This is a genomic window from Streptomyces sp. NC-S4, assembly GCF_054353315.1.
Genome location: NZ_CM135937.1, coordinates 8439119 through 8493936 on the forward strand (window position 1 = coordinate 8439119; position 54818 = coordinate 8493936).

Here is a 54818-nt window from a genome sequence, read left to right on the forward strand (position 1 = left end):
GCAACTGCTCGCGCAGCCGCTCCGGGGAGAGCCCGCGGGCGACGGTCAGGCGCGGCGAGTGGTCGGTCAGTACGGCCCAGTCGTGGCCCAGCGCGGCCGCCGCCCGCCCCATCGCCGCGATCGGGCTCCCGCCGTCGGACCAGTCGGAGTGCACGTGGCAGTCCCCGCGCAGGGCCTCGCGCAGCGCGGTCGCGGCGGGTGTGGCCGGCGGTCCTTCGGGGAGGGCGGCGATCTCGTCCTCCAGTGCCTGCAGATAGGCCGGCACGGCACCGCCGAGTGCCTCCCGCACGACCTGTGCCGTCTTGGGGCCGATGCCCTTCACGGCCTCCAGGGAACCGGCCGCGACCCGCTCGGCCACCTCGCCCTCGCCCATCCGGGTGACCGCGGCCGCCGCGGACCGGAAGGCGCGTACCCGGTAGGTGGGAGCCTGCGCACGCTCCAGCAGGAAGGCGATCCGGTCCAGTGCCGCAACCGGGTCCATCGCGTACCTCCTGCCGGCCGTCCCGCCGCCCCCTCGCCCGTCTCCCGGACCAGTGTCCGGCGCGGAAGGGCGCTACGCCTCTCCGGCCTCCCGGGGCACGGCGGCGTCGAGGGCGGCGGTGAGGCGGTTCAGCCGGGCCTGGAGGTCGAGGACCTCGGCGAGCTCGAAGCCGGTCGCGGCCGCGATCCGCCGCGGCACCTCCACCGCGCGGACGCGCAGCGCGGCGCCCTCCTCGGTCAGGTGGGCGTGGACACTCCGCTCGTCCTCGGTGCTGCGCTCGCGGCGGACCAGTCCGGCCGCCTCCAGCCGCTTGAGCAGCGGGGACAGTGTTCCGGAGTCCAGCCGCAGGTGCTGCCCGATCTCCTTGACCGGCATTTCGCCGTGCTCCCACAGCACCAGCATCACCAGGTACTGGGGGTAGGTGAGCCCCAGGTCCTTGAGGACGACCCGGTAGAGCCCCCCGAAGGCACGGCTCGCGGCGTTCAGCGCGAAGCAGATCTGGCCGTCGAGGCGCAGGAAGTCCTGGTCGGCGTGGGTGGCGGTGGGCTGCTCGGTCATGGCGTCCAGTGTACCCGGGACAGACTTGCGAGGCATTGAATTGTGCACAACTGAATTGTGTGCTCTAGTAGTGGAGCGCGGCCGACCACCGGCCGCCACCACGGTTCATTTCTGCGAGAGGACCTCTCATGGACGCGCTCTACACCGCTGTCGCCACCGCCAACGGCCGCGAGGGCCGTGCCGTCAGCTCCGACGGCCAGATCGACCTCGCCCTGGCCATGCCCCCGGCGCTCGGTGGCAACGGGCAGGGCACCAACCCCGAGCAGCTCTTCGCCGCGGGCTACGCCGCCTGCTTCGCCAGCGCGCTCGGCCTGGTCGGCCGGCAGGCCAAGGTGGACACCAGCGAGGCCTCGGTCACCGCGGAGGTCTCCATCGGCAAGGACGGTGCCGGCTTCGGCCTCGCCGTCACCCTGCGCGTCGAGCTCCCGGAGTCCCTGGCCGGCGAGACGGGCACGCTGCTGGTCAAGCAGGCGCACGAGGTCTGCCCGTACTCCCGCGCCACCCGCGGCAACATCGCCGTGGACCTCGTGATCGAGTAAAGATGCCGCACACCCGGCGGGCGGCCACCATGGAAGGACATCCACTCCTACGGGGGCCGCACGCCAGGAGGCGCCGGTGGCGCACACCCACGCAACGGACGTCCTGGTCGTCGGCGCCGGCCCGGTCGGGCTGACCGCCGCCGCGGAGCTCCGCAGACGGGGCGTCACGTGCCGGATCGTCGACCGCCTGCCGGCCCGGCTGCCGTTCGCCAAGGCCGTCGGCATCCAGCCGCGCACGCTGGAGGTCTGGGACCGCATGGGGACGGTCCGCGCCGCGCTGGAGGCGGCCGTCCCGATGCGGGGGCAGTTCCTCTACGTCAACGGCGTCGAGAAGGCCCGCATCGAGCTCTCCGTGCCGCCCGAAGTGCCCTACGGGTTCGTGGCGCTGCCGCAGTACGAGACCGAACGCATCCTGGACGAGTTCCTGGGCCGCTTCGGGGCGGCCGTCGAACGGGGCACCGAACTCCTGTCGTTCACCCAGGACGCCGACGGGGTGACCTGCCGGCTGCGCACCGCGTCCGGGGCCCAGGAAGAACTGCGCACCCGGTACCTGGTGGGCTGCGACGGCGCGCACAGCGTCGTCCGCAAGGGCCTCGGCCTCACCTTCGAGGGCGGCGCCTTCGCCGAGGAGTACATGCTCGCCGACGTACGCGTCGACTGGGACCTGCCGCCCGGGTACAACCTGCGCGCCATGCACGTCGACGACGACGGGGCCGTCGACGACGTGCTCGTCTGCATCCCACTGCCCGGCCGGGGCCGGTACCGGATGTCGATGATGGTGCCGCCCGAACTCTCCACCGCGCGGCAGGACACGGACACCGCCGACGGCATCGCCCATGGCCTGCAGAGCGGCCGGGGCCCCGCACTGGCCGACATCCAGGCCGTCCTGGACCGGCTCTCACCGCAGCCGACCACTGCCTTCGACATCCGCTGGACCTCGGTGTTCCGCATCAGCCACCGGATCGTGGACCGCTACGGCGACGGCCGCGTCTTCGTCGCCGGGGACGCGGCCCACATCCACCCGCCGACCGGCGCCCAGGGCATGAACACCGGCATCCAGGACGCCTGGAACCTGGCCTGGAAGCTCGCCCTGGCCTGTGCGGGTGCGGCCCACCCCGGCCTGCTCACCGGCTACGACGCCGAGCGCCGGCCCGTCGGCGAGGAAGTCGTCGGCCGTACCGTGCGGCACGCCGTCGAGGGAATGGAGAACGACCCCGACGACCCGGCGACGGTGATGATGCGCGAGGCCCAGCTCCTCGTCGGCTACCGGGGAAGCCCGACCGTGGACCCGCCCGGCGAGGGCCGGGGCCCCCGGCCCGGCGACCGGGCACCCGACTGCGCGGGCCTGACCGGGCCCGGCACCGCCTACCCGTTGCGCCTGTACGACGTCCTGCGCGACCGGGACCACGTACTGCTGCTCCACGGGGCCGGGTTCGGGCCCGGGTCCGAGGCCGGCCCCGGGCTCGACGAACTCGTCCGGACGGCCCGGGAGTTCTCGGGCGGCCGGATGGAGGTCTGCCTGCTGCGCGCGGCGGACGCCGACGCGGACACCGACACGGACGCGGACGCCGACGCGCACGCCGTCATCGAGGCCGACGGGCGGACACTGCCGGTCTACACCGACACCCGGGGAGACTTCGCCCGCCTCTACGCGGTCGAGGAGCCCACGGCCTTCGTGATCCGCCCGGACGGATACCTCGGCGCTCGGCTCCCGCTCTCCCCGGCGGCCCCGCACCGCCTGGCCGCCCACCTCGCGGCCGTCTTCGCCACGAGCCCGCCGAACTGACCCGTCAGGCCCGGGCGGCCTCGCGGCGCTGCCGCTTGCCCAGCGGGGCCAGCGACATGTCCTGGGCCTGCGACCTCAGCTGCTTGAATCCGTACCCGCGCTCGGCCAGCCAGCCCTCCGCCGCCAGCTCCGCCCGGGCCGTCGCGTCGAGGATGTCCTCCTCGGCCTCACCCGTGTCCAGGAAGCGGAAGGTGAAGAAGGGGCGGGCGGCCAAGTCGTACGTGAGATGGCCCTCGGCGGTGAACTCCGCGCGCAGCATGTCGTGCTCGTGCGCGGCGGCGAGCAGCTCGGCCGTCTGGTCGTCGGTCAGACCGTCGAACGAGCCGCGGACGGTGATACGGAAGGTACGGGTGGCACTCATGCCCGGAGCCTAGAACGGGCACCGCGTCCCCTGCACCCGGATATCCGCCGATCCGCCCCGTCCGTCGCCCCGCGGACCGCCGCACGGGACCGCCAGGGGCCGCGTTCACCGCACGGACACCCCGAAAGCCCCGGCCGGGAGCCCGTTTTGGATTGCCGGACGATCCTCAATACGATCCGGCGATGATCACAAGAAAACGGCTTGCGGTAGGGGCGTGCGGCCTGCTCGCCGCCCTGGCCGTCGGGCTCTTCCCGGCGAGCGCCACCGCCGCCGACGGACCGACGGCGAAGGAACCCCCCAAGGTCGACCTCGTCCTCGACGTGAGCGGCTCCATGCGGGCCAACGACATCGACGGACAGTCCCGCATGGCCGCGGCCAAGCAGGCCTTCAACGAGGTCATCGACGCGGTCCCGGCCGAGGTGCGCCTCGGCATACGGACCCTGGGGGCCGACTACCCGGGGGACGACCGGGCCACGGGATGCAAGGACACCAAGCAGCTCTACGCCGTCGGCCCCCTCGACCGGACCGAGGCCAAGACCGCGGTGGCGACCCTGGCCCCCACCGGCTGGACGCCGATCGGCCCGGCCCTGCTCGGCGCGGCCCAGGACCTGGAGGGCGGCAACGGCTCCAAGCGGATCGTGCTCATCACGGACGGCGAGGACACCTGCGCCCCGCTCGACCCGTGCGAAGTGGCGCGCGACATCGCCGCCAAGGGCATCCACCTCGTCATCGACACCCTCGGCCTGGTCCCGGACGCCAAGACCCGGGCCCAGCTGACCTGCATCGCCGAGGCCACAGGCGGCACCTACACCTCGGTACAGCACAAGGCAGACCTCTCCAACAGGGTGAAGCAACTCGTCGACCGGGCCGCGGACCCGGTCGTCAACCCGGTGGCCACCGAGGGCACGAAGCAGTGCGAGGGCGCCCCGCAGCTGAAGGCCGGCCTCTACAGCGACCGCGAGACCTTCGGCGAGCACCGCTGGTACCGGGTCGACGTCCTCCCGGGGCAGGAACTGCGCGCCGCGGTCAGCATCGGCGCCGACCGCGCCGTCAACAACGACTACGGCGTCCTGCTGCGCGCCACCACCGTCCACGGTCGTGAGATCGTGCGCGGCTCGGAGGCGGGCAACGGGCGTACCGACGTCCTCTCGACCGGCCTGCGCTACCCGAAGGCCGACGTCGACGGCCCGGACTCCGACGCCAAGCCCGTCCCGGAGACCGTCTGCCTCCAGGTCAGCAACTCCTTCTCCGCTCCCGCCTCCGTCAAGACGACCCCGGGCATGCCCGTCGAACTGACCATCGACCTGGTGGACGGACCCGACGGGGCCTCCGACGTCGCCGCGTTCGGCCTCGGACGGGGCTGGTGGCTGCTGGCCGTGCTGGCGCTCGCCGGACTGCTTGCCGGTCTGGTGTGGGGATGGATCTCCCGCTGGCGCATCTCCGTCTGGAGGACCAACTGATGCGTAGAGTAGGCACACTGACCGCGTCCCTGCTGGCCGCGGCCGCCGCCCTCATGGTGGCGGGCACGGCCGTGGGCACGGCCGCCGCGGACACGCCCTCGCCGAGCGCCAGCGCGAGTCCGGGCGGGGGTGGCGCCAAGACCGAAGCGGCCCCGACCGAGGCCGGTACGAGCTTCCGCACCGCAGCGGCGTTCCGCCCCGGCCAGAAGGCCACGGCCGGCGCGTCCAGCGGCGACTACCTCTACTGGGTGGTGCCGATCGACGCGCAGCAGCGCGCCACGGTGAAGGCCGCCGTCACCCTGCCCGAGTCGAAGGCCCGGCACGGCGCCTCGACCTGGCAGCTCGACGTGTACGACGGACTGCGCCGCCGACAGGCCTGCACCTACGGCGCGCAGACCGCGGGCGCGGCGAAGGAAGCCGCCACGGTCGAACTGTCCTGCACCCTGCGCACCGTACGCGCCGGCGCCGAGCCGTGGGCAAACGATCCGCTGCCGGGCAGCTACTACGTACGCCTGACGGTCGTCGACCTGCCGGACGAGGACAAGGGTCTCCCGGTGCGCGTGGCCGTGGAGGCCGACGTGAAGGAGACCGGTGGCATCCAGGCGGTGGACGGCGCCCTCTCCACCCCGCTGGTCGCCGGCAACGTGACCGCGACCCTGCGCGAACCGGAGGACGGCTGGTCCGGCGGCTGGTGGTCCGACCGCTGGATCTGGACCGCTGCGGGCGGCGTGCTCGCCGCCCTCGCGGGCATCCTCGGCTACTCCCTGACGCGCGGCACGGGCCGCCCGTCCAGGGTCCCGCCGGGCGCCTGAGGAAAAGGGGGAGGCCGCGGCCCACGGGCCGCGGCCTCCCTCCACCTTCGGCGAATCAGCGGCCGCGGGTCAGCCGCGTTCCGAACGAGGGCTCGGCCAGGGCCCCCTTGACGGCCACGGGCACGCTCCGGGCCCCTTCCCCGCTGCCCACCGTCAGCACGGCCACCTCGGAACCGTCCTTCGCGGTGTGCGGCAGCTCCCCGGCACCGCCGGTGCGGGTGAGGGACAGCTTCATCTGCTGGCCCGGCACGCCGATCACGTTCAGGTCCTTGGTGGCCACCAGCGGCGTACGGCCGCCGAGCCCGTCGTCCACATGGCCCACGACGTCGCCCTTGCGGATCAGCGGGGCCGACGCGAGCGCCGTCCGTACTCCCTCGATGATCGTCTTGCTGTTCGCCAGCACCAGCTTCAGGCTGTTCGCGCCGTCCTCGTCCGGCCCGTCCGCATGCTGGTCCATCAACGTGCCGAGGATCAACTGGTCCTTGCCGTCGATCGACTTGTACGCCGCCCACATCAGGGTCCCGCCGGCGGGCGTGCTGGAACCGGTCTTGATCCCCCGGATGCTGAGGCCCTGGGAGGTGAGCAGGATGTTGTTGTTCTCGAGCCGCGTGGACAACCCCTTGATGCTGGCGTTCGGGAGCGCGACGATCGAGCGGAACACCTCGTCCTTCATGACGGCTTCGGCGAGCTTCAGCTGATCCACGGCGGTGCTGACGGTGCCCGAGTCCAGACCGCTGGGGTCCGTGTACGTGGTGTTCGTCATCCCGAGCTCCTTGGCGGCGGCGTTCATCTTCTCGACGAACGCCGCCTCGGAGTCGGTGCCGCTGTCCCAGCGCGCCAGCAGGCGGGCGGCGTTGTTGCCCGAGGGGATCATGAGCATCTTGAGCACGTCCTGCTGGCTGAACTTCTGTCCGACGGTCAGACCCTCGACGCGGGACTCGTGGTCGGCGTTGCCGTCCGCCACGGTCTTCGCGTCGATCGTGATGTCCGGACCCGGGTCGGACTTGCGCAGCGGGTGGCCCTTGAGGATCACGTAGGCCGTCATCACCTTGGCGACGCTGGCCGTCGGGACGGGCTTCTGCTCCCCGAAGGTGCCGATGTCGCCGGAGCCGGAGACGCGAACGGCGCCCTGGCCCTTGGCGGGCCACGGGACGGAGAACTTGCCGTCGATGGTGCGGTCGGCCTCGGCGGCGACGAGCTGCGGGGCGGGCAGGGGACGCATCAGCTGCGCGCCGGCGCCGGCGCCGACGAGGAGGAGCAGGATCGGCGTCCATATCTTGACGCGGCGCACCGCGGTACGGCGCGGGGTCTCCACCGGGGGAGGGGTGTTGGTGAGCTCTGCCAGCAGATCGAGCGGGGGCAGCGGCGTGGCGGGGGCCGGTGCGGCGCTCCTGGCTCCGGGGGCCTGCGGCTGGGCCCGCGGCGCGGTGGGCGCGGGCAGGTCGACGTCCTTGAGCGCGACGAACTGGCTCGTCCGCTCGGGGTCCGGATCCGCCTCCCGCGCCCAGGAGGGCGCCTTGCGCGGCGCGTCCGGCCCGGCGGGCTTCGCCTTGGGCAGGGCGATGAGCATCGTCTCGTCGGACGCGGCGTCACCCTTGGCCTCCGGCCCGGGCTCGCCCTCGGGCTCCGCCGCGACGGCCTCGGGGTCGACTTCGACGTGGGGCTTGGCGCCGCCCTGTGCCTTCGGCGCTGCTTCGTCCTCGGGCGCCGTGTCCGCGTCGGCCTTCGGCTTCGCCGTAACGGTTTCCGCCCGGGAGCGGGTCTTCACCTCGGCTTCGGTGCCGGTCTCGGACCCGGTTGCGCCCTCGGGCTCGGCGCCGGCCTGTCCCTCCGGTGTGGCCTCGTCCTCGGCCTCGGCGTCGGCCTTCGGCTCCGTCGTAACGGCTTCCGCTTCGGAGCGGGCCGTTGTTTCGGTCTCGGGCTTGGCGTCGGCCTGTTCCTTCGGTGCGGCTTCGTTCTCGGGCTCCGTGTCCGCCTCGGCCTTCGGCTCCGTCGTAACGGCTTCCGCTTCGGAGCGGGCCGTTGTTTCGGTCTCGGGCTTGGCGTCGGCCTGTTCCTTCGGTGCGGCTTCGTTCTCGGGCTCCGTGTCCGCGTCGGCGTCGGCCTTCGGCTCCGTCGCGACGGCTTCCGCCTCGGAGCGGGCCGTCGTTTCGGCGTCGGCGTCACCATCGGATCCCGCTGCGTCCTGGGCATCGGCTCCACCCTTGGGGCCGGTGTCCGCCTCACGGTCGGCGCCGGGCTCGGCCGTCGGCTTGGACTCCCCCTCCAGGACGGTGGTTTCTGCCTCGATCTTCGGGTCGTCCGAGGAACCGCCCGCCACCGTTACCGCCTTCATCCCAGCCCCGCCTTGCTGCTCACACATGCCGATACGACCGGCGAGGCCCCGCAGGGCCCCGCCGCACTGCCAGATGTCCCCGGTATCGCACTCGTTCCATCCACCGGATCTTGTGACCGTTCGGTCATATTCGCTGAGTACGCCTACTCATGACCCCGCCCGCCCCACCGGCCGACCATGGGACACATCGCACCACACCATCCGAACGGGGTCGTCCATGCTCAGCCGAATCGCCGCCGCCCTCGTACCCGCCTTCGGGCGGCTGACCGTCACCGCCGACCCCGGGGACCGCCCCGACTCCGGCAGCATTCTGGTCGCCAACCACACCTCCCTCGCCGATCCGGCCGTCGTGGTCGCCGCACTGCGCCGCTACGGGATCGAGCCGGTCATCCTGGCCACTAGCGGGCTCTGGCGGGTACCGCTGCTCGGTTCCGCGCTGCGCCGCGAAGGCCACATCGCCGTCCACCGCGGCACCGCCCGAGCCGCCGACTCCCTCGACGCGGCGGCCGTCGCCCTCGCCTCGGGCCGCAGCGTGCTGCTCTACGGCGAAGGCAGGTTGCCCGTGCGCCGCGACGCGGGGGAGACCGCCCCCGGCCCCTTCCGCAGCGGCCTGGCCAGGCTCGCCGTCGCGACGGGCGCCCCGGTCGTGCCCGTCGGCCAGGCGGGTGCCCGCCGCCTCTGCTCCGGGAACGGCGCCAAGCAGCTCGCCGGCGTCTTCACCGCCCCGCTGCGCAGGCCTTGTTTCCACGTCCACATCGGCTCGCCGCTCCACCTGCCCGACCGTGTGCCGGAGGCCACGGACCGGGCCCGCGAGGCGGTCACGGCCGCCTGGCGCACCGCGGCGTCCGCCCTCGGCGAGGCGGGCCGGGAGACGGCCTGAGACCGGTCCCGCGGAGGTGCGCCGTGGCACCGCACGCCGGCGCGCAGGAAGCCGATCGGCCCCTCCGAACGTGTCGCCGAGCCCGTCACCGGTCGTGGCATGCGACCGTCTCCGCATGACCGAAGGCTCGACACCACACATCTCCTCGGCGCGGATCACCGTACTGGGGGTGCAACCCGGAAACCCGCCCTTCCGCATCGTGGAGGTCGACGGCGAGTTCGTCGGCAGGGCGACCTCGATGACGGACGTCCTCCTGATCGCCGCGGAGGCCGGGATCACCATCCACGACCTCGACGACCTCGAAGTGGTCCGGTGGGTCAGCGGAGGCAAGTTCACCTGGACGATCCTGAGCTAGGCGGGGCACTCAGCGGGTGCTGTGCCCGAGGACCACATGGGCCGCGGCCTGGCCGTCGGCATCCGTGTCGATGAAGGACACCACCACCGGGCTGCTGCCCGTGGGTCCGCCCGCCGTGGCGCGCAGCCGGTAGCGCTCGGTGCGTACGGCCCCGCGGGCGAGCGGGCCGCCGCCCGAGTACTGGGACGGGGGTTTGGCGTCGTTGGCGACACGGAAGTCGGCCGGGCGCCAGCTGCCCGAGGCCGGGTCGAAACGTTCCAGCAGGAAACCCGGGCCGCTGCCCGTCCCGGCGCCGGCTTCACCGACCAGCATCTCCATCTGGAAGGCGACCAGCAGGTGCCGGTACTCGGCCGAGTTGCCGTTGCGCAGGGTGACGGTGAACTCCTGCGCGGCGCCGCCCCGTACGAGAGCGAGCCGGCCGCCCCGGGTGGCGACCGAGACCGTGAGCCGGGTCGGAGCCGCGGGCGGCGGCACGGCCCGGGACACGGCGGTGGTCGGGGTCGCGGAAGCGGAGGAGCCGGGCGGCGAGGAGGCCGGGGCCGAAGGCGGGGCGGAAGCCGGCACGGAGGCGGACGCGGACGCCGACGCCGACACCTCGGCGGAGCCGGAAACGGAGGCCGGAACGGAGGCGGCCGCGGGTGCCGCGCCGTCCTTGTCCGCGCACCCGGTGGCGCCCGCCAGCAGGACGGCGGCCACGGCCGCCGCGCTCAGGGCGCTGCGGGGGCATCGGGATACCGGCATGGGATCGGTCCTCCAGGGGTGGGCTTCGCCAGGAAGCTACAAGGTGGCGCCCCTGCGGACGAGGTCGATCACGCCTCGAGGCGGCGACGGTTCGGTCACGGTCCCCCCGGGGGCCGGTCAGACGCGGAGCGTGGCCTCCAGGACGGTGACCGCGCGCCCGGTGAGGTGTACCCGGTCCCCGTGGAGCGCGGCCTTGACCAGCCCGGGGCGTCCCGAGGCCTGCAGGCCGGTGAGGGCGGCGGTGCGGCCCAGCCGCGCCGCCCAGTAGGGAGCCAGGGCGGTATGGGCGCTGCCGGTGACCGGGTCCTCGGGGATGCCTCGCGCGGGGGCGAAGAACCGGGAGACGAAGTCGTACCCGGACTCCGCCGTGTCGGCCGCCGCGGTGACGATGACCCCGCGCGATTCCTCGCGCACCGACAGGTCCGCGATCGCCGCGAGGTCGGGCCGCAAGGCCCGTACGGCGGCCTCGTCGGGCAGTACGGCGAGCAGGTCACCCAGCGCGCCCGTACGGAACACGGCCTCGGGCGGGATCCCCAGGGCGTCGGCGAGACCCACGGGTACCGCGGCCCCGGTCACGGGGGCGGCCGGGAAGTCCAGGGTGATCTCCCCGTCGTCCCCGCCCTCCCCGTCCTCGGCCCATGCGGTGAGCAGACCGCTGGACCGGCTGAGGAACCGTACGGGGCCGCCGGTCAGCAGCCCCTCCCGGCGCAGCGTGTGCACCGTGGCCAAGGTGGCATGGCCGCACAGGTTGGCCTCGACGAGCGGGGTGAACCAGCGGATCTCCCAGTCGGCTCCGGCCCCGTCCGGGAGCGGCCGGGCGAAGGCCGTCTCCGGATGGTTCAACTCGGCGGCGAGCTGCCCCAGCCACGCGTCCTCCGGCCACGGGGCGGCCGGGAGCAGGCACACGCCGGCGGGGTTTCCGGTGAAGGGGCGGCTGGTGAAGGCGTCTACGATCCTGATGCGCATGCCGCGAACGTATCGAGGCCAATCGGCCTCCGGACAAGGCCAATTCCGGGGGAGTGGCCTGTGCTCTCGTCCTCGTCCTCGTCCTCGTCCTCGTACGAGCGGTGCGAGCACCGGCGTGCGGACGGCGTCAGGCGGGCTGCCACAGTTCGACCCGGTTGCCCGCCGGATCGGTGACCCAGCCGAAGCGGCCGACACCCTCCATGTCCTGCGTCTCCGCGTCCACGTCCGCGCCCTTGGCGCGCAGTTGCGCGAGCATCGCGTCCAGGTCGCGTACCCGGAAGTTGAGCATCGTCTGCTGGGCCCGGGAGCCGAAGTAGTCGGTCTCGGAGTCGAACGGCGCGAACACCGTCGGACCGGCGTCCTGCTGCCACAGGCCGTGCTCGTCGGCGTCCAGTCCCAGGCAGTCGCGGTACCACGCACCGAGGGCCGCCGGGTAGGCCGCCCGCATGAAGTACCCGCCGATTCCAAGCACACGTTCCATGCCGCCATGGTGCCAGGACGGCGACCGGACGGTCGGGCACCACACCCGCACCCGCCCGGCGTCCACCGCTGCCTCGCGGGTGGACGCGTCAGCCCAGCGGCTTCTCGAAGCCGAAGGTGGTCACGGCCATCCGCTCGCGGAAGTAGAAGCGGTGCGCGTCGGTCCGCTGGGTGCCGGACTCCAGCGTGAGGGCGCTGCATCCGGCGGCCAGGGCGTGCTGCTCCAGGTGCGCGAGCAGCTCGCGGCCCACGCCGGTGGAACGGGCGGCGGCAGCGGTGACCAGGTCGTCGACGTAGAGCGAGCGGACCGCCGAGGTGTTCACGACGATCCGCCAGCCGGCCGCTCCCACGCACGTGCCGTCCGCGTCGTAGGCGGCGGTGAAGCGCAGACCCTGGCCGTGCCCCTCACCGAGGATCCGGAGGAACAGCTCCTCGGTGAGGTGGGGACGCAGTTCGAGCAGCACCGGGAGCAGGTCGGAGGTGAGCCGGGGGTCGCCGGGCTCAAGATCGATGATCTTCATGCGGCAAGCCTACCGAGCCGTACGGTCGAGCCCCCGGCCGAAGCCGTCGTGCGCGGCCGCGGCCGACGTGTCGAAATGGGAGGGGCGGCTCCGACGTCCCGTACGAAAGGCTCCCGATCCCGACCCCGATCCCGATCCCGTTTCCGGTCCCGGAGCCGCCGCGCGGAACAGAAGGAGTGGCACCCCATGAAGTACATGCTGATGGTTCTCGGGAAGCAGGCCGACTACGACGCCATGGCCGGCGCCGCGAACAGCGACGGCCCGGGATGGTCCGAAGCGGACGTCAAGGCGATGTTCGACTACATGGGCGCCCTCAACGACGACCTCGCCGAGTCGGGCGAGTGGGTCGACGGGCGGGGCCTGGCCGACCCCCGCCACGCCCGCCTGGTCACCGCGGCCGCCGACGGCAGCCCCGTGGTCTCCGACGGGCCGTACGGCGAGGCCAAGGAGGTGCTCGCCGGGTACTGGATCGTCGACGTCGTGGACTTCGACCGCGCCGCCGAGATCGCCGCCCGCGCCTACGCCTGCCCGATACCCGAGGGCGCGCCCAACTACCCGGTCGTCGTCCACCCCGTCGACAGCCGCTCGGGGACCGAGATGTGCTGACCACCCCCGGACCCGAACCCGCGGGGGAGGACCTGCTGCGCCGACTGGCGCCGCAGGTCCTCGGCGCGCTCGTCCGCCGCTACGGGCACTTCGACGCGGCCGAGGACGCCGTTCAGGAGGCCCTGCTCGCCGCCGCCCGGCAGTGGCCCGAGGAGGGCCGCCCGGCCAACCCGCGCGGCTGGCTGATCCGTGTCGCCTCCCGCCGCCTCACCGACCGGCTGCGCAGCGACGAGGCCCGCAGGCGCCGCGAGGAGACGGCCGCCGCGCTGACCCCGCGCGACGAGTTCGTGGCTCCGCCGCCCGGGGAGGGCCGGGCCCCCGCCGAGGACGACACCCTCGCGCTGCTCTTCCTCTGCTGCCGGGCCGAACTGCCCCCGGCCGGCCGGATCGCCCTCACCCTGCGGGCCGTCGGCGGCCTCACCACCGCGGAGATCGCCCGCGCCCTCCTGGTGCCCGAGGCCACGATGGCCCAGCGGATCAGCCGGGCGAAGCGGCGCATCAAGGCCTCCGGCACACCGTTCGGCATCGGGCCCGACGGCACCCGCGGCACGGACCGGGAAGCGGCCGAGGACCGCGCCGCACGGCTCGCCGACGTCCTCCACGTGCTCTACCTGATCTTCAACGAGGGGTACACGGCCACCTCGGGCCGCGATCTGCAGCGTGCCGACCTCGCCGCCGAGGCGATCCGCCTCACCCGCGCCGTCCACGCGCAGCTCCCGGCCGACGGCGAGGTGGCCGGCCTGCTGGCCCTGATGCTGCTCACCGACGCCCGCCGCGGTGCCCGCAGCACCCCCGACGGCGACCTGGTCCCCCTCGCCGAGCAGGACCGCACGCGCTGGGACCGCGCCGCCATCACCGAAGGGGTCGCCCTGGTCAGCGACGCCCTCACCCGCGCGCCGCTGGGCCCCTACCAGCTGCGGGCCGCGATCGCGGCCGTGCACGACGAGGCGGCGAGCGACGCGGACACCGACTGGGCGGAGATCCTCGCCCTGTACGAGGTACTGGTCCGTCTGGTCCCCGGCCCCGTGGAGCGCCTGGGCCACGCGGTCGCGGTGGCCATGGTGCACGGGCCCCGGCGGGCCCTGGCCCTGCTCGCGGACCTGGACGCGGACGAGCGCCTGGCCGGCCACCACCGCCTCGAAGCCGTACGGGCCCACCTGCTGGAAACGGCGGGGGAGAGGGCGGCGGCGCGGGCCGCCTACGTGCGGGCCGCCGGCCTCACCCTCAGCGTTCCGGAACGCCGCTACCTCCTGTTCCGGGCCGACCGGCTCGCGGGGTGAGCGGGCGGACCCCCGCTCCGGGCGTCCGCATGACGGACACGGTCCACCGTTGTCAGAGGCGCCCCCTACTCTTGATCACGTGAGCCCGACCTCTGACGACCACCTCGCCCCCGAACGATCCCTCGCCGAGATCAACGCCGACATCCGCTGCCTCTTCGCACGCGCCGAGGGCCGCCTCTCCGACGCGGAGCGGATCCGCCACGCCGCCCTGCTGGGCGAGTGGGCCTCGGCGATACGCGCGTCGGTGGTCCCGGCCGCGTAGCGGTCCCGCCCCGGCCCCCGTCCGACCCGGCCCCGTCCGCACGCGGGCGGGTCGTACCGGTCGTGCCGGACCGATGATTCCGGGGCCCGGCGGCAGTCTTCCCTACGAGCATCCGCACGTACGAGAAGGTGGATCATGAGCGACCTGCGCAGTCTCCTGGAGACCCACGTCCGCGACGGCGCACTGCCCGGCGCGGTGGCCCTGGTGGCACACGGCGGCGACGCCGAGGTCGCCGCCGTCGGTTCCGTCGACACGGCGGGCACCGCACCCATGGCCCGCGACTCCCTCTTCCGGATCGCCTCGGTCACCAAGCCCATCACCGCCGCGGCCACCATGATGCTGGTCGAGGACGGACTGCTGGCCCTCGACGTCCCCGTGGCCCGCTGGCTGCCGGAACTCGCCGAGCCGACCGTGGTCCGTACCCCGTCCGCACCGCTCCACGACGTGGTGCCCGCCGACCGTCCGATCACCGTCGCCGACCTCCTCACCTTCCGCGCCGGTTACGGCTTCCCCGCCGACTTCTCGCTGCCCGCCGTCGCCCCGCTGTTCGGCAGTCTGAAGCAGGGGCCGCCCAGGCCGCAGGAGGTCGCGGCGCCGGACGCGTGGATGGCGTCCCTGGGGCGGATCCCGCTCCTCCACCAGCCCGGCGAGGCATGGCTCTACAACACCTGTTCCGACATCCTCGGGGTGCTGATCGCCCGGGCCGCCGGACAGCCCTTCCAGGACGTGCTCGCCGAGCGCGTCTTCGAGCCGCTCGGCATGCGGGACACCGCGTTCGCCGTACCGCCGGAGCAGATCCACCGGTTCACCGGCTACTACCGGGCCGCCCCCGAGGGCGGAGCCCCGGAGCTGGTGGACGCGCCCGACGGCGAGTGGAGCACCCTCCCCGCCTTCCCGTCCGGCGCGGGCGGCCTGGTCTCCACCGTCGACGACCTGTACGCCTTCGGCCGGATGCTGCTCGCGGGAGGCGCGGACGACGGTGGCCGACGGCTGCTCTCGGCGGACTCGGTACGGCAGATGACCACCGATCACCTCACCGCACCGCAGCGCGCGGCGGGCACCTTGTTCCTGGAGGGCCAGGGCTGGGGCTTCGGCGGCTCGGTCGACGTGGCCCGCCTCGACCCGTGGAACGTACCGGGCCGGTACGGCTGGATCGGCGGCACCGGCACCGCCGCCCACATCGTCCCCGCCACCGGGGCGCTCACCCTGCTCCTCACCCAGTGGGAACTGGCCGGCCCGGCCGCGCCCGAGGTGATGCGGGAGTTCTGGACCTACGCCGCCGCCCGCCCCTGACCGCCCGCCGTTCCCCGGCCGCCCAGCCACCCGGCCGCCCAGCCACCCTGCCACCCGGCCGCCCCGCCGCCCCGCCGGTCCTACGTCCGCCGGCGGGCGGAATCCGCCGCCCGCTCCCGCAGCCGGCGCTTGTCGGGCTTGCCCCGCGCCGTCAGCGGGATCGCCCGTTCCCAGAACACCGCGGTGGGCCGGTGCGACGGTGCCAGTTCCCGCTCCACCAGGTCGCAGGCCTCGGCGGCGAGCCCGGGTCCGGGCCGGTATCCCGCCGCGGGTACCAGGAAGGCGCACACCTCCTCGCCGGTGAGGTCGCTGTGCCGCCCGACCACCACGGCCCGGGCGACGGCGGGATGCCGCGCGAGCAGGGCCTCGACCGGCACGCAGTACACGTTGTCCCCGTGGACCATCACCACGTCGTCGATCCGGTCGTCCAGGTACAGGTACCCGTCCGCGCCGAAGTGCCCGAGATCCCCCGTACGCAGCCAACCGTCCCGCAGTACCCGGGCCGTCGGCCCGGGCCGGCCCCAGTACCCGGTCATCATCGCCGCCGACCGCATCCACACCTCGCCCGTGCGGCCCGCCGCCACCGCCGTACCGCGGCCGTCGCGCACCTCCACCTCCACCCCCGCGACCGGCCGCCCCACCGACGCCAGCAGCTCCGGCCGCCCGCCCACCGCCGCCTCGTGATCGGCGGGGGAGAGCCGGCAGATCACCGCCGCCTCGTTCGAGCCGTAGCCCTGCCGCCAGCGGCCGCCCCAGCGGGTCACCGCCTCGCGCAGCCGCTCGGGGTGGACGGGCGAATCGCCGTAGGAGACCGCCTCCAGCCCCGGAACACCACGGGCGGTCGCCGGGTCGTCCAGCAGCCGGTACACCATCGAGGTCGTCAGGTACGTGGCAACCGGCCCCAGGCGCCGGCAGGCCGCCGCGAACTCCGCGGGCGAGAACGGTTCGAGGATCTCCACCCGGCCCCCGGCCCGCCACTGCTCCAGGCACCGCCCGCCCGACCGCTGCGCCAGCGAGGTCACCGACAGGTACACCGGCTCCGCCCGGCCCGACGGCCGTACCGCGTTCCGCGCCGCCATCGCCCCGAAGGTCGACGCCACCCCCTTGGGCCGCCCCGTGGTCCCGCCCGTGTACGTCACCCGCGCCACGTCGTCCTCCCGTGCCCGCACCGCCACCGCGCCGGGCGCGCACCGGCCGGCCCGGCGCATCAGCTCGGCCAGGCCGATCCGGGGAGCCCCGGTAACGGGCACCGGCACGTCGTGCACGACCAGGTCCGGCCGGCAGTCCCGCAGGACGAAGTCGAGCCCGTACAGGGCGGGTCCGGCGAGCAGCTGGGTCAGCCGGGCGCCCAGCAGGTGCGCGGCGATCCGTACCAGCAGCACCTCGGGCCGGTTCGAGCCGGTGACGCAGGCCAGTCCCGAGCCGCGTCCGATCCCCGCCCCGGCGAGCGCCCCGGCCAGTCGGCAGGCCCCGTCGAGCACCTCCTGGAACCCGAGGACGACCGGACCGGCGCCGAGCGCCGGCCGCCCGGCGTACCGCTCCAACGCCCCTACCAGCGACGTGACATACCGCGCGGCCACCATGGGGGACTGCCTCTCCGCGCCGCTGCGGGACACCGGCATCATGGACGTCATGACGAACGATTCCCGTGCTCGTTCCTTCAGTTCCGCGGCCGCACGCTACGCCGCCCATCGCCCCGCGTACCCGCCCGAGCTCTTCGACACGCTGGCGGAGATGGCGGGCTTTGCGCTGGCCGGAGCAAGGGTCGCCGACGTCGGAGCCGGAACGGGGATCGCCACCGCCCTCCTGGAGGCCCGCGGAGCGCTGGTGGTCGGGGTGGAGCCCGGCGAGGGAATGGCGCAGGAGTTCCGCCGCCGCAACCCCGGCACACCGCTGGTCCGCGCGGACGGCAACCGGCTGCCGCTGGCCTCCGGCTGCCTGGACCTGCTGACGTACGCCCAGTCCTGGCACTGGACGGACCCGGCGCACGCGGTCCCCGAGGCCCTGCGCGTGCTGCGCCCCGGCGGAGCCCTGGCGGTGTGGCAGAACGACCCGGACACCGGAGTCGGCTGGATCGCCGATCAGCAGAACCGGATCGAGGAGCGGTTCGGCCCGGGCTGGTACATCAACGAGCGCGCCCTCTCCCAGGAGGGGCTGCGCTTCACCGACCGCCGGCTGGCCTGGTCGCGCCGCGTCCCGGTCGACACGCACCTGGCCAAGCTGTCCACCCACTCCCTGTTCCTCATCGGCGAGCCGGGGACGGATGCCTTCCTGGAGGAGGAGCGCGCCCTCCTGCTGGACCGGTTCCCGGACGGATGGGTGGAGGAGCACTACGTCGTCGGGCTGAGCGTGGCCGTCCGGGGGCGTGAGCCGCGGTAGGGCTGTTCGGGTGAAGCGTCGCAACCTGTGCTCTCGCCGACCGTTGATCAAGGTGCTTGTCACCGTGCACTCGTGCGACAGAAGGACGACTGATGATCAAGAAGTTCATGGCCACCGCCGCCGCCACCGCGTCGATCGTCGGCGTGGGTGCGGCCATGGCCGCCCCGGCCATGGCCATCGGCAACGACAACGGCGTGAACACCGTCCAGGGCAACGGCGCCGCGCAGATCTACGGCAACCAGGAGACCCGCGGTGACATGAGCCCGCAGCTCGGCGCGATCCAGGGCACCCTGAACAAGCCCTGCATCGGCCTGCCCGTCAAGGTCAACGCCCAGTCCCTGCTCGCGGTCCTCGCCAACGTCGGTGTCCAGGACGTCAACGTCCTGTCCAACCCGCAGAACCAGCAGTGCACCGAGAACTCCACCCAGGCCAAGGGCGACGAGCCGCTCTCGCACATCCTGGACAACATCCCGGTCCTCTCGGGCAACCTCTCGGCCAACAGCTGACGCACTCCCCTTGTGCGAGCCGGGGCCTCCGACGCCTGCGCGAGTGCCCACGGGGCCCCGGCTTGTTCCACCCGGATCCGCGGTTTCCCGGATCCGCCTCCTCCACCGGCGCGCGGCGGCCCACCGGCCGCCGTAGTGGGCACCGAGCCGTACGCCGCAGAGCCTCCCGCCCGACCGGGCCGGAGGCTCTGTGCATGTCCCCACCGCCCCTGTCAAGACACGAATGCCCGCGACGTGACGGGCGGTGTTCCGATCATGCCCACTGGAATCTCCCGCTTCACCCGGACGGCGTGAGGCACGGCAGCTCCAGGAGGCGAGTGGCGATGAACCCGGAAGGCGCGGATGCGGACCGCTGGGAGGCCGTCGGGCACGTGGACGGAGGCGAAAAGGCCTTCGAGGCGATCGCGGCGGACATAGGGGCGGCGATCGAGGCGCTGCGCGCGAGCCGGCTGGACGCGGCAGCGGACCACGTGGACCGCGCGACCGGCCTCTTCGACCGGGCCTCGGTACCGTTCCGGACGGTCGCCGCCCCCCGGTCCGGAGACGGGTCCGAACAGTACGAGCGCTTCGAGAACCTGTGCGGTCTGCCGACCGCCCCGGGCGACGCCCACGACACGGTGGTCCGGGCCTATCTCGACCTGCGCCGCTCGGCCCGGTTCGACGAGGCCGAGTGGAACCGCTTCCGCAGCGCGCTCGCCGCGCTGGAGGAGCGGCACCAGCGCTGGAGGGCCGAGTACCTGGACCGGCCCGCCCTCGCGGGGGCCCGGTGAGCGGAGCGGCTCGGGCGAGCGCGGCGAACGCGCGCGAGGACGAGGCGGTCAGAAGGGTCGCGTGGGGAGGTACTTGCCGTCCAGCGTGATGACGGCGCGCTCACCGCCCTCGGGGTCGGCGACCTTCCTGACGTCCAGCCTGAAGTTGATCGCGCTGATGATGCCGTCCCCGAACTGCTCGTGGACCAGTGCCTTCAGCGTGGTCCCGTAGACCTGCAGCATCTCGTGGAAGCGGTAGACCGTCGGATCGGTCGGGATGCCGCCGGGGACGGAACCGCGGGTCGGGATCGTCTGCAGGAGCCGCACCGCGTCCTCGTCCAGGTCCAGCAGCCCGGCGACCGCCTTCGCGGCGGACTCGGGCAGGGCGTGCTGGCCCAGCAGGGCGGCGGTGACGAAGGCGACCGACAGACCGGCCGCGTCGGCGAGCTGCTGCCAGGACAGGTCCGCCCGGGTCTTGGCGTCGACGACGGTGACGGCCAGGGCCTGGCGGGCGGTGGGGTCGAACTGGGCGTGCGGCATCAGGATGTCTCCTTCGAGGAGGGTGTGAGAGGGGGAGGCGGGGAGGCTGGGCGCACGGGGTCAGGCGGCCGCTGCGGGGCCGACGTCCGTGACACCGCCGGAGCGGATGTCGTAGACCCAGCCGTGCAGCGTCAGGGCCCCCGCGGCCCGGGCGCGGGCGACCGAGGGGTGGGTGGCCAGATTCGCGAGCTGGGCGCGTACGTTCTCGCGGACCAGGGCGGACAGCCGGCCGGGGCCGGTGACGCCCGCCGTACGGGCCACCGAGGCGTCCGCATGCCGCAGCCAGGCCGCGACGGAGGCGGCGGCGCTCAGGTCGGCGCCCTCGGCCAGGGCGGTCATCGCCCCGCAGGCGGAGTGCCCGCACACGACGATTCCGGTGACGCCCAGGACGGCGACGGCGTACTCGATGCCGGCGGCCACCCCGTCCGTGACCGGCGCGTACGCGGGGACGAGGTTTCCGGCGGTACGGATGACGAACAACTCGCCCGGATCGCTCTGGGTGATCAGTTCCGGCACCACGCGGGCGTCCGAGCAGCCGATGAACAGGGTCTTCGGGCGGTGCGCCCCGGCCAGACGGGCGAAGAGCTCCGCCTTGGCCGGAAACACCTCGCGCCGGAACCGAGCGACGCCCGCCGCGAGATCGCGCGGGGCCGACACATCATGCGTGGTCTGCATGCTCACTCCCATGTGGTGGGTGCGTCCCCCGGTGGGGCTGACGTGTTCCACCATGCATGAGCTGCATCTATTGTGTCCAAGACGCAATATCCATGTATCCCATCGATGTCATCTATAGTCGCGCCCATGGCACTGGAACTGCGTCACCTGCGCTATCTGATCGCCGTCGCCGAACACGGCAGCTTCACCCGCGCCGCCGAAGAGCTGCGGATCTCCCAGCCGACCCTGTCCCAGCAGGTGAAGCAGCTCGAACGCACCGTCGGCGTCCAGCTGCTGGACCGCACCGGGCGCGCCGTGCGGCTCACCGACGCCGGCGCGACGTACGTCCACTACGCGCGCGGCGCCCTGCGGGACCTCGCCGCGGCCGAGCGCGCCGTCCTGGACCTGGCCGACCTCTCCCGCGGTCATCTGCGGCTCGCGCTGACCCCCACCTTCACCGCGTACCTCGTCGGCCCGCTCGTCGCCGGGCTCCACACCGCGCACCCCGGCATCACCCTGGAGGTCCGGGAGATGCCCCAGGACCGCATCGAAGCCGGGCTGCTCGCCGACGAGCACGAGCTGGGCCTCGCCTTCGCGGGGCCGCACCTGCCCGGGATCGCGGCGACCCCGCTGTTCACGGAGACCCTCGCGCTGGTCGCCGCCGCCGGCGCGGACCCCGGCCCGCTGACCGTACGCGACCTCGCCACGCGCCGACTGACCCTGCTCAGCGGGGACTTCGCCACCCGCGAGCACGTCGACGCCTACCTCGCCGGCCATGGCGTCCGGCCGGACATCGCGGTCGAGGCGAACTCAGTGCAGGCCCTCACCGAGATCGTCCGGCGCACCACGCTGGCCACCGTTCTGCCCGACGCCGTCACCGACGACCACCCGTACCTGCGCCCCGTACCGCTCGAACCGGCGCTGCCGTCCCGCACGGTCGTGCTGCTGCGCCGGGAGAGCGCGTACGAGAGCGCCGCGGCCCGCGCCTTCACCGGGCTCACCGCGCGTCTGGTCCGGGAACGCGGCTACCGCCTCCCGCCGCGCGCGGGCGCGCGCCGGGAGGCGGCCGGGAGCGGGGTGGATCACTTGCCGGGGCACTCCTTCCAGGCCAGGTGGTAGATGGTGTTGATGCTTCCGTCGGTGGAGTCCATCGTCATGTAGCTGGTCGACGAGGGGGACGAGGTACCTCTGGTCACCCGCAGTTCGGTGTTGATGTTGAAGTTCCGCTGCACCCCGCACGGAGCCCAGACCAGTTGCGCCCAGTCGGTCACGTCGGTGGCCTGCCAGTTGTCCTCCTGGGGGCCGCTGAAGTTGTGGGTGCGCGCGGCCGTGTCCGGTGACCCCTGGAAGTAGTACGAGGCCTTCTCGGTGGCCTTGGCGCCCGGTGCGAGCGAGGCGTAGCCGCGGTAGTCGGCACTGGCGACCGCGTAGGTGAAGCCGTGGGGCACGTGCACGATCAGGCTGAGCTGACAGTTCTTGCGCGCCGCGGTGGGCGGGGCGCCGCCTCCGATCTGGGCCAGGTACTGGCTGTAGGTCACGGTGAAGGCGGTGTTGTCCTGGGACACGGCGACCTGCGCGGTGTCCTTGGGGCACCCGGATCCGTTGACCGTGGCGACTTCGATCACGATGCGGTCGGGCGGCGGGTTCACGATCGTGGTGGGGGTGGCGTGCGTGGGCAGGGTGGCGGTGAGCAGGGCGCCGATCGCGCCGCTCACGAGGAATCCGCCGGACATGTATCTCCGATCCACTGCTTTCGGTACCGGGCGGCGCGCAGGCGGGCATGCCTGGGTGCCGGTGGGTGGGGGGTGCGGCCGGCCAGAGCGGGGCCGGGTCGTCACAGACCGGTGTGCAGGGTGGAACGGGGCAGGCCCAGGAAGGGGAATCTGGGCATGTCCCTGACAATTCCCGGTCGGTGAAGTCCGGGTGCCCGAATCGTAGGAACCCCGGGCGGCCCGGACCAGGGCGATCTCAGGCCAATCGCGCCGTCCTACCCGGACCGGCCGGATCCGGCCGACCGGCCGGAGACCGAAGAGCGGAATCAGGCCGCGGCCGGCCGGGCCAGCCGCTCGACGCGAGCCACGAACTCGGCGGGATGGAACGGCTTCGCGAGGCAGTCGCTCACCCCGGCCTCCAGCGCGCGCACCGTGCACTCCGGATCCGCGGGCGGCAGCGCGAGGATCGGCACCCGCCCGTGCTCGGGGTGCCGGCGGATCTCCTCGAACAGCGCCACCTCGTCCAGGCCCGGCCCGGTGCGCTCGCAGACGACCAGATCGATCGGGCCGGCGCTGCCCAGCAGGGAGACGGTGCCCACCCCGGTCCCGCCGTCGACCACGGTGAACCCCCGGGCAACGAGCAGGCGCTCCAGCAGGCCCCTGAGGGTGGTCTCCTTCGCCACGAGGACGATCCTGCCCGGGGTGTCGCCGCTCATGTCTTTCCTCTTCATCCGTGCGGGGGGTCCCGCAGAGCCTACGGGGCGGGGCGTGTGCACACCCGCTCCGGGGCACGTCATCCGGTAGCTTCGGTCCATGAGCACAGAGCCGCAGAGCTTTGAGATCCTGCTGGTGCCCGGGCACATCGAGAACCTGCGCGGCGAGTCTCCCGCGGACCGGGCCCTGCGGTCGGCCACGGTCGAGGCGACCGGCGAGACGGGTGCCTCGGGCTATCCCCGCTACCGCGGGCAGGGCGTGGAGGCCGACATCGACCCGAGCACGCGCACGGTCGAAGCCCTGCTGGTCGACGGCGCGGAGCTGGACTACGGGCTGGTCGCCATGATCGCCCCGGAGCGGGGCCGCGGCAAGCGCTGACGGGGTGTCCGGGCGTGTGGGATCCGGCCCTCGCGAGGAGGCCCGGGCGACGCGCCGCCCCGCGCCCGCATCGGCCATTTCCCGGCCACGGTACGTACGGTCGCGGTGATGCCCCGTAGCCTCGATGTGCGGCCGCCCCCGTGCGAAGGGCCGCCGTACACGAGCCACCTCCCTGCCCCGCCCACTGCCTGAGCGGAGAACCACAGATGGCACCCACCCTCGCCCTCAAGCCCGGAACCGCCTGGTCGGACGCGTGGCGGCGGTCCCTGGCCGCCGCCCCCGAGGCCTTCCGCGACGACCGCGTCCTCAACCTCTGGGCCGGCTCCTGGCAGCCCGACGGCCGCAGCCTGCCCGCCACCAGCCCGGTCGACGGTAGCCCCGTCGCGGGCCCGCCCCGGCTCGACGCGCAGACCGCGGGCGCGGCCGTACGGGCCTGCCTCGACGAGCACCGCGCCTGGCGGCACGTCCCGCTGCCCGAACGGCGGGCCAAGGTCACGGCCGCCCTCGACGCCCTCACCGAACACCGGGAACTGCTCTCCCTCCTGCTCGTCTGGGAGATCGGCAAGCCCTGGCACCTCGCCCAGGCCGATGTGGACCGCGCCGTGGACGGCGTCCGCTGGTACGTGGAGCACATCGAGGCCATGACCGAGGGCCGCGCCCCGCTCGCCGGGCCCGTCTCCAATATCGCGAGCTGGAACTACCCCATGTCCGTGCTGGTCCACGCCATGCTCGTCCAGGCACTCGCGGGCAACGCCGTCATCGCGAAGACACCCACCGACGGCGGGCTCGCCTGCCTCACCCTCGCCGGCGCGCTGATCCGCCGCGAGGGCATCCCCGTCACCCTGGTCAGCGGCAGCGGGGCCGAACTGTCCGAAGCCCTCGTACGGTCCCCCGAGATCGGCTGCGTGTCCTTCGTCGGCGGCCGCGACACCGGGGCACGGATCGCCACCGCCGTCACCGACCTCGGCAAGCGCCACATCCTGGAGCAGGAGGGCCTCAACACCTGGGGGGTCTGGGAGCACACCGACTGGAGCGCCCTGGCGGCGGTCATCCCCAAGCTCTTCGACTACGGCAAGCAGCGCTGCACCGCCTACCCGCGCTTCGTCGTCCAGCGCACCGCCTTCGACGCCTTCCTCGCCGCCTACCTGCCGGCCGTCGCGTCCATCCGTACCGGCCACCCGCTCGCCGTCGCGCACCCCGAGGACCCGCTGCCCGAGCTGGACTTCGGCCCCCTCATCAACGCGGCCAAGGCCAAGGAGCTCACCGACCACGCCGCCGAGGCGATCGAGCGGGGCGCCGTACCGCTCCACCGCGGCACGCTGGATCCGGCTCGCTTCCTGGAGGGCCAGGACACCTCCGCGTACATGGCCCCGCTCACGCTGCTCAGCCCGCCGGCCTCCTCACCGCTGTACCACGCGGAACCCTTCGGTCCCGTCGACACGATCGTCCTCGTCGACACCGAGGCGGAGCTGCTCGCCGCGATGAACGCCTCGGGCGGCGCCCTCGTCGCGACCCTGTCCACCGACGATCCGGCCACCTTCGCCCGGCTCGCCCCGCAGATCCGGGCCTTCAAACTCGGCCACGGCAAGCCCCGCTCGCGCGGCGACCGCGAGGAGCTCTTCGGCGGGTTCGGCGCGTCCTGGCGCGGTGCGTTCGTCGGCGGCGAACTGCTCGTGCACGCCGTGACCGACGGCCGGGACGGCGAACGGCTGCCCGGCAACTTCCCCGAGTACCAGCTGATGCCGTAACAGGCGTCGTCCGCCTCCCCGGGCATCCGGGGAGGCGGGTCCGTTGCCTACGCGTCGATGATGACCTCGAACGCCTCGCCCTGCAGGATGCGGTCGGACGTCACCGCCCTCCCGAACTCGCGACCCGCAGCGGAGTTGTCCTCTTCGTCGACGTGGGCCCGGATACAGGGCGCGTTGGGCGGGGTGCCCCGGTCGACGGTCACGTTCGCCACGTCCCACACCCCGCCGACCTCGCGCGGGGTGATGTCGATGCACAGTTCACCCTCGTTGCCGCCCTGCACCGATTTGGCGAACGGGTACTCGTCACAGGAGTCGTTGGGGATGCCCGTGGCGCCCCGGGGGAACTTGTACTTCCCGCGGTCACAGGTCAGGGCGCGCCTGCCCTTGGCCTCCGGGTCGAGCGGGTCGACGTACCAACGGTTCAGCAGGTGCCCGGGGGTGCCGAACCGGCCCGTGAGGTTCTTCTGCGCCCATTCGTAGGCGACGGCCGCCCCCTTGTAGAGCGACCGGTGGAGTGTCACGTTGGCCGTGTGCCCGTCGACGATGCATCCGGGCGGCGATCCGTCCTTCGGCGAGACGTTGTCGTCACAGCGCACCTTGGGGCCGGGCCAGTGCAGGAACCTGTTCACCGGCCTCCCGCCGCCCTTGACGGTCTGGATGGTCCCGTTCACGTGGTAAGAGGGCTGGACGATCGTGTCGAAGCCCTTGCCGACCGACGAGCTGTAGGTGAGGGTTCCGTCGTCCCTGCCCTGGCCGTTCCTCAGGAGCACGGGGACGCCGCCCCAGGCCGGTGCCCCTGCCGTGCACTGGCCGCTGCACGTGGCGCTCAGAGCCATCGTCACAGCGGCGATGTTGGGCGTCATATCGGTGACGCGGATCACGATGTCCTCCTGCCACTGCGCATTGGACAGGGAGTTCATGGCCGCCGCGGCGAAGACCAGGACATGGGCCCGGCCGTTCACCTTGTCGTCCTCGCCAAGGGTCACGTACTCGGCCAGGTACCGCGTGCAGTACGCCTTGCGGTTCGAGGGGATGGGCTCGAAGGGCTTGTCCGGGTCGTCCTTGAGGCAGAGGTCCGCCCCCGGGTTGCCGCGGGCTGTCCGGGGGGCTGCGACGGACACGGCGGCGAGGGCGGAGGCGGTAGCAGGTCCCGTCCTGATGCAGGTCCAGGCCATGCCCTCACGCCGGAGGTCGGGCCCGGTTTCCGTGCAGTCGCCGTGGCCCCGGGGGGCCGTACGGCTCGTGGGCGGTTGGGCGGTGGCCGGTTGGGCGCCCACGGCGCACAGGGCTGCGGTGAGGGCGAGTGAGGCTATCGCTGCCAGGCCGCTTCTGATGTGTTTCACAAGGTGGTCCCTTCCGTCGGTGGGCCCTGTGCGGGCACATCGAAGGAATGGAACCGGTCGACTCCCGTTCGTTCCAGCTGAGAATGGGACGGCTTTTGATCACATTTGGCTAGTTGTCATATCGCCCTGCCGCCCCAAGCGGCGCTACCTTCACTCACGCTCGCCTCACGGACCACACGCAGGGGGGAACAACGATGCGCCGCACAACAACCGGCCTGGGCAGGGGACTCGGAGCACTCATAGCCACCGCGACGGCCACCGCGACGGCTGCCGTGGGCCTGGCCGCCACCCCGGCAGCCGCCACGCCGGCCGCCTCCGGTCAGACGGTCCAGCCCGGTCAGACCTGCACCTCAGCCGATCTCGGCACACGCCACCCGGTCATCAAGACGACCGAAGTCACCCCGACGATCACCCACTTCAAGGGCTGGTACGTCACCCAGGGTTCCACCGGCAGCCATACCGTCACCACCAGCACCCAGACCACCGTCTCGGTGTCCGTCGGCCTCAACGGCACCGTTCAGGGAAGCTTCGCCGTCGAGGCCCTCGGCAGCGTCGGCGCGAGCCTGGGCCTGAACGTGCAGGTCAACTACTCCTCCACCAGCAGCGAGTCGAACTCCGTCTCCTGGAACTTCTTCGAGCCCGGCTATTACGGCCTCTACAAGGGCACCAAGAAGGTCACCGGTACCTACGGCAGCCTCAACTGCAACCGCGTCCAACAGGGCGACGGCAGGTGGGCACTGAAGTGGACCGAGGGCCCCGACACCGGCAGCTACACCACCTACACCGCCCTGGAAGAAGGCGCGGTGCGCTGCGAGGACAAGGTCCCCGCCAACAGCATCATGGCCAAGGCCCAGGTCTTGTTGGACTGCGGGTCCCCCGCCGCCACCGCGGAGCACCCGGCAGGTCCTGTTCCCTCGGCCAGGGCCGACCGGGCCGACCGGGCCGAGCGCGACGCCGACAAGGCCGCAACAGCCACCCGGGCCGCCGGGCCTGCCCCGCGCACCGCCCTGAACTGCCAACCCGGCGCCTACAAGATCGACGTCCCCGGCAAGCCCCTGAACTGGAGTGCGCCGCTGCTGGCCAACGACGGCACGCGCCTGCGCCAATCCAATTGGACCAGTGCCCACCTGGACAACTGGCGCCTGTGCAACGTCACGGAGATCAACGGAGTCCTCGAAGCGACCCTGTGGAACTGGGGCAACGGTGGATGCGCGACCATCCCGGCCGGCATCGCCAACCAGGAGCAGGCATACCTGACAACGGCCACCTGTGGGGAGGACGACCTCCAGCGGTTCTACATCTACCGCGACGTACCCGGCAGCTCGAAGATCGGCCTGCAGAACAAGTACACCGGCTCCATGCTGGGCCACGACCGGTACGCGGACGGGGAGCTCATCCGCCAGTATTCCAGCGGCCGGCAGGACGGAACGGGTACGTACACCCTGACCGGAGTCTGACGGCCCCACCCGGTGAGCGCGGCCCCGCACGGACCGTGGCTCCATTGCGGACACCCGCCGCGACGGACCCGGCCCGGCCCCCTGGTACGGGGGCCGGGCCGGGCTTGTTCGGGTCGGGCGCTCAGGCGGGCGTCAGCTCACCTGGACGGTGACGTCGTCCACGACGAAGGAGGTCTGCAGGGACTGGTCCTCCGTGCCGTTGAACCTCAGGGTGACGGTCTGCCCGGCGAACTGCGAGAGGTCGTAGGACTTCTCCACGTAGCCGGAGTTCGCGTTCAGGTTGGAGAGGGTCTCCAGGGTCTGGCCGGCCACCGAGACGGTGAACCGGTCGTAGACGACGTTCTCGTCCTCGTCCGTGTCGATGTGGAGGAAGAAGCCGAGCCGGTACGTGGAGCAGCCCGACGGGATGGCCAGCGTCTGGGCGGCGCTGTCCGTGTGGGTGGACCCGTACCCGGCCAGCCATGCCTTGTAGCTTCCGCCGTGCGGGGTCTGGCCGGACTGGTTGGTGATGACACCGGCGGACGCGCTCCACGGACTGGAGCCGTTCTCGAAGCCGCCGTTGACCACGAGCTGGCGCGGTGTGCAGGTGCCGCCGCCGGTGACGGTGAGCGTGTAGGTGGTGGTGTGGCTGACGGTGCCGGAGCCGGTCACCGTCAGGGTGTAGGTGCCGGGTGCGGTGCTCGCGCCGACCTGGACGGACAGCGCCGAGGAGCTGCCGGACTGGACGGACGCAGGGCTGAGCGTCGCCGTGACACCGGCCGGCGCGCCGGACACGGAGAGCGCGACGGTCTGGGCTGCGCCGCTCACGGTGGCGGTGTTGACCGTGGCGGAAACGGAACCACCGGGGGCCGTGCTGCCCGCGGACGGGCTGACGCCGATGGAGAAGTCCTGCGCGGGCGTCTCACCGCCCACCGCCTGCTTCCAGACGGCGTAGGCGACACCGTCGGCGCTGCGGTTCAGCACCGTGGCGTTGATGTTGTTCGTCGTGTCGCAGGAGCTGTGGTAGCAGGAGTCGTAGGCGGCGTTGGCCGTGCCGCCCCACTTCGTGGCCTGCGCCGAGGTCTTGCGGGCGCTGGCGCCGGCCGCGTAGCCGGAGGTGGGGATGCCGGCCTGCTGGAAGGAGTAGTCGTCGCTGCGGCCCTGGCCCTCGGTGTTCTCCTCGGGCGCCAGGTTCAGTGAGGTCCAGTACGCCTTCAGCGGGGCCGCGGTCGTGGAGTTGACGTTGTTGATGAAGTAGCCGCCGTTGGTGGAACCCACCATGTCGAAGTTGTAGTAGCCCTTGATGGCGCTGCGCTGGGCGCTGCTCAGCTGGTTGACGTAGAACTCGGAGCCGTTGAGGCCCTGCTCCTCGTCGGTCCACCAGGCGAAGCGCACGTGCTTGGTCATCGTCGGGTTCTTCTGGGCGAGGACCAGGGCGTTCTCCAGCAGGGTCGCGGAGCCCGAGCCGTTGTCGTTGATGCCGGGGCCGGCCGAGACGCTGTCGAGGTGCGCGCCGAACATGACGGTCTGGTCGGCGGGACCGCCCGGCCAGTCGGCGATCAGGTTGTTCGACGGGTAGGTGCAGGACGTGCAGTTCTGCTCGGTGACGGTGTAACCGGCCGCCTGCAGCTTGCCCTTCACGTACGCCAGCGACTGCGTGTAGCCGGCGCTGCCCGCACGGCGGTGGCCGCCGTTCTGGCTCGCGATCGTGTTGAACTGGGTCAGGTGCGCCTGCACGTTGGCGACGTCGATGTCCGGCGGGTCGTTGCCGGGCTGGGTACCGCCCACGTTGAGCGCGTAGTCGACCGTGTGGGAGAGGGCCGCGCCCTGCCCCTTGACGACGACCGTGGAGGCACCGGGAGCCGCGTTGGCCGTGGCGGTCAGGGTGAGCACCGAGGACTGGCCGGACTGCACGGTGGCCGGGTTGAAGGAGGCGCTCACGCCGGCCGGCAGGCCGGAGGCGGTCAGCGTCACCGACTGGGCGTTGCCCGTGGTGACCGTGGTGCCGACCGTGGTGGTGACGGAGGCGCCCTGCTGGACGGTGCCCGAGGACGGGCTCAGCGACATCGAGAAGTCGTTGTTCTGACCGCTCGGGGTGCAGGTCGGATCGGCGGTCTGGGCGGGCACGCTGATGCCGTCCCAGGCAGCCTTGGTCTTGTTGAAGAGGTCACAGGTGGCGTCCAGCGACTTGGCCGAACTCAGCGTCGCCGTCCGGTACTTCTTGTAGGACATGCTGCTGGTCTTGAGCAGCATGCCGCCGTAGAAGATCTTGCCGGCGTTCTGCACGCCCACACCGGTGAGCGAGGTGCCGTTGCAGGTGCTGCTGTTCGGCTTGCCGCCGCCCGGGCTGGTGCCCTCGGCCAGCAGGTAGAACCAGTGGTTCAGGGGACCGGCCGCCGCGTGCACCTCGGTGCCGGGTATCGCGGAGCTGTAGCAGGCCGGGTCGTTGTTGACGGCCGGCGGGTTGTACATGTTCCGGATCGGACCCCGGCCCTGGAGGTTGATGACCTCGCCGACCGTGTAGTCCGGGGTGTCGTACGGGGCCGGCTCGTTGGCGAAGGCCTCGGTCAGCGCGCCGAAGATGTCACCGGTGGCCTCGCCGAGCCCGGACTCCTGGCCGCTGGTGCCGCCCGGGGTGTTGGAGTCGATGGCGTGCCCGTACTCGTGGGCCACCACGTCGATCCCGGCGATCCATTCGTTGGCGCTGTTGCGCCCGATGGTGACCGAGCTGCCGTCCCAGTAGGCGTTGAGGTCGCTCAGGCCGACCTTGGCGGGGAAGCTGCGGCCGTTGCCGCTGACGCCGTTGCGGCCCAGCCACTGGGAGAGCATGTCCCACTGCTTCTGCGCCGCGAACATCAGGTCGACGCAGCCGGTCTCCTTGCTCGTGGGGTTGCCGGTGCCCCAGGAGTCGGAGGACTTCGAGAAGACCGTGCCGGTGCTGTAGTCGGCGCAGCTCAGACCGGTCCGGACCGGGTCGCGCAGCGTGTAGGTGGAGCCCGAGTTGGTGGTGTCGATGGTGACCGGGCCCGGACCGTTCCACTTGCTGTTGCCGGTGCCCGCGACCACCTCGTCGTAGCTGTCGACGAAGGCGCCCGTGCGTGCGTCCACGAAGACGTGCAGCCTGCTGGGCGCGGTCCTGGTCCGGCCGGCCAGCACGGTCTCCCACGCCAGCACCGGCTTGTCGTCCTTGAGACGGACCACGAGCCGGCTGCTCTCGACCTTGTCGACCGAGGCCAGCTTCGCCCGCGAAGCCGCTTCGGCGTCCTTCGCGGAGACCGACGCCCGGGTGGAGACGTCGATGCGCACGGAGGAGGCGGACTGGAGGGCGCGCACCTTGCCGGTGCCGTCCGCGAGCACGACCGCGTCGCCGCCGACGACCGGCAGGCCGCGGTAGCTGCGCTCGTACGAGACGGAGTAGAGGTCCTTCACCCAAGGGGTGACGAGACGTCGTTCGTACTGCTCCTGGGAGGAGTTGACCAGGGAGTCCAGGCCGCTGTCGACGGCCTGGTCGGCGGCCGCGACCGCACGTGCGGCCGGTGTGTCCTTCTGGGACGGGGAGGGCTGCGCCTGCTGCGCCGCCGACGCCGTCCCGGCCAGAGCGCCGGCGAGGCTCGCGGTCAGCGCCATCGCTGCCACGGCCGCCGTCCATCTGCTGGGATGCAACGTCCACTCCGATCGTGGGGGGTCGGGGATGAGTGTCGTTCGCGGCCGAGTATGAGCGTGAACATGACGAGATTGGGACATCTCGGGGGGCATAAGGTCCGCGTTATGGTGCCGTGGCGGCCCGGCTCGTACGCTGCCCGGATGCAGCTGGAGTTGAGGCATCTGCAAGCCGTTTGCCGGATAGCGGAGGCGGGCAGCCTGGGGGGCGCGGCGCGGCGGCTCGGAGTGTCCCAGCCCGCGCTCTCCGCCCAGTTGCGCCGCATCGAACGGGTCACCGGGGGCGAGCTCTTCGTACGGGGCCGCAGCGGTGTGGAACCCACGGCACTGGGCCAGTTCGTGCTGGCCAAGGCGCGTCGCGTGCTCAGCGAGATGGACGCCCTGGGGGCGCAGGCGCGCGCCATGTCGACCGGCGGCCCGCTGCGTCTGGGCTGCATCATGCTCGTGCTGCTCGACGGCCTCCTCGCCCAGACCGACCTGTCCATGTCAGGCCGGGAGATAGCCGTGGACCTCGAGGATTCGGTCACCGTGCTGGCGCGGATGCTCGGCGCCGGACGCTACGACGCCATCGTGTACGGCGAGGTCAACGGCCACGAGGTGCCGCTGCCGGAGGGAACCCTGGCCAGGACGCTGATCCCGAAGGAGCCGTTCTGCATCCGGCTGTCCGCCGCGCACCCCCTCGCGGGTCTGGACCGCATCGAACTGGCCGACCTGGCCGGGGAGTCGTGGATGACACTCGTGGAGGACGACGACGGCGGCCCGGAAGCACTCGTCACCGCATGCGAGAAGGCCGGATTCAGCCCCTCACTGCGCTACCGGATCACCGACCGCAAGATGCAGCACGACCTGATCGCCGCGGGCCGCGCGGTCGCGCTCAGCCAGCCGACGGCCCCCTCGGGGGAGGGCACGGTGATGCGCCCGCTCGTCGGCACCCCCATCATCGGCCGCATCCGCCTCGCGTGGAGCCGCGCGGCGCTCTCGGCGGGGCAGGCGGAACTGCTCTACCGGGCCGCGGGCCGCGCCTACCTGGCCAATGTGGACAACAACCCCTTCCACAAGGAGTGGTGGGACGCCCACCCGGAGGTGCATCCGGTCCTCGACTGACCGGGGCCCGATCAGCTCCGGCGGTGGGCCGTCAGCAGCAGGTACTCCCACTGCATGACCCCGTCCACCGTGTGCTCGGCGGCGAGGGCGTCGAGCGCCGCGTCCAGCTCGGCGACCCGGTCCGGCTCGCCGGCGACGGCACGGTAGACGGCGACGGTGGGCCCGTAGCAGGCCTTGAAGAACTCCCGGAAGTCCGTGGGGCCCGTGAAGCGGTCCACGCGCACCGTCTGCCGACGGGAGTCCACGTCGGTGACGGCGTCGCCGAGCAGCTCGTGCACGTGCTCCTCCTCGCCCCACAGCGGGGGCGGCTCGGCACCGGGCGGCGGCGGGGGAGCGTACGGCTTCATCGTGGCGAACATCCGGCCCACGAACCCCTGCGGGGTCCAGTTGATCAGCCCGACCGTGCCGCCTGGGCGGCAGACGCGCAGCATCTCCTCGGCGGCGGGCCGGTGGTGCGGGGCGAACATGATGCCGACACAGGACATCACGACGTCGAACTCGCCGTCGGCGAAGGGCAGGTGCTCGGCATCCGCCTCCCGCCACTCCAGCGTGGCCCCGCGTACGGTGGCCAGGTGACGGCCGATCTCCAGCAGTTCGGGAGTGAGGTCGGACGCCACCACGTCGGCCCCGGCCAGGGCGGCCGGAATGGCCGCGTTGCCCGAGCCCGCCGCGACGTCGAGGACCCGGTCGCCGATCTGGATGCCGCACTCCTTCACGAGCACGGCCCCCAGATCCGGAATGACGTGGGAGGCCACCGACTGGTAGTCGCCCAGCGCCCACATGGCGCGGTGCCGGGCCTTCAGAGTGCGGTCCGCCTGGGCCGCATCGCTCGCCTCGGTCATGACAGCCGCCCTCCAGGGCTCGGTACCGCCCCTTCTTCGAGCATAGGTACGTTTCGCGGACCCGGCCCGTCGGCGGCCGCGGGCACGCGGCCGCCGGTTCAGTCGCGCGACGCCGGGCCGCCGAAGTCGCGGGCGAAGCCCTCGCGGAAGCCCGGCCGGTCCAGAGCCCGCTCGAAGGCGCGCGCGGCCCGCGCGAGCGCGGCCTCGTTCTCCTGGGCGGTGGCGAGTTCGGCGAGGTAGGCGCGCAGGCTCAGTCCGCGGTCCGCGGCGAGTACGCAGAGGCGGTCGTGCACATCGGTGTCGACCTCGACGGTGGTGGTGTCGGCCATGCTCCGAGTATGCGCGCCCGGTGACCGGGCGGGGGCCCGTTCGGCGCACGCGTGCTGCCTGCGGGGAACGGGCCCCGGAACGGTCGTGCGGGTTCTGCGGTGATCCGGTGGCAGTGGTGCAGATCGCCCCGCCCGGAGTCCTCGACCGGCTTCGCGTGGACGTCCCCGCTCCTGCTGATCGGCAGGACGGCGTCGAGCGTGCCCTGGGCGGTGATCAGCGGCCGCCCGATCCTGCCGGTCGGTGACAGGCGCTCGACCGTCCTGTGCACGCGGTCCGGCCGGTCGGGGTGGACGTGGTCGGCGTCGCAGACCTTCTGCGTCCCCGACGCGCAGAGCGGGACGCCGGCCTCCCGCACGCCCGCTGTACGTCGGCCGGGCCCTCGGGGCGGGCATCATCGGCTACCTCCGGAAGAACCTGCCCTCGGCCGAACCGGCCGCGCCGTATGCCCGGCACACGCGGGCGGGGCCCAGCTCGACGCCGTGTGGCCCGCATGCTCGCGGCCGGACCCGGGCGCCTGCGAGATCGCGGGCCGGCTCTTCCTCAGCTAGGGCGGACGCGGCCGGAGAGCCAGGGCGTGAGCGAGGGGCCCGCGACCATCTCCCGGTACGTCTCGTCGCCGGGCAGGGGGACGGAGAGCCAGTAGCCCGGCGGGAAGAACCGCCCCTTCACGAAGGCCAGTCCGCCGTAGACGGACCGGAGGAACGCGGGGACGGAGTCCCGGGGGACGTCCTCGAACACCACCCCGTCGACGGTGATCGTCGCATCGTCCTCGGGGAAGATCCGCACGCTGACGGCAGGGCTTCCGCCCAGTTCGACGAATGCCTCGTGGGGCAGGGATCCGTCGGGGTCGAGGACGGTGAACAGGGCCGCGGAGGTTCGCCGTGACGTCTGATCGGCGCCGATGTCATCGGTGACGGACACGGCCAGCCCGTACTCGGCCGCGACGGCCCGGATCGCGACGACGGCCGACTCGGTGCTCGGCAGGGAGGGATGCGTCATGATCCAGATCATGCCGCATGCGGCATGCCCCCGCCGTGGACCCCGCGCTCCGTTCCCGCTCAACGCTGGGGCGGGGTACCGGATAGGGTGGCGCGGAGCCGGGGGCCCGGACGGTCGCAGGGGGAGGTGGCGGTGTGCACACTCCGCCCTGGGTGCACGTCGTTGCGGAGCAAGGCGCTCTGCCCGTCGATCTGTTGCTGCCCGACACCGGCAGGACGTACGCAGTGCGCCTCGACGGCCGTGGGATGCGGGACACGGACGCGGTCTTCCTGCAGTTCTACGACCGGCTCAAGCTCCCGGACTACTTCGGGTGGAACTGGAACGCCCTCCTCGACTGCCTGCGCGATCTCAACTGGCTGCAGCCCGCGGACCGCTGCGTACTCGTCGTCGAGGCTGCGGACGAGGTGCTGCCGGGCGATGCCGACACACGGCAACTGCTCTTCAGGACGCTTCTGCGGGCGGGCCGGCGATGGTCCTGGACGCGGCGGTCCGACGGCCTCGACCTCAGCAGGCTCGTGATCGTCATGTCCTGCGCGGCGGCGTCCGTTCCGGACCTGCGGGAAGAACTGCGCCTGTGCTGGGGAGAGACGGTCCCGTAACCACTGCGGACCGGGGAATCGCCGGGTCCGTGCGGGTGGGGGCGAGGCCCTCAACCCGCCAGGGAGTTCTCCGGGGCGAGGGCCGCGGCGATCCGGGCGGCGATGGTCTGGGCCGTGTTGGTCTCGGGGCCCTTGGGGCCGACCGTGGTGGACACCGCGATGGCCAGGTGCTCGCTCGGGAGGTACGCCTGGATGGCCGCGTAGCCCGCGAAGGACGGGTTCGACTGGATCCAGCCGTTCTGGACGATCACGCCGTAGCCGAAGTGCCGGGCCGGAAGCTGGCGGAAGCAGTCCTTGGGCGCACAGCCCGGGGTGTTGCCGCCGAGACCCACCGTGCCCGGGTCGAGCTGGACCTTGAAGCTCTGCGGCGAGAGGAGCTCACCGGTACCCACGACCTCGGCCGACCGGGCCAGGTCGCAGATGTGGGTGTTCAGGACCGCACCGGGTGCGGTGGTCCAGGAGGGGTTCCAGTAGGTGGACTCCTCGTACTTGCCGCGCTCCGCGTCGAAGGAGTGCAGGACGGGCTCCTCGATCTGGGGCGTGAAGCTGTTGCGCGTGTTGTCCAGCCCGGAGGGCCCCGTGATCTGCTGCTCCATCACCTGGGCCAGCGGCATGCCGGAGATCTTCTCCAGCGCCTGCCCGAGGATCACGAAGTTCGCGTGGGAGTAGCTCCAGCTCGTCCCCGGCTCGTACAGCAGGGGGTGGGCTGCGGAGATGCCCACGAGCTCGTCGGGGGTCCACTGGCGGAACGGGTCGGCGTACAGGGCCGCGAGGAACTTCGGGTCCGGTACGTAGTCGCGCAGGCCCGAGGTGGAGGCGCCGAGCATCCGCAGGGTGATCTCGTCGGCGTGCGGCGCGTCGGGCAGCCAGCGCGAGATGGGGTCGTCGAGGCGGGCTTTGCCCTGCTCGACGAGTTGCAGCATGGCGATGCCCATGTAGACGATGGCCACGGAACCGGCCCGGAAGTGCATGTCCGCCGTGGCCGGGACCCCCGTCATCGACTCGCCGAGCGCGCCGGTGACTATTTCCCGCCCGTCGCGGGTGACCCGCAGGACCACGGCGTTCAGGTCCAGCTCCTTCTGCGCGGCCTTGGCGATGTCCAGGATCTGCTTCGCCTCGCCGCCCGAGGGCTCGGGGGACGCCACGCAGGACGCGGCCCGGGCCCCGGCCCCGCTCGCCGCCCACGCGCCACCGGCCGGCAGGACCGTGCCGAGCAGCGCGGTGGCGCACAGCAGTGCCGTCCGGGCGCGGCCCGGGTGCGTGGTCCTCACTCCGGCCATGGCGATCTCCTGCCGCGACGAGCCCCTCGGGACAAGGCCCACCCTTCGATGGAACGCCCACCGTGCGCGACCGGCCAGTCGACGCCGCCTTGACGACGGGGTCAGCCGGCCCAGCGGCCGGTGAGGAAGGTGATGGCGACGACGGTGGACAGGGGGGCCACGACGTAGAGGTAGGCGCTCCGGATCCGGGGGCGCCTCAGGCTCCAGGAGGCCAGGCCGATCCACAGCGGCCACCACAGGAGGGTGGAGCGGGGCACCGACGTGTACCAGTAGGAGGTGCCCAGGGCCCACAGGGTGAGGGCGATGTACAGGGCCTCGGGCCAGCGGCGGCCCCGTACGAGCAGGACCAGGAGTACGACGCCGATCACCATGGCCAGGAGTTCGGCCTGCCACATCAGCGCGTACCCGGTGGGGTGGGTGTGGTGGAAGGCGGCTTCCCAGGTGTTCTCCCAGGCCTCCCACGGCGTGTGGAAGTCCCGGTACCAGCCGCGCTCCTGGGAGTGCTTCCAGGCCATCCAGTCCCCGGTCCAGCTGTGCAGGTACCAGCTGTAGAGGGCGGGGGCGAGGGCCGGCAGGAAGAGCCACGGAGCCGCTCGCCAGGCGGTGCGGTCGCGGGCCGTCAGGACGAAGTGCAGGGCGAGGGCGGCCGCGAGGAACAGTCCCGTGATGCGGACCGAGCAGGCCAGGCAGGCCAGTGCCGCGGCCGCCGGCCAGTTCTGGCGCTGCGCCGCCAGCCAGGCGGGCAGGGCGAAGGCGAGGAAGAGCGCCTCGGTGTAGCCCGCGGCCAGGAACACGGCGCACGGCGAGAGCAGCAGGAAGGCCACCGCGCGGCGGCCCGTTTCGAGGTCGGCCAGGTGATGGCGGGCGATCCGGGCGAGGGCCAGGACGGCGACGCCTCCCGCGAGGAACGAGATCAGAGCCCCGGACGCGGCCCAGTCGGGGATCACGGTGTGGACGGCGCGCAGGGCGAGGGGGAAGCCGGGCAGAAAGGCCTCCCGGTTGTCCCAGCCGGCCGTCCAGGGTCCCGCCTGGTCGGGGAAGTAGCCCTCCTGGGCTATGTGGAGGTAGTGCCACCAGTCCCATTGCTGCCAGGGCGAGAGCAGCGAGGCCGGCCGACGGGCCTCGCCGTCGGAGGGGAACAGCCAGCCGACGGCACCCGCCGTGGCCCAGATGCCGACGCGGGTCAGCAGGTACAGCCACACCACCTCGCGCTCGCCCGGGCCGAGCCGGAGGAACGCCGGGAGGGGGCGGCGGAGGAGCCGGGGGCGGCGACCGGTCTCGCGCACGGGCGGCCAGGGGGTGGGCGAGCCGGGAAGCTCGACCGGCCGACGGGGGGTTGAAACGGGCATATCGGGATCTCCTGGCCGTCTGAGGGTGTGCGGAGTCACCGACTCCGGTCCGGGCCGGTGTCCGCGGGCGGTGTGCTGCGGGAGAGGGTGAAGAAGGGGGAGGGGGAGAGGAGGAGGTGCTGGGGCTGGGTCGTCTCTTTCGGATCTTGTCGGCCGAGCCCGCGGCGTCCGGTGCCGTGCACGGCAAGGCGGAGGTGCGCCCGTGTACTGGACGTACTCGGGTGTCCCGACAACGCGGCCGGGTGCGGTGCCGGGCGTCGCGGGCCCGGCAAGATCCGAAAGAGACGGCCTAGCGGAGCGGCTGGGGCGGCATGGCCGACATGGTCGTGGTCGCCGTCCCGGTGGGATCGGCCGGCGGTGTCGTCCTGCTGCTCGTCGGCATGCTGCTGTTGCGCGGCGGCGGAGCCGTGGTGTTGCGCGGCGGCGCGGAGTTGAGCGTCGGCGCCGTCGAGTCGGGCGGCGGGGGCGGTGCGGAAGTCGGGGACGGGGCCGCGGGAGAGGGAGTGGTCGCGGGGAGGGGCGGGCCCGGGTCCGCCGGGAGGAACGCGGACAGCGCCGCCCCGGATCCGGCGAGTACGAGGAAGCAGGCGGCGGCGATGCCGACGATCCGGCGCCGGCGGTGCCGTTCGCCGCGCCGCTCGATGACGGCGACGGGCGGGGCCGTGCTCGCGGACTGTCCGGCGGAGGCCGCTTCCCGGAACAGGGACCGCAGCGGGTCGTGGGAGTCAGGCATCGGGAGCCTCCTCAATGCGGGGGTCCTGCAGATGGCGGGAGAGCGTGGCCCTGCCCCGGGACAGGTGGGTCTTGACCGTGCTGGTGGACAGGGAGGTCTCGGCGGCGATCTGTTCGACGCTCAGATCGCACACGTAGTGCAGCGCCATGGTCCGGCGCTGTTTCAGGGGCAGTTGCCGCAGTGCCTCGACCAGCGCCACCGCCTCCGGCCCCGGCCCCTCCACGTGACCGGCGGGCGCGGTGCGCTGCCAGGCGTCGGCGGTGCGCCGCCGCCCGCGCCAGCGGCTGACGGCGAGCCGCCACGCGACGGTGCGGATCCACGCCTCGGGTCGGCCGTCACGATCCAGCTGACGCCGGCGGCCCCACCCCCTGACGAAGGCCTCCTGCACCACGTCCTGCGCCTCGTGGTGGTCGCCGAGCATCACGTAGAGCTGTCCTGTGAGCCGTCCTGCCGCTTGCGCGTAGAACTCCTCGAACTCCTCGATGGTCAAAAAATCGCTCCCGAATCCATGTGTCCCTCTCACCGGGCATACGTCCGCCGCACCCCGTCCGGTCGACACCGGACGACAGTTCGTCGTGTGAGTGCCGTCACACGGCGGGTCGGGTACCCATCGTCGGGGCGGCCACGGCGCGGCGTGGCGGCGGCGCCGCGGGCCACCGGGTGATCCGGAGCCGGGCCGCGCCAGGACGGCATCCGGGGGCCGTACTCGGCGCATTTACGGGGGGTCGTGCCCGGAGTGTGGGCGAAAGGGCTGAATCTCGTCCCGAAGGCGAGATCATTCCCCCTGGTGACAGTGCGTGCAGGCGTGTACCTTCACGAGTAGCTGTCGTGGTTCCAAGTGCCTTGCCCGTGCCGTCAGGTGTGGGCAGTTTTGCTGTGTTGTGCCGTAGGACCAGGGCGATCACCTCCGTCCTCCACGCCGTGTGGAGGACTTACGTCAACGGAAGGCATGAACATGGCTACGGGAACTGTGAAGTGGTTCAACTCGGAAAAGGGCTTCGGCTTCATCGCCCAGGACGGTGGCGGCCCGGACGTCTTCGCCCACTACTCGGCGATCAACGCCACTGGCTACCGTGAGCTCCAGGAGGGTCAGGCCGTGACCTTCGACATCACGCAGGGTCAGAAGGGCCCGCAGGCGGAGAACATCACCCCCGCCTAGTCCCGGACGACGGCCCGGTGGGACCACCGGGCTCGGGAGAACCGTTTCCCCGATTGGCCCCTTCACCGAACGGGCCGCGGGAAGGATCAGGGCCGTGCGGCGACGCCGCACGGCCCTGATCCGTTTTCCGGGCTCCGCGCGGTGCCATGATGCCCGGGTGGATCACAGGGTGAGCACGGATGCGCAGGCGCGCGTCGGCGGGATGGTCCAGGAGCTGATCGACCACGACACCCCCATCGCCCACTACTGGCCCGAGTTCGGGGCGCACGGCAAGGAGCGGGCCACCGTACGGCACGCCCTGACGCATGACGTGGGAGTACCGCTGCTCCCCGCCGCCCTCACACCGGAGGAGCTGTGCGACCGGGACAGCATGTGCGCCATCGTCGCGGCGGCGGAGCCCCTGTGGGAGCCGGGCTCCGCCAGCGGGTACCACGGCTGGACCTTCGGCTGGATCCTCGGCGAGACCGTGCGCCGCATCACCGGCCCGACCCCGTCCGAGGCCCTGCGCACGTACGTGAGCGAACCGCTGGGGGTGGCTGACGAGCTCTGCTTCGGCCTGCCCGAGAGCGAGCTCGCCCGGACGGCGCCGCTGGTGGAGGGCAAATGGGGCGGCCGGGCTGGAGGCCCTTCCCCCTCCGCGCCCTTGCGCCGGTACGTCGTCCCGAGCCGCAGCGTGTGGACCGTCGCCGAACTCGCCAACCGGCGCGCGTACCTGCCGGCCGACCTGCCCGCGTGCGGCACCACGACCGCGCGGGCAGCCGCCCGGCTCTACGCCGCCCTGTCCGGGGAGGTCGGGGGCGTGCGGCTGCTGTCCCCCGGGCGGGCGGCCCTGGCGGCGGAGGTGGCGGTCGAGGGCAAGGGCCTGATGCTCCTCGGCCGGTACGCCAAGGGGCTCGGCTACTTCGTCGGACTGCCCCAGATGGCGGGTGGACGCACGGCATTCGGCCACCACGGCAGCGGCGACAGCATCACCTTCGCCGACCGTGCCCGCGGCCTGGCCTTCAGCCTCACCCGGACGCGCCTGGTGGGCGGCGCGGCCGACACGGCCGCCCGGACGCTGGCGGACGAGATCAGGTCGGCCGTCACAAGGGCGACGGGGCCGAAGGGGCCGACGGGGCCGACGGAGTGGAAGGGGCCTTGAACCGGCGCCGTCCCCGGACCCGTATCGCGGCCCCGACCACGGCGAGTGCGACGGTCGCGATCCCGGATGCGGCCAGCACCCGCCGGGGCCCCAGGAGCGCGATCAGCGGCCCGCCGAGTGCGGTGCCCACCGGTCCGGCGGTCAGCAGGGCGGCGCTGCGGGCGGCGAGGACAGTGGTCAGCGAGGCGGCCGGGGTGCGTTCCTGGAAGAGCGTGTAGGACAGCGCCGTGAACGGTCCGTAGATCAGGCCGCCGAGGGTGAAGCAGGCCAGGGTGACGGCCGCGGGCGCGCCGAGCCCGAAGGGTACGAGCGCCAGCCCCCAGCCCGCGACGATCCCCAGGGTGACCGGCCAGAGCGGGAACCGGCGCAGCACGCCCGCGGCCAGACCGCCCAGCACGGCACCCGCCCCGAACAGCGCCCAGTACAGCCCGAGCAGACCCGCCCCGGCGTGCAGGTCGTCGGTGACGTGCAACGGGAGCGCGACCTCCGCCGGCCCGTAGAGGAAGTTGAAGAACCAGGTCAGGGCCAGGACTCCGAGGAGCTCGGGCTGTTTGCGCAGCAGGCGCAGGCCGGCCGCCGACCGGTCGGCGTCGACCGGCGCGGCCGCGGCGGCCTCCTCCCCCTTCCCCTCCTGCCCGGCCGCCGTGCCCCGCAGCCGCCCGGCCTGGACGGCGAGCACGGCGAAGGACAGCGCGTCGAGACCGATGAGCCAGGCGGGACTGATCACCACGGCCAGGAACCCGGCGAGCGCGGGGCCGACGACGATGGAGGCCGAGACACTGGAACTGACCAGCGCGTTGGCGGCCAGCCGTTGATCGGGCGGAAGTATCTGGGCGATCAGGGAGTACCTGCCCGCGTTCCCCCAGGCGTGCAGGACGGACGAGCCCGCGAGCAGGGCCACGTACAGCGCCGGGTGCAGCACCCCCGCGGCCCAGGCCAGCGGCACACAGCCGAGGAGCACCGCGCGGATCCGGCTGTCGGCCACCAGCAGCCGCCCGGCGGGAAGCCGGCGCAGCCACCGTCCGAAGAGCAGCGCTCCGGCGGCCCCCGGCAGCGCGTACGCGGCGAGCGCGGCGCCCAGGAGCATCCCGGACTGCCCCGGGGGAGCGATTTCGATGGCCAGCCACGCCACGGCGACCACGCTCATCCCGTCACCGAGATCGGAGGCCGCCAGCGCGGGCAGCAGCCGCCGGAAGTCGGCACGGGCGAACAGCGGCCGGTAGGCCGTGGAGAGGAGGCGAGTTGTCTGTACGGGAGTCACCAGGTCAGACTCAAGGTTCAAGCGCACTTGAAGTCAAGGGGGAGTGACGGGTGCGACAGCTCGGGATCGGTGAGCTCGCTCGGCAGGTGGGGATGAGACCCTCGGCGCTGCGCTACTACGAGAGCGTCGGCCTGCTGCCGCCCGCCGACCGGGCCGGGGGCCGGCGCGTCTACCCGGCCGGCACCGTGCGGCGGCTCGCGCTGATCAAGATGGCCCAGCGGGCCGGATTCACCCTCGCCGAGATCCGCGGCCTGCTCGACGGCGACGCCGAGCGCGGCGCCACCCGGCAGTGGCGCGCCCTCGCCGAGAGCAAGCTCCCCGAACTGGACCGGTTCATCGAACAGACGCAGATCCTGCGGAACGCCGTCGCCGACTGCCTGGCCTGCGGATGCATGAACTTCGAGAAGTGCGCGCTGCTCTCCGCCGAGGGCCCCGGCTCCTGACCGGTGCGGCCGGTCCCGCTCGAGGACCCCTTCGAGGACGGGCTCAGGGCCCCGTCCGGCGGTTCCGTCCGGCCGACCCGGCCTCGTACGCGGCGATCGCCGCCTCCACCCGGTTGCGTACCCCGAGCTTGCCCAGGATCGCGCTGACGTGGGCCTTCACCGTGCCCTCGACCAGCAGGAGGCGGGCGGCGATCTCGGCGTTGGACAGGCCGGCGCCCAGCAGGGCCAGGACCTCGTTCTCGCGCTCCGTCAGCCCCTCCACGGCGCTGCGCGCGGGCACGCCGCCCGCCGTCCGCCCGCCGCGCAGTCCGGCGACGACCCGGGCGGCGACCTTCGGTGAGAGGTACGCGCCGCCCGCGGCCACCGCGTGCACACCCGCCAGCAGTTCCCGCGGATCGTCCGCCTTGAGCAGGAACCCGTCGGCACCCTCGCGCAGGGCGCGGCCGATGAACTCGTCCTCGCCGAAGGTGGTCAACATGATCACCGCAGTGCCGGGCAGTTCCCGGTGGATCCGTGCGGCCGCCGTGATCCCGTCGAGCCGGGGCATCTGGATGTCGAGCAGGGCGACGGCGGGCCGGAGCGCGCGTACGGCGTCCAGGGCCTCGTACCCGTCGGCCGCCTCGGCGACGACCTCGATCCCCGGATCCCGCGCCAGGATGGCGCGCACGCCCGCCCGCACCATCGCCTCGTCGTCCGCCAGCAGCACCTCGACCACCGGCGCAGTCTAACGGCGGTCCGGGGCCGGGCCGTTCGTCGGGGACCCCCGACGAAAGTAGGGGATCCGATCGCCGACCTGCGGGCGATGCCCGCCGCCCCCGCCGGTTCCTACGGTCGTCACAGAACCGACGACACCGGGACGACACCGGAAGGACCCCCGTGATCACCTTACGAGGCCTGACCAAACGCCACGGCGACACCGTCGCCGTGGACGGACTGACCCTGGACATCGAGGAAGGACGGGTGACCGGCTTCCTCGGCCCCAACGGCGCCGGGAAGACGAGCACGATGCGGATGATCCTCGGCCTGGACCGGCCCACCGCCGGCCGGGCGCTCATCGACGGGAAGCCCTACGCGTCGCTGCGCCACCCGGTCCGCGAGGTCGGATCCCTCCTCGACGCGAAGGCCCTGCACCCGGGCCGCCCGGCACGCAGCCACCTGATCGCACAGGCCCGCAGCAACGGCATCCCCGTGCGCCGCGTCGACGAGGTCCTGGAGACGGTGGGCCTGGCCGCGGTGGCGCGCCAACGGGCCGGGGCGTTCTCCCTGGGCATGTACCAGCGGCTCGGCATCGCGGGCGCCCTCCTCGGGGATCCGAAGGTGCTCATCCTCGACGAGCCGGTCAACGGCCTCGACCCGGACGGCGTGCGCTGGGTGCGCGAACTCGTCCGCGCCCAGGCCGCGCGGGGCCGTACGGTCTTCCTCTCCAGCCACCTGATGAGCGAGATGCAGCTGACGGCCGACCGGCTCGTCGTCATCGGCCGGGGCCGGCTGCTGGCCGACACCCCCATGGCCGAACTGCTCGCCGCGAGTGCCTCGGCCTCGGTACGGGTGCGCACCGCCGGCCCCGGCGACCTGCGCGCCCTCACCGACCGCCTGCTCGCCCACGACGGGGTGATCGCCGAGCCCGCTCCCTCGCCCGGCGGCGGCGAGCGGAACGAGATCGTGGTCAGGGGCAGGACCGCCGGGGAGATCGGCGACCTCGCCCACCGCCTCGGCATCCGCCTCCACCAACTGCACAGCGTCTCGGCCTCGTTGGAACAGGTCTACATGGAACTGACCGAACACAGCGTCGAGTACGCGACCCGAACGGCGAAGGCGTGACCCCTATGACCGACACGATGACCGGCACCATGACGGACCCGGCGCGCAGCGCCGCCCCGGCTCCCGCGGGCGGCGGCTTCGCCGGTGCGGTCGGCGCCGAATGGGCCAAACTGTGGTCGATCCGCACCCCGTACGCCTGCCTGCTCGTCGGCATCCTGCTGACGGCAGTCTTCACCTTCTACTACGGCTCCATCGCCCGGATCAACGACAGGCCCGTCCAGCCGCTCGGCAACGCCCCGGTCTCCTCCGTCATCCTCGGTCAGTTCGTCGTCGTCGTGCTCGCGATGACCGTGGTCACCAGTGAGTACGCGACGGGCAGCGTCCGCACCTCGCTCCAGTGGGTGCCGGTCAGACACCGCCTGCAACTGGCCAAGGCGGTCGTCGCCGCGGCGGTGTCGTTCACCGCCGGATGCCTGTTCGCCGTCCTCGGCATGGCCGTGGCCCGGGTGCCCTTCCGCGGCCACGCGTCCTTCGATCCGGGCAAGGCGCTCGCCCAGACCCTGGCGATGGGCCTGTACTGCGCCCTGGTCGCCGTGCTCACGGTCGGGGTGGCCTTCGCCCTGCGGACCGCGGTCGGCACGCTGGCGGCGGTCTTCGGTCTCGTCTCCGCCCTCCCCACCATCTGTACCGGACTGGGGGGCTCCGTCCTCCTGGCGGTGAACGACGTCCTCCCGCAGACCGCGGGCGGCCACTTCATGCTCGCGGACGGCGATGCCCCCTACCCGCCGGCGGCCGCGATCCTGATCGTGCTGGCCTGGACGGCCGCCGCCCACATGACCGGCCGGCTCGTCCTGCGGCGGCGCGACGGGTGACAGGGTTGGCCCCGGCCGGTGATCCGGCCGGTGACCCGGGCGGACAGGAGCAGCGGGACGGATGAGAGGGGAGCGGCGCGCGTGGGCGTGGGCGTGGGAGTGAGGATGCGGGGGCCGGCCGTGCGGGACGCGGCGCTGTGGGCGGTGATGGCGGGCGCCGCGGTCCTCGCCCACCGGGAAGCGGCCCGTCCCGCGTCGGCCTTCGGCCTGGTCCTGCCGCTGCTGGTCCTCGCGGTGGCGGTGCCCGCCGGCCGGACCCGGCCCGGGGCGGCCGTGTTCCTCGCCAACGCGGTGGTCGCCGCGGGCCTGGCCGATCCGACCACGACGGCCAGTCCGTACCTGACGGCGCTGGCCGTGCTGGCGTACCTGCTCGGCCTCCGGGCGGACCGTACGGTGCCCGCGCTGGTGCTGTTCGGAGCCTGCACGGCCATCGACCTCGCACTGTGCGCCGTCCTCGGCGTCGGCGCCGTGCACTGGTTCTACGCGATGTCGTTCATCCCTGCCGCCCTCCTGCTGCCCTGGCTGGCCGGTCGCTACCGGCAGGCCAGGCTGGCCCTGGTGCACGAGGGCTGGCAGCGGGCCCGCAGCCTCGAACAGCGGCAGCGGTCCGTGGCCGAGCAGGCCCGGCTGCGCGAACGCACCCGGATCGCCTCGGACATGCACGACTCGCTGGGCCACGAACTGAGCCTCATCGCCCTGCGCGCCGGGGCCCTGGAACTCTCGCCCACCCTGACCGGCCAGGACCGGGCGGACCTGGCCGTGCTGCGCGCCGCCGTCTCCGACGCCGTGGGTCACCTCAGGGACACCGTCGGAGTGCTGCGGGACGGCTCGGACGGTACGGAGCCGACGGCCTCGTCCGTGGAACCGGTGGAGGAACTCGTCGCCCGGACGAGGGAGTCCGGGGTCACGGTGCACCTGCGGCGGGAAGGGCCGGCCCGGGCCCTGCCGCCGCTGGTCGACCGCAGTGCCTACCGCGTGGTCCAGGAGTCGCTGACCAACGCGATCAAGCACGCACCCGGCAGCACGGTCCACGTCAGCATCGCCCGGCAGGCGGACCGGACCGAGGTACGGGTGACCAACTCCGCGCCGCGGGCCGGCTCGCCGTCCGCCGGCCCGGGGGCCGCCACGAGCCGGTCTGACCCGGGACGGCGCGGTCTGACCGGCCTGCGCGAACGGGTCCTGCTCATCGGCGGAACGCTGCACGCCGCACCCCGTGAAGGCGGCTTCGAGGTCCTCGCCACCCTGCCGGACCAGGTGAACCCGGAGCACGCGCGAGGCGCCGGGGAGCCCGGGCAGCCCGGGCAGGCCGAGGAGCCCGGGGAGCACGCCGGCTCCGCATCGGCGCGGCGGCTCGCCGTCGCCCGGCGCGGGGCCCGGTACCGGTTCGTCGCCGCGTTCGCGGCTCCCATCGGGTTCGGCCTGGTGACACTCGCCTCCTGTGCCTACCTGGCCCACCAGCTGACCACCTGTGTCCTGCGCCCCGCGGACTTCGCCGCGGTCCGGGTCGGCCAGGACGTCGCGGAAGTGACCCCGTTCCTTCCCGAGCAGCAGTTCCGGTACGTCCCGGACGCCGTACGGGCGCTGCCCGCACCCCCCGGCACCGTGTGCGCGTACTACCGCTCGAACGGCAACCTCCTCGATCAGGTCGACGTCTACCGGCTCTGTTACGCGGGCTCCCGTCTGACGGCCAAGGACGTGCTGCCGGGCTGAGCGATCGGGGAGCCCCGGCGGATGAGGCATGATCGGGGGATGTCTGATCGCATCATCGCCGCCTGTGACGGAGCGGCCAAAGGTAATCCCGGGCCGGCCGGCTGGGGTTGGGTCATCGCCGACTCCCAGGGGCGCCCCGAGCGTTGGGAGGCCGGTCCGCTGGGACGGGCCACCAACAACATCGGTGAGCTGACCGCCCTCCAGCGGCTGCTGGAGGCCGTGGCCCCGGGGACGCCCGTCGAGGTGCGGATGGACTCCCAGTACGCGATGAAGGCCGTGACCCAGTGGCTGCCCGGCTGGAAGCGCAACGGGTGGAAGACCGCTTCCGGCCAGCCGGTCGCCAACCGGGAACTCGTCGAGGCGATCGACCGGCTGCTGGCCGACCGCGACGTCACCTTCCAGTACGTTCCCGCGCACCGCGAGGACGGCGACCACCTGAACGCGATCGCCGACCAGGCCGCCAGCGACGCGGCGGTCACGCAGGAGGCCGCCGGTACCGCCCTCGGCAGCACCGAAATGCCGGTCCCCGCTCCGGCCGCGGCTTCCCCCGCGCGCCGCAAGGCGGCCGCGCCGGGGAAGCGTTCGTCCGCGCGCAGCGCCCCGGGCGGCGGCGGATCCCGGGCCATCAAGGCCAAGTTCCCCGGGAGCTGCGCCTGCGGAAAGCCCTACGCGGCCGGTGACATGATCACCAAGAACGGCAGCCGGTGGGGTCACCAGGCCTGCGGCTCGCTAGGGTCGGTGGACGCGTAGGTACTCCACCTCGTAGGACATCTGCGAGACGCCCGGGTCGGGCGCCGGGTGGTAGCGCCCGGCGCACACGGACAGGTTGACGATGAGGGACGCCCGCCAGTTGCGTCCGACTCCCCGGCGGTCGGCGAAGACCCGGATGCCGTTGACCCACCACACGACCGAGCGCGTCCCGAACTCGACCTTCAGGTCGATCCAGCCGCCGGGGGTGATGGCGGAGTTCCGGTAGTAGCGCGAGCCGCCCTTGACGTGGTTGGAGAGCTCGAGCAGATCGGGATTGTCGGGGTGGTACTCGAAGACGTCGATCTCGTTGCCGCCGTCCCGCCAGGTCCAGATCGCGGGCCAGGCCCCGATCTCGGAGGGCAGCCGCACCCGCGACTCCAGTACGTCGCCGGTCCGCACCATGAACCCCTCCTCGCTGCCCTCGGTGGTCAGCAGGCCCGCGTTCCACTTGCCGTCCGGGCGGCGGGTGGCCCGGAAGGTGCCGGTGCGGCTGTAGGAGGGGTCGGCCACGAGGTAGTCGAGTTTGTTGTCGCCGGTGTTGGTGGGTCCGCCGTTCGGATAGGCCCAGGACCGGCCGGCGACCCACTGGGTGGTCGACCTGAAGTCCGCGGTGAAGACCGGGGCCCGGGCGCTCAGCGGTGAGTCCCCACCGGTGGGGGTACCGGTGGAGCGTCCCGTGAGCCGTCGGAACCAAGTGAGAACCTGAGTGAGCACGAGCGGCTCCTTCCCCATGGATTGACGCTCTAGGAACATGCCCGGTCGCGGTGCGTTACATACCGGTGGACCGGTTTGTCTTTGGCCGCCCGATCGGCACCGCCCGTCCGGTCGCCGGGGCTGGCATCAACATCCGTTTTCCGTAAGCCAGTTAGGCGTGCCCGTGGCGGGGTAACATCCGTGCCGTGGGGGGACTGGTGGGAGAGAACAGGGGGAAGGCCGTCCTGCGCGCCTGCGGCTGCGCGGTGGCTGGTCTGTTCCTCGTCGCGGGCTGCGCGGCCGACGGTACGTCGAAGGACGGCGCGGCGAGCGGCACGCCCGGGGCATCCGCCACGCAGGGCACGGGCAGCCCCGGCGCGAGCACTCCGGCTGCCCGGCCGAGCGGTGCCGTCCCGATCCCGATGCCCCCGGTCGACGAGTCCAAGCAGCCGAGGACGGCAGCCGAGGCCCGTGACCTGCTCGGCCGGATCATCGTCGCCGAACAGGACCTCGGGCCCGAGGTGGTGCGCAGTGCCCCGTTCGAGAGCGGTCCGGGCCGCTGGCCCGTGCTCGACGAGAGCTGCGTCTGGCAGACCGAGGGCCTGCCGGACGACGTACTCGCCACGAGCACCCGCCACTTCCACATCCCCGCCGGGGGCGGCCGCGGCCGGGTGCGGATCAACGCCACGGTCACCGTCCACCACAACCGCGAGGAATCCGGCTGGGAGACCGCCCGCGCCATGGAAGAGGTGCTGCGGTGCCCGGACCAGAAACTGCGTGAGGGCGAGGAGCTCAAGAGCCTGTGGGGAGGCGCCCTCTACCTCGGCGAGCAGATGAACGAATGGACCGAGGACGCCTTCACCGAATCCGGCAAGTACGTCGGCGCGGACGGCGGCCCCTACCCCTACACCTGGTCCCAGGCGCAGTTCGGACCCGTCACCGTGGCCATCGCGGCCAAGGGCGCACAGGGCGTCACCGACGACGACCTGAACGCCTACGTGGCCAAGGGCACCGGCCAGATGATGTACCTGGCCAAGCAGGAGCTCGGAAAGGCGGCGGGCTGATGGAGCCGCTCCATCCCTCGGACCCCTCCCGGATCGGCGGCCACCGGCTCCTCGGGCGCCTCGGCGCCGGCGGCATGGGCGTCGTCTACCTCGGCCGGACCGACGACGGCGCGCTCGCCGCGGTCAAGGTGATCCGTGCGGAGTACGCCGAAGAGGCCGACTTCCGGGCCCGCTTCCGGCGCGAGGCCGAGATCGCCGCCGAGGTGGACAGCCCGTGGGCCGTCCGCGTCACCGGCGCCGACCCGGACGCGACCGAACCGTGGCTCGCCACCTCCTTCGTCGCCGGGCCTTCCCTCGCCGAGGCCGTCGCGGCCCACGGCCCGCTCCCGCTGCGAGCCGTACGGATCCTCGGCAAGGCCATGGCCCGGGCCCTCGCGGTGATGCACGAGCAGGGCCTCGTACACCGCGACGTGAAGCCCGGCAACGTCCTCCTCGGCATGGACCGGCCCCGGCTGATCGACTTCGGGATCGCCCGCGGCGGCGAGCACACCGCCCTGACCTCCGCCGGCGCCGTCCTCGGCACCCCCGGCTTCCTCCCGCCCGAGCAGGCCGAGGGCCGCCCCGCCGAACCGGCCGGCGACGTCTTCTCGCTCGGCTGCCTCCTCGCCTACGCCGCCACCGGACGGCTGCCCTTCGGCACCGGCACCGTCGACGCGGTGCTCTACCGCACCGTCCACGACGAGCCCGACTTCGGCCCCGAGGTCCTCGCCGACCCCGAACTCACCGCGCTGCTGCGCACCTGCGTCGCCAAGCACCCCGACATCCGCCCCGGGGCGCGCGAGCTGGACGCGGCACTGACCGAGGACACCCCGGGGGAGGGCACCGACTGGCTGCCCGACCCGGTCGTCGCCACCATCGCCGAGCGGGCCGCCGCGCTGCTGGCCCTGCCCGGCATCGACGAGACCGTCGCCGACCCGGACGCCGCCCCCGCGCCCGGCACGGCCGCGCCGGCGCCCACCCGCAGGCGGTTCCTCGCCCTCGCCTCCGGCGGCGCCGTCCTGGCGGCGGGCGGCGGCCTGGCCGCCTGGCTGGCGCTGCGCGACCGGGACGAGCCCGGCACCCCGGCCGCGGACGCCCCGCGGCAGTGGGTGATCGGTGTGCACGCCGACCTCTCCGGCCCTCAGAAGGCCGCCGGACAGGCCCAGGAGCGCGGGGTGCGCCTCGCCGTCGACGCCTTCAACTCCCGCAAGGACAAGCCCTTCACGCTCACCGTCGCCACCGCCGACGACGGCGGGAAGGCGGACCGTTCGGCGGCCGCCGCCACCGGACTCATCGCCAACCGCGACCTGTTCGCCGTGGTCGGCCCCACCGGCAACGACTCCGTGATCCCGTGCCTGGAGCTCTACGGCGAGAGCTCCGTCCCCCTGGTGACCGTGTCCGCCCTGGCGACGACCTTCAGCGTCACCGACCGGCGCAGCTTCTTCCAGAGCTGCCCGATCTCCTCGGCCCAGGCGGCCGCCGTCAACCTGCAACTCGCCGGCAAGCAGGGCGTCCGGCGCATGGGCATCCTCAGCGACCGCGGCGGGGACACGGACACCTGGCAGGCCGCCCAGCTGATCGGCCGCACCATCGCCTACTTCGCACCCGAGGCCACCTACTACGGGCGCGTCGTCCCGCGCGGAGCCACCGATTTCGCCCCGGTGGTCGCCGATCTGCTCGCCCACGGCATCGACGGCCTCTTCTACACCGGCACGCCGGCCGGCGGGGCCAAGGTCGCCGGGCTGCTGGCCGCCGCCGGTTTCCGGGGCCCCCGGGCGGCCGACTACACCATCGCCGGCCCCGAGTTCCTCGCTGCGGCCGGGCAGGCAGCCGAGGGCTGGCAGTTCTTCACCCCGTACACCGGCCCGGAGTCACCCGAGGTCGCGGAGGTGACCCGGGCGCACCGGGCTGCGTACGGATCCGCCCCCGACATCTGGACGGCGGAGGCCTTCGACGCCACCGGACTGATCATCGACCGGCTGGTCACCGCCGCCGCGGGCGGCGCACGCCCGACCCGCGCCGCGCTGCTGACCGCGCTCACCCAGGGCACCTTCCGCGGCCTGACCAAGGAATACACCTTCGACGAGCGACGCCAGGTCAAGGGCAACATCTACTTCACGCACCAGGTGGAAGGGGGCCGGATGCGCTACGTCGGCCCGGCCGTCCAGCCCGCGGCGGGATAGCCCCGGATGCGCCCCCTCACCCCCGCCGATCCGGCCGCGATCGGCGGCAACCGGCTGCTGGGACGCCTCGGTTCGGGCGGCATGGGGACCGTGTACCTCGCCCGATCCGCCGCCGGCACCCTGGTCGCCGTCAAGGTCATCCGCGCCGACCACGCCGCGAACCCGGACTTCCGCGCCCGGTTCCGCCGCGAGGTGGAGGCCGCCGGGCAGCTCACCGGGCGCTGGGTGGTCCCGGTCGTCGCCGCCGACCCCCTGGCGCGCGAACCCTGGCTGGCCACCCCCTACGTCCCCGGACCCTCCCTCGCCGAAGCCGTGGGCGGGTACGGTCCACTGCCCGTCCGGGCGGTACGGACCCTGGGCGCCCGGCTCGCCGAGGCACTGGCGCAGGTGCACGCCGCCGGGCTGGTCCACCGCGACGTCAAACCCGGCAACATCCTGCTCGCCCCGGACGGGCCCCGGCTGATCGACTTCGGGATCGCGCGCGCCGAGGGCGCGGTCACGCTGACCGCCGTGGACGCGGTCCTCGGCACCCCGGGATACCTGGCACCGGAGCAGGCCCGTACGGACGGCGCCGTGGCGGGCGCCCCGAGCGACGTGTTCTCCCTCGGCTGCGTCCTGGCGTACGCGGCGACCGGGCACGGTCCCTTCGGCGGCGGGCACGCGGCCGCGGTGGTCTACCGCACGGTGCACGACGAGCCCGAACTCTCCGGACTGCCGGCGGAGCTGCTCGAGACGGTGCTGGCCTGCCTGGCGAAGGACCCGGCGGCCCGGCCGACCCCGGACGAGCTGTGCGCCGTACTCGGAAGGGACCTCCCCGGCCCGGACGGCGAGGACTGGCTGCCGCCCCCGCTGCCCCGCCTGATCGCCGAACGTTCCACCAGGGCCCTGGACCTGCCCGTCCCCGAACCGACCCGGATCGATGTGCCCGGGGCCACCGGCCGGGGCCTCACGCGCAGACGGCTGCTCGGGGCCGGCGCGGGCCTGGCCGTCATCGGCGCGCCGGTCGCCTGGTTCACCACCCGCGGCCGGGCCCGCGGCACGGCACCGCCGCCCGCCCGCGCGCTCGCCACCCACACCCTCGGCCTGCAGGCCGACCTGAGCGGGCCCGGCAAGGAGACCGGCCAGGCGCACGAACGCGGCATGAAGCTCGCCGTGGAGCGGCACAACAGCCGTCCGGACGCCCCGTTCCGACTGGCCCTGCGCGTCGCCGACGACGGCGGGGACGCCACGCGCGCCGCACAGGTGGTCAAGGAGCTGGCCGCCGACCCTGCGGTGCTCGCGCTCATCGGCCCCACCTGGGACGCCCCCGTGCCCGAGCTGGTCCGGGCCTGCGACGCGGCCGATCTCGCCCTGCTGCTGGTGTCCGCCGACAGCCCCGAGACCGCCCCCGCCCGGGACGGCTGGCGCAAGATGGTCGCCACCCGCCCGGCCGGCGACCAGCTCGCCCTCGCGGTGATCGACTACTTCAGCCGGATCCGGCCCGTTCACCGCACGGGCCTGGTGGAGGACGTCGAAGGCGGTGAGCCCGCCTACCCCGTCATCAAGGCCCTGCAGCAGTCGGCGCCGTCGGAGGGCACGCTCAGCGTCCACCGGATCCCTGCGGGAACCTCCGACTTCGACGGCGCCGTACGGGCGCTGGCCGGGGCCGGGGCCGAGGCCGTCGTCTACGCGGGCACCTCACCGCAGCGCGCGGCCCGGATGGCCCGCGCCCTGACCGAGGGCGGATTCCAGGGCCGGCGGCTGGGCCTCCAGCACGCCATGGAACCGGCCTTCCTCACGGACGCCGGTCCGGCCGCCGACGGCTGGGTGTTCGCCGCCCTGTTCACCGACCCGCTGGCCGTCCCCGCCGCCGCCGAGTTCGTCGCCGCCCACCGCGCCGCGTACGGGCAACCGCCCGCCCGCTGGGCCACCGAGGCGTACGACGCCGTGGGACTGCTCGCCGCGACCCTGAGCGGCCTGGCGGAGGAGGGGCGGGACCGGGCGGGCGTGACCCGCCGGATCTTCCGGACGGCCCACGAGGGCCTGGCCAAGCCGCTGTCCTTCGACCCCAACACGCACGTGCTGAACAGATCCGGCACCGCCCACCTCTACCAGGTCGAGTCCGGCGCCTACCGATACCTGGGCATCTACACGGACGTGAGCCCCGGGGCCGGACGGTGACCGGGGGCCGCGGGCGCCCCGGCGCGGCTACTCGAACCGAGTGGTGTCGCCCGCGCCCCGCCGCACGATCTCGATCTCGCCGCCGGAGAAGTCGATCACCGTGGTCGGCTCGGTACCGCAGTCACCCGAGTCCAGAACGGCGTCCACCTCGTGGTCGAGCCGCTCCTTGATCTCCCAGCCCTGGGTCATCGGCTCGGCCTCGTCGGGCAGCAGCAGGGTGCTGGAGAGCAGCGGCTCGCCGAGCTCGGCGAGCAGGGCCTGCGTGACGACGTGGTCGGGAATCCGGACTCCGACCGTCTTCTTCTTCGGGTGCAGCAGCTGGCGCGGCACCTCCGAGGTCGCGGGGAGGATGAAGGTGTAACTGCCCGGTGTCGCCGCCTTGATGGCGCGGAACACGTCGTTGTCGATCTGTACGAACCGGCCCAGCTGCGCGAAGTTCTGGCACACGAGGGTGAAGTGGTGACGGTCGTCCAGGTTCCGGATCGACCGGATCCGGCCGATGCCGTCGCGGTTGCCCAGCTGGCAGCCCAGAGCGAAGCAGGAGTCGGTCGGGTATGCGACGAGCTTCCCGCCACGGATCATGTCGACCACGCTGTCGATGGTGCGCCGCTGGGGATTCTCGGGGTGTACGTCGAAGTATTTCGCCATCCGCCGAGCGTACGCGCTCGGGACCCCGGCACCGGTACGCCCGCCGTACCCGCCTGCGGCCCTGCCCACCGGTACGCGGGTGACGGGTGCGACGATGCGCGGATGCGCACCCTGAACGAACTGATCGACGTCGACGGACCCGCCTGGCCCGAACTGAGCGCGGAACTCGGCGCGGCAGCCGTTCCGGTCGAGGTACTGCCGGCCGATCCCGACCTGGCCCGCG

Annotated in this window: 56 protein-coding genes (2 of these 56 running past the window's edge); 30 read left to right on the top strand and 26 right to left on the bottom strand. The window is 73.0% G+C overall.

From position 1 onward, the window contains the following. On the bottom strand, positions 1–481 hold the 5' portion of the coding sequence (locus ACXNSR_RS37800; RefSeq protein WP_458639859.1) for a PHP domain-containing protein. The gene continues 554 nt to the left of window position 1, outside the view; 481 of the gene's 1035 nt are visible here — the first part of the coding sequence; the start codon lies at positions 479–481; its stop codon lies beyond the left edge, outside the window. 72 nt (positions 482–553) lie between these two features. Continuing rightward, the gene (locus ACXNSR_RS37805) at positions 554–1039 is read right to left on the bottom strand and encodes a MarR family winged helix-turn-helix transcriptional regulator (RefSeq protein ID WP_030718211.1); all 486 of its coding nucleotides are present in this window, start codon (positions 1037–1039) and stop codon (positions 554–556) included. Positions 1040–1167: 128 nt separating this feature from the next. On the opposite strand from ACXNSR_RS37805, the gene ACXNSR_RS37810 reads away from it, so the two are divergent. Further along, on the top strand, positions 1168–1578 hold the full coding sequence (locus ACXNSR_RS37810; protein WP_458639860.1) for an organic hydroperoxide resistance protein: 411 nt from the start codon (positions 1168–1170) through the stop codon (positions 1576–1578). Positions 1579–1654: 76 nt separating this feature from the next. Beyond that, the gene (locus ACXNSR_RS37815; RefSeq protein ID WP_458639861.1) at positions 1655–3364 is read left to right on the top strand and encodes an FAD-dependent monooxygenase; all 1710 of its coding nucleotides are present in this window, start codon (positions 1655–1657) and stop codon (positions 3362–3364) included. Between the two features lie 4 nt (positions 3365–3368). Here the strand turns inward: ACXNSR_RS37815 and ACXNSR_RS37820 are convergent, their stop codons facing one another. Next, complete coding sequence (locus ACXNSR_RS37820) at positions 3369–3725, bottom strand: DUF6204 family protein (RefSeq protein ID WP_458639862.1); 357 nt, start codon at positions 3723–3725, stop codon at positions 3369–3371. A 182-nt stretch (positions 3726–3907) separates the two neighbouring features. Between ACXNSR_RS37820 and ACXNSR_RS37825 the strand changes: the two genes are divergently transcribed. Next, on the top strand, positions 3908–5185 hold the full coding sequence (locus ACXNSR_RS37825) for a VWA domain-containing protein (RefSeq protein ID WP_458639863.1): 1278 nt from the start codon (positions 3908–3910) through the stop codon (positions 5183–5185). Beyond that, entirely contained in the window at positions 5185–5997 is an 813-nt protein-coding gene (locus ACXNSR_RS37830) for a hypothetical protein (RefSeq protein ID WP_458639864.1), read from the top strand. The genes ACXNSR_RS37825 and ACXNSR_RS37830 overlap by 1 nt, the downstream gene beginning before the upstream one ends. A gap of 55 nt (positions 5998–6052) precedes the next feature. Here ACXNSR_RS37830 and ACXNSR_RS37835 read toward each other — a convergent pair whose 3' ends face one another. Continuing rightward, positions 6053–8332: a D-alanyl-D-alanine carboxypeptidase family protein gene (locus ACXNSR_RS37835; protein WP_458639865.1), complete on the bottom strand. Its 2280-nt coding sequence runs from the start codon at positions 8330–8332 to the stop codon at positions 6053–6055. 217 nt (positions 8333–8549) lie between these two features. Between ACXNSR_RS37835 and ACXNSR_RS37840 the strand changes: the two genes are divergently transcribed. Both ACXNSR_RS37840 and ACXNSR_RS37845 read left to right on the top strand, forming a co-directional pair. Continuing rightward, positions 8550–9212 (top strand): lysophospholipid acyltransferase family protein, encoded by a 663-nt coding sequence (locus ACXNSR_RS37840; RefSeq protein ID WP_458639866.1) that lies wholly within the window; start codon positions 8550–8552, stop codon positions 9210–9212. Between the two features lie 115 nt (positions 9213–9327). Then, on the top strand, positions 9328–9567 hold the full coding sequence (locus tag ACXNSR_RS37845; protein ID WP_189744790.1) for a hypothetical protein: 240 nt from the start codon (positions 9328–9330) through the stop codon (positions 9565–9567). A gap of 9 nt (positions 9568–9576) precedes the next feature. On the opposite strand, the gene ACXNSR_RS37850 is transcribed toward ACXNSR_RS37845, so the two are convergent. The 4 genes from ACXNSR_RS37850 to ACXNSR_RS37865 all read right to left on the bottom strand — a co-directional run bounded on the left by ACXNSR_RS37850 (position 9577) and on the right by ACXNSR_RS37865 (position 12275). Next, positions 9577–10308, bottom strand: a complete 732-nt coding sequence (locus ACXNSR_RS37850) for a hypothetical protein (protein WP_458639867.1) — start codon at positions 10306–10308, stop codon at positions 9577–9579. A gap of 117 nt (positions 10309–10425) precedes the next feature. After that, positions 10426–11274, bottom strand: a complete 849-nt coding sequence (locus ACXNSR_RS37855) for a PhzF family phenazine biosynthesis protein (protein ID WP_458639868.1) — start codon at positions 11272–11274, stop codon at positions 10426–10428. Positions 11275–11401: 127 nt separating this feature from the next. Continuing rightward, complete coding sequence (locus tag ACXNSR_RS37860) at positions 11402–11755, bottom strand: VOC family protein (protein WP_458639869.1); 354 nt, start codon at positions 11753–11755, stop codon at positions 11402–11404. 88 nt (positions 11756–11843) lie between these two features. After that, the gene (locus tag ACXNSR_RS37865; protein WP_458639870.1) at positions 11844–12275 is read right to left on the bottom strand and encodes a GNAT family N-acetyltransferase; all 432 of its coding nucleotides are present in this window, start codon (positions 12273–12275) and stop codon (positions 11844–11846) included. Positions 12276–12461: 186 nt separating this feature from the next. Between ACXNSR_RS37865 and ACXNSR_RS37870 the strand changes: the two genes are divergently transcribed. The 4 genes from ACXNSR_RS37870 (at position 12462) to ACXNSR_RS37885 (ending at position 15716) form a co-directional block, all read left to right on the top strand. After that, complete coding sequence (locus ACXNSR_RS37870) at positions 12462–12881, top strand: YciI family protein (RefSeq protein WP_458639871.1); 420 nt, start codon at positions 12462–12464, stop codon at positions 12879–12881. After that, positions 12878–14161, top strand: coding sequence for an RNA polymerase sigma factor (locus tag ACXNSR_RS37875; protein WP_458643498.1), 1284 nt, complete (start codon positions 12878–12880; stop codon positions 14159–14161). The genes ACXNSR_RS37870 and ACXNSR_RS37875 overlap by 4 nt, the downstream gene beginning before the upstream one ends. A gap of 79 nt (positions 14162–14240) precedes the next feature. Beyond that, entirely contained in the window at positions 14241–14423 is a 183-nt protein-coding gene (locus ACXNSR_RS37880; protein WP_458639872.1) for a hypothetical protein, read from the top strand. A 135-nt stretch (positions 14424–14558) separates the two neighbouring features. After that, the gene (locus ACXNSR_RS37885; protein WP_458639873.1) at positions 14559–15716 is read left to right on the top strand and encodes a serine hydrolase domain-containing protein; all 1158 of its coding nucleotides are present in this window, start codon (positions 14559–14561) and stop codon (positions 15714–15716) included. A gap of 80 nt (positions 15717–15796) precedes the next feature. Here ACXNSR_RS37885 and ACXNSR_RS37890 read toward each other — a convergent pair whose 3' ends face one another. Next, positions 15797–17350 carry an AMP-binding protein gene (locus tag ACXNSR_RS37890; RefSeq protein WP_458639874.1) on the bottom strand — a complete coding sequence of 518 codons (1554 nt, stop codon included), beginning with the start codon at positions 17348–17350 and terminating at the stop codon, positions 15797–15799. Between ACXNSR_RS37890 and ACXNSR_RS37895 the strand changes: the two genes are divergently transcribed. The 3 genes from ACXNSR_RS37895 (at position 17349) to ACXNSR_RS37905 (ending at position 19371) form a co-directional block, all read left to right on the top strand. Continuing rightward, entirely contained in the window at positions 17349–18095 is a 747-nt protein-coding gene (locus ACXNSR_RS37895) for a class I SAM-dependent methyltransferase (protein ID WP_458639875.1), read from the top strand. The genes ACXNSR_RS37890 and ACXNSR_RS37895 overlap by 2 nt on opposite strands. A gap of 92 nt (positions 18096–18187) precedes the next feature. Next, the gene (locus ACXNSR_RS37900; RefSeq protein ID WP_458639876.1) at positions 18188–18601 is read left to right on the top strand and encodes a rodlin; all 414 of its coding nucleotides are present in this window, start codon (positions 18188–18190) and stop codon (positions 18599–18601) included. Between the two features lie 323 nt (positions 18602–18924). Further along, the gene (locus tag ACXNSR_RS37905; RefSeq protein ID WP_458639877.1) at positions 18925–19371 is read left to right on the top strand and encodes a hypothetical protein; all 447 of its coding nucleotides are present in this window, start codon (positions 18925–18927) and stop codon (positions 19369–19371) included. A gap of 48 nt (positions 19372–19419) precedes the next feature. Here ACXNSR_RS37905 and cynS read toward each other — a convergent pair whose 3' ends face one another. Next, a complete protein-coding gene (gene cynS / locus ACXNSR_RS37910; RefSeq protein ID WP_458639878.1) occupies positions 19420–19890 on the bottom strand; it encodes a cyanase in 471 nt (156 codons plus the stop codon). A gap of 60 nt (positions 19891–19950) precedes the next feature. Beyond that, positions 19951–20565 carry a carbonic anhydrase gene (locus tag ACXNSR_RS37915; RefSeq protein ID WP_458639879.1) on the bottom strand — a complete coding sequence of 205 codons (615 nt, stop codon included), beginning with the start codon at positions 20563–20565 and terminating at the stop codon, positions 19951–19953. A 126-nt stretch (positions 20566–20691) separates the two neighbouring features. On the opposite strand from ACXNSR_RS37915, the gene cynR reads away from it, so the two are divergent. Further along, positions 20692–21663, top strand: coding sequence for a transcriptional regulator CynR (cynR, locus tag ACXNSR_RS37920; protein WP_458639880.1), 972 nt, complete (start codon positions 20692–20694; stop codon positions 21661–21663). On the opposite strand, the gene ACXNSR_RS37925 is transcribed toward cynR, so the two are convergent. After that, positions 21627–22277 carry a DUF4360 domain-containing protein gene (locus ACXNSR_RS37925; RefSeq protein ID WP_458639881.1) on the bottom strand — a complete coding sequence of 217 codons (651 nt, stop codon included), beginning with the start codon at positions 22275–22277 and terminating at the stop codon, positions 21627–21629. The two genes, cynR and ACXNSR_RS37925, sit on opposite strands and share 37 nt — an antisense overlap. A 305-nt stretch (positions 22278–22582) precedes the next feature. Next, complete coding sequence (locus tag ACXNSR_RS37930; protein WP_458639882.1) at positions 22583–22972, bottom strand: response regulator; 390 nt, start codon at positions 22970–22972, stop codon at positions 22583–22585. Between the two features lie 97 nt (positions 22973–23069). On the opposite strand from ACXNSR_RS37930, the gene ACXNSR_RS37935 reads away from it, so the two are divergent. Then, positions 23070–23348 (top strand): hypothetical protein, encoded by a 279-nt coding sequence (locus ACXNSR_RS37935; protein ID WP_327739660.1) that lies wholly within the window; start codon positions 23070–23072, stop codon positions 23346–23348. Positions 23349–23554: 206 nt separating this feature from the next. Next, on the top strand, positions 23555–25096 hold the full coding sequence (locus ACXNSR_RS37940) for an aldehyde dehydrogenase family protein (RefSeq protein WP_458639883.1): 1542 nt from the start codon (positions 23555–23557) through the stop codon (positions 25094–25096). A gap of 47 nt (positions 25097–25143) precedes the next feature. Here the strand turns inward: ACXNSR_RS37940 and ACXNSR_RS37945 are convergent, their stop codons facing one another. Then, entirely contained in the window at positions 25144–26217 is a 1074-nt protein-coding gene (locus ACXNSR_RS37945; RefSeq protein ID WP_458639884.1) for a NucA/NucB deoxyribonuclease domain-containing protein, read from the bottom strand. A gap of 416 nt (positions 26218–26633) precedes the next feature. Here ACXNSR_RS37945 and ACXNSR_RS37950 point away from each other — a divergent pair, with 416 nt between their 5' ends. Continuing rightward, entirely contained in the window at positions 26634–27896 is a 1263-nt protein-coding gene (locus ACXNSR_RS37950; protein ID WP_458639885.1) for a hypothetical protein, read from the top strand. A 132-nt stretch (positions 27897–28028) separates the two neighbouring features. Here the strand turns inward: ACXNSR_RS37950 and ACXNSR_RS37955 are convergent, their stop codons facing one another. Beyond that, positions 28029–31502, bottom strand: a complete 3474-nt coding sequence (locus tag ACXNSR_RS37955) for a M28 family peptidase (protein ID WP_458643499.1) — start codon at positions 31500–31502, stop codon at positions 28029–28031. A 177-nt stretch (positions 31503–31679) separates the two neighbouring features. Between ACXNSR_RS37955 and ACXNSR_RS37960 the strand changes: the two genes are divergently transcribed. Further along, positions 31680–32639, top strand: coding sequence for a LysR family transcriptional regulator (locus ACXNSR_RS37960; RefSeq protein ID WP_458639886.1), 960 nt, complete (start codon positions 31680–31682; stop codon positions 32637–32639). An 11-nt stretch (positions 32640–32650) separates the two neighbouring features. Here the strand turns inward: ACXNSR_RS37960 and ACXNSR_RS37965 are convergent, their stop codons facing one another. The 3 genes from ACXNSR_RS37965 to ACXNSR_RS37975 form a co-directional block, all read right to left on the bottom strand. After that, on the bottom strand, positions 32651–33481 hold the full coding sequence (locus tag ACXNSR_RS37965) for a class I SAM-dependent methyltransferase (RefSeq protein ID WP_458639887.1): 831 nt from the start codon (positions 33479–33481) through the stop codon (positions 32651–32653). A 98-nt stretch (positions 33482–33579) separates the two neighbouring features. Further along, positions 33580–33810: an antitoxin MazE7 gene (locus ACXNSR_RS37970; protein WP_458639888.1), complete on the bottom strand. Its 231-nt coding sequence runs from the start codon at positions 33808–33810 to the stop codon at positions 33580–33582. Between the two features lie 541 nt (positions 33811–34351). Next, positions 34352–34810, bottom strand: coding sequence for a hypothetical protein (locus ACXNSR_RS37975; RefSeq protein ID WP_458639889.1), 459 nt, complete (start codon positions 34808–34810; stop codon positions 34352–34354). A 134-nt stretch (positions 34811–34944) separates the two neighbouring features. Between ACXNSR_RS37975 and ACXNSR_RS37980 the strand changes: the two genes are divergently transcribed. Further along, entirely contained in the window at positions 34945–35409 is a 465-nt protein-coding gene (locus tag ACXNSR_RS37980) for a barstar family protein (RefSeq protein ID WP_458639890.1), read from the top strand. 50 nt (positions 35410–35459) lie between these two features. On the opposite strand, the gene ACXNSR_RS37985 is transcribed toward ACXNSR_RS37980, so the two are convergent. The 4 genes from ACXNSR_RS37985 to ACXNSR_RS38000 all read right to left on the bottom strand — a co-directional run bounded on the left by ACXNSR_RS37985 (position 35460) and on the right by ACXNSR_RS38000 (position 39261). Next, positions 35460–36689 carry a serine hydrolase domain-containing protein gene (locus ACXNSR_RS37985; RefSeq protein ID WP_458639891.1) on the bottom strand — a complete coding sequence of 410 codons (1230 nt, stop codon included), beginning with the start codon at positions 36687–36689 and terminating at the stop codon, positions 35460–35462. A gap of 101 nt (positions 36690–36790) precedes the next feature. Continuing rightward, the gene (locus ACXNSR_RS37990; protein WP_458639892.1) at positions 36791–38038 is read right to left on the bottom strand and encodes a mannosyltransferase family protein; all 1248 of its coding nucleotides are present in this window, start codon (positions 38036–38038) and stop codon (positions 36791–36793) included. A 289-nt stretch (positions 38039–38327) separates the two neighbouring features. Further along, the gene (locus ACXNSR_RS37995) at positions 38328–38771 is read right to left on the bottom strand and encodes a hypothetical protein (RefSeq protein ID WP_458639893.1); all 444 of its coding nucleotides are present in this window, start codon (positions 38769–38771) and stop codon (positions 38328–38330) included. Further along, complete coding sequence (locus ACXNSR_RS38000; RefSeq protein WP_458639894.1) at positions 38764–39261, bottom strand: SigE family RNA polymerase sigma factor; 498 nt, start codon at positions 39259–39261, stop codon at positions 38764–38766. Before ACXNSR_RS38000 ends, ACXNSR_RS37995 begins: the two co-directional genes overlap by 8 nt. 465 nt (positions 39262–39726) lie before the next feature. On the opposite strand from ACXNSR_RS38000, the gene ACXNSR_RS38005 reads away from it, so the two are divergent. Both ACXNSR_RS38005 and ACXNSR_RS38010 read left to right on the top strand, forming a co-directional pair. Beyond that, positions 39727–39930: a cold-shock protein gene (locus tag ACXNSR_RS38005; RefSeq protein WP_030036890.1), complete on the top strand. Its 204-nt coding sequence runs from the start codon at positions 39727–39729 to the stop codon at positions 39928–39930. A 169-nt stretch (positions 39931–40099) separates the two neighbouring features. After that, complete coding sequence (locus ACXNSR_RS38010; RefSeq protein ID WP_458639895.1) at positions 40100–41071, top strand: serine hydrolase domain-containing protein; 972 nt, start codon at positions 40100–40102, stop codon at positions 41069–41071. Here the strand turns inward: ACXNSR_RS38010 and ACXNSR_RS38015 are convergent. Further along, positions 41013–42332, bottom strand: coding sequence for an MFS transporter (locus ACXNSR_RS38015; RefSeq protein WP_458639896.1), 1320 nt, complete (start codon positions 42330–42332; stop codon positions 41013–41015). The two genes, ACXNSR_RS38010 and ACXNSR_RS38015, sit on opposite strands and share 59 nt — an antisense overlap. A gap of 50 nt (positions 42333–42382) precedes the next feature. On the opposite strand from ACXNSR_RS38015, the gene ACXNSR_RS38020 reads away from it, so the two are divergent. Beyond that, positions 42383–42775, top strand: coding sequence for a MerR family transcriptional regulator (locus ACXNSR_RS38020; RefSeq protein WP_458639897.1), 393 nt, complete (start codon positions 42383–42385; stop codon positions 42773–42775). Positions 42776–42818: 43 nt separating this feature from the next. On the opposite strand, the gene ACXNSR_RS38025 is transcribed toward ACXNSR_RS38020, so the two are convergent. Continuing rightward, the gene (locus ACXNSR_RS38025) at positions 42819–43481 is read right to left on the bottom strand and encodes a response regulator (protein ID WP_458643500.1); all 663 of its coding nucleotides are present in this window, start codon (positions 43479–43481) and stop codon (positions 42819–42821) included. A gap of 170 nt (positions 43482–43651) precedes the next feature. Between ACXNSR_RS38025 and ACXNSR_RS38030 the strand changes: the two genes are divergently transcribed. The 4 genes from ACXNSR_RS38030 (at position 43652) to ACXNSR_RS38045 (ending at position 47868) form a co-directional block, all read left to right on the top strand. Next, positions 43652–44596: an ABC transporter ATP-binding protein gene (locus ACXNSR_RS38030; RefSeq protein WP_458639898.1), complete on the top strand. Its 945-nt coding sequence runs from the start codon at positions 43652–43654 to the stop codon at positions 44594–44596. Between the two features lie 5 nt (positions 44597–44601). Continuing rightward, positions 44602–45408 (top strand): ABC transporter permease, encoded by an 807-nt coding sequence (locus ACXNSR_RS38035; RefSeq protein ID WP_458639899.1) that lies wholly within the window; start codon positions 44602–44604, stop codon positions 45406–45408. Between the two features lie 105 nt (positions 45409–45513). Further along, the gene (locus ACXNSR_RS38040) at positions 45514–47118 is read left to right on the top strand and encodes a sensor histidine kinase (protein WP_458639900.1); all 1605 of its coding nucleotides are present in this window, start codon (positions 45514–45516) and stop codon (positions 47116–47118) included. Positions 47119–47157: 39 nt separating this feature from the next. Continuing rightward, complete coding sequence (locus ACXNSR_RS38045; RefSeq protein ID WP_458639901.1) at positions 47158–47868, top strand: ribonuclease H family protein; 711 nt, start codon at positions 47158–47160, stop codon at positions 47866–47868. On the opposite strand, the gene ACXNSR_RS38050 is transcribed toward ACXNSR_RS38045, so the two are convergent. Beyond that, on the bottom strand, positions 47848–48504 hold the full coding sequence (locus ACXNSR_RS38050) for a LamG domain-containing protein (protein ID WP_458643501.1): 657 nt from the start codon (positions 48502–48504) through the stop codon (positions 47848–47850). The two genes, ACXNSR_RS38045 and ACXNSR_RS38050, sit on opposite strands and share 21 nt — an antisense overlap. A gap of 275 nt (positions 48505–48779) precedes the next feature. On the opposite strand from ACXNSR_RS38050, the gene ACXNSR_RS38055 reads away from it, so the two are divergent. The 3 genes from ACXNSR_RS38055 to ACXNSR_RS38065 are packed head-to-tail and all read left to right on the top strand — an operon-like array spanning position 48780 to position 53947. Then, positions 48780–49625: a hypothetical protein gene (locus ACXNSR_RS38055; RefSeq protein ID WP_458639902.1), complete on the top strand. Its 846-nt coding sequence runs from the start codon at positions 48780–48782 to the stop codon at positions 49623–49625. Further along, complete coding sequence (locus ACXNSR_RS38060; RefSeq protein WP_458639903.1) at positions 49625–51787, top strand: bifunctional serine/threonine-protein kinase/ABC transporter substrate-binding protein; 2163 nt, start codon at positions 49625–49627, stop codon at positions 51785–51787. Before ACXNSR_RS38055 ends, ACXNSR_RS38060 begins: the two co-directional genes overlap by 1 nt. A gap of 6 nt (positions 51788–51793) precedes the next feature. Next, the gene (locus tag ACXNSR_RS38065; RefSeq protein WP_458639904.1) at positions 51794–53947 is read left to right on the top strand and encodes a bifunctional serine/threonine-protein kinase/ABC transporter substrate-binding protein; all 2154 of its coding nucleotides are present in this window, start codon (positions 51794–51796) and stop codon (positions 53945–53947) included. 27 nt (positions 53948–53974) lie between these two features. On the opposite strand, the gene ACXNSR_RS38070 is transcribed toward ACXNSR_RS38065, so the two are convergent. Beyond that, positions 53975–54595, bottom strand: a complete 621-nt coding sequence (locus ACXNSR_RS38070) for an L-threonylcarbamoyladenylate synthase (protein ID WP_458639905.1) — start codon at positions 54593–54595, stop codon at positions 53975–53977. 102 nt (positions 54596–54697) lie between these two features. On the opposite strand from ACXNSR_RS38070, the gene ACXNSR_RS38075 reads away from it, so the two are divergent. Continuing rightward, a protein-coding gene (locus tag ACXNSR_RS38075; protein WP_458639906.1) for a DUF2625 domain-containing protein crosses the window boundary here: on the top strand, positions 54698–54818 show its 5' end (the start). The gene runs 611 nt beyond the window's last position; 121 of the gene's 732 nt are visible here — the first part of the coding sequence; its start codon is at positions 54698–54700; its stop codon lies off the right edge, out of view.

Coding starts and splice junctions, on each gene's coding strand:
- ACXNSR_RS38060 (WP_458639903.1), top strand. CDS start 49,625: ATGGAGCCGCTCCATCCCTCGGACCCCTCCCGGATCGGCGGCCACCGG.
- ACXNSR_RS37855 (WP_458639868.1), bottom strand. CDS start 11,274: ATGCGCATCAGGATCGTAGACGCCTTCACCAGCCGCCCCTTCACCGGA.
- ACXNSR_RS38005 (WP_030036890.1), top strand. CDS start 39,727: ATGGCTACGGGAACTGTGAAGTGGTTCAACTCGGAAAAGGGCTTCGGC.
- ACXNSR_RS37940 (WP_458639883.1), top strand. CDS start 23,555: ATGGCACCCACCCTCGCCCTCAAGCCCGGAACCGCCTGGTCGGACGCG.
- ACXNSR_RS37995 (WP_458639893.1), bottom strand. CDS start 38,771: ATGCCTGACTCCCACGACCCGCTGCGGTCCCTGTTCCGGGAAGCGGCC.
- ACXNSR_RS37845 (WP_189744790.1), top strand. CDS start 9,328: ATGACCGAAGGCTCGACACCACACATCTCCTCGGCGCGGATCACCGTA.
- ACXNSR_RS37840 (WP_458639866.1), top strand. CDS start 8,550: ATGCTCAGCCGAATCGCCGCCGCCCTCGTACCCGCCTTCGGGCGGCTG.
- ACXNSR_RS37935 (WP_327739660.1), top strand. CDS start 23,070: ATGAGCACAGAGCCGCAGAGCTTTGAGATCCTGCTGGTGCCCGGGCAC.
- ACXNSR_RS37905 (WP_458639877.1), top strand. CDS start 18,925: ATGAACCCGGAAGGCGCGGATGCGGACCGCTGGGAGGCCGTCGGGCAC.
- ACXNSR_RS38070 (WP_458639905.1), bottom strand. CDS start 54,595: ATGGCGAAATACTTCGACGTACACCCCGAGAATCCCCAGCGGCGCACC.
- ACXNSR_RS37950 (WP_458639885.1), top strand. CDS start 26,634: ATGCGCCGCACAACAACCGGCCTGGGCAGGGGACTCGGAGCACTCATA.
- ACXNSR_RS37985 (WP_458639891.1), bottom strand. CDS start 36,689: ATGGCCGGAGTGAGGACCACGCACCCGGGCCGCGCCCGGACGGCACTG.
- cynR (WP_458639880.1), top strand. CDS start 20,692: ATGGCACTGGAACTGCGTCACCTGCGCTATCTGATCGCCGTCGCCGAA.
- ACXNSR_RS37930 (WP_458639882.1), bottom strand. CDS start 22,972: ATGAGCGGCGACACCCCGGGCAGGATCGTCCTCGTGGCGAAGGAGACC.
- ACXNSR_RS38035 (WP_458639899.1), top strand. CDS start 44,602: ATGACCGACACGATGACCGGCACCATGACGGACCCGGCGCGCAGCGCC.
- ACXNSR_RS37955 (WP_458643499.1), bottom strand. CDS start 31,502: ATGGCGCTGACCGCGAGCCTCGCCGGCGCTCTGGCCGGGACGGCGTCG.
- ACXNSR_RS38045 (WP_458639901.1), top strand. CDS start 47,158: ATGTCTGATCGCATCATCGCCGCCTGTGACGGAGCGGCCAAAGGTAAT.
- ACXNSR_RS37925 (WP_458639881.1), bottom strand. CDS start 22,277: ATGTCCGGCGGATTCCTCGTGAGCGGCGCGATCGGCGCCCTGCTCACC.
- ACXNSR_RS37915 (WP_458639879.1), bottom strand. CDS start 20,565: ATGCAGACCACGCATGATGTGTCGGCCCCGCGCGATCTCGCGGCGGGC.
- ACXNSR_RS37860 (WP_458639869.1), bottom strand. CDS start 11,755: ATGGAACGTGTGCTTGGAATCGGCGGGTACTTCATGCGGGCGGCCTAC.
- ACXNSR_RS38065 (WP_458639904.1), top strand. CDS start 51,794: ATGCGCCCCCTCACCCCCGCCGATCCGGCCGCGATCGGCGGCAACCGG.
- cynS (WP_458639878.1), bottom strand. CDS start 19,890: ATGCCGCACGCCCAGTTCGACCCCACCGCCCGCCAGGCCCTGGCCGTC.
- ACXNSR_RS37900 (WP_458639876.1), top strand. CDS start 18,188: ATGATCAAGAAGTTCATGGCCACCGCCGCCGCCACCGCGTCGATCGTC.
- ACXNSR_RS37990 (WP_458639892.1), bottom strand. CDS start 38,038: ATGCCCGTTTCAACCCCCCGTCGGCCGGTCGAGCTTCCCGGCTCGCCC.
- ACXNSR_RS37895 (WP_458639875.1), top strand. CDS start 17,349: ATGACGAACGATTCCCGTGCTCGTTCCTTCAGTTCCGCGGCCGCACGC.
- ACXNSR_RS37805 (WP_030718211.1), bottom strand. CDS start 1,039: ATGACCGAGCAGCCCACCGCCACCCACGCCGACCAGGACTTCCTGCGC.
- ACXNSR_RS37965 (WP_458639887.1), bottom strand. CDS start 33,481: ATGACCGAGGCGAGCGATGCGGCCCAGGCGGACCGCACTCTGAAGGCC.
- ACXNSR_RS37885 (WP_458639873.1), top strand. CDS start 14,559: ATGAGCGACCTGCGCAGTCTCCTGGAGACCCACGTCCGCGACGGCGCA.
- ACXNSR_RS37975 (WP_458639889.1), bottom strand. CDS start 34,810: ATGACGCATCCCTCCCTGCCGAGCACCGAGTCGGCCGTCGTCGCGATC.
- ACXNSR_RS37865 (WP_458639870.1), bottom strand. CDS start 12,275: ATGAAGATCATCGATCTTGAGCCCGGCGACCCCCGGCTCACCTCCGAC.
- ACXNSR_RS37825 (WP_458639863.1), top strand. CDS start 3,908: ATGATCACAAGAAAACGGCTTGCGGTAGGGGCGTGCGGCCTGCTCGCC.
- ACXNSR_RS37810 (WP_458639860.1), top strand. CDS start 1,168: ATGGACGCGCTCTACACCGCTGTCGCCACCGCCAACGGCCGCGAGGGC.
- ACXNSR_RS37835 (WP_458639865.1), bottom strand. CDS start 8,332: ATGAAGGCGGTAACGGTGGCGGGCGGTTCCTCGGACGACCCGAAGATC.
- ACXNSR_RS37820 (WP_458639862.1), bottom strand. CDS start 3,725: ATGAGTGCCACCCGTACCTTCCGTATCACCGTCCGCGGCTCGTTCGAC.
- ACXNSR_RS37960 (WP_458639886.1), top strand. CDS start 31,680: ATGCAGCTGGAGTTGAGGCATCTGCAAGCCGTTTGCCGGATAGCGGAG.
- ACXNSR_RS37970 (WP_458639888.1), bottom strand. CDS start 33,810: ATGGCCGACACCACCACCGTCGAGGTCGACACCGATGTGCACGACCGC.
- ACXNSR_RS37850 (WP_458639867.1), bottom strand. CDS start 10,308: ATGCCGGTATCCCGATGCCCCCGCAGCGCCCTGAGCGCGGCGGCCGTG.
- ACXNSR_RS38040 (WP_458639900.1), top strand. CDS start 45,514: ATGCGGGGGCCGGCCGTGCGGGACGCGGCGCTGTGGGCGGTGATGGCG.
- ACXNSR_RS37890 (WP_458639874.1), bottom strand. CDS start 17,350: ATGACGTCCATGATGCCGGTGTCCCGCAGCGGCGCGGAGAGGCAGTCC.
- ACXNSR_RS37830 (WP_458639864.1), top strand. CDS start 5,185: ATGCGTAGAGTAGGCACACTGACCGCGTCCCTGCTGGCCGCGGCCGCC.
- ACXNSR_RS37870 (WP_458639871.1), top strand. CDS start 12,462: ATGAAGTACATGCTGATGGTTCTCGGGAAGCAGGCCGACTACGACGCC.